The organism is Yersinia sp. 2540 StPb PI, from assembly GCF_052217165.1.
Lineage (GTDB): Bacteria > Pseudomonadota > Gammaproteobacteria > Enterobacterales > Enterobacteriaceae > Yersinia > Yersinia enterocolitica_E.
The window spans coordinates 346030-403420 of sequence record NZ_JAZGQC010000001.1; the positions used below are offsets into that span (position 1 = coordinate 346030).

Sequence of the window (57391 nt, forward strand, 5' to 3'; positions counted from 1 at the left end):
CAATTGACCCCTTTACTGCCGGTCAATTTGCCAAGCTGGCGTTAGATATTAATGGTGAGCGAGTGCAACGGGCTTATTCGTATGTCAATGCACCGAGCGACGAAAATCTGGAGTTTTATCTGGTCACAGTACCGGAAGGCAAACTCAGCCCACGGCTGGACCAGTTGCCCGTAGGCGGTGAAGTGATGGTCACCAAGCAAGCGGCGGGCTTCTTTGTGCTAGAAGAGATCCCCGATTGCGATACCTTGTGGATGCTAGCCACCGGCACCGCGATTGGCCCCTATCTGTCAATTTTACAGGAAGGGCGTGATTTAGAACGCTTCCAAAATCTGGTGTTGGTCCATGCGGCACGTTTTGCCCGTGACCTCAGCTACCTGCCACTGATGCAACAACTTGAACAGCGCTACAACGGCAAGTTACGTATCCAAACAGTGGTGAGCCGTGAGGAGTCCCACGGTTCATTGACAGGCAGAGTTCCGGCATTGATTGAGAATGGCTCACTGGAAGCGGCTGTCGGCCTGAAAATTGACGCGCATGACAGCCATGTAATGCTATGCGGTAACCCGCAGATGGTGCGAGATACTCAGCAGTTGCTGAAAGAGCAGCGCGAGATGCGAAAACATTTGCGCCGTAAACCGGGGCATATGACCAGCGAGCAATATTGGTAATAAAAAGTGAACCAAGGGTTGGCATGTTGCCCTTGGTTCAGTTTAGATAGCAAGGTGCAGGTGTTATTGCGCCTTCTCCGCCAAATATTTCACGGGCACCGCTTCGGGGCCAAAACGGTTATTCCCCTCGGTACCGACAAAAGCACCACAATCAATAAACATCATGACGATAATAAGCGTAGGGATGAAACGCCCTACCCCCCACTGCCAGATAGGTGCCAACATCTGCCAATTACCGGCCATCAGCATCCAGGCCAGTACCACCAAAAATGCCCACCAACCGGCTTTATTACGGTCATGAAGCCGTTTAACCACCACTGCCGCCGTTGGCCACAGCAAAAAAACAATCGCAAAAGCCGCAGTCTGAATAGGTAACCAATCCTTACCTGCCAGCGTAAAAACAACCAGCATTGCCAACAGCCACAAACCAATCCAGATCCAAAAGTCCCGCCGCCCGATACGGCCTTTAAACGAGAAACACCACTGCTGTATTGTCATCAATGAACCGATCCATTTACCTGATATAATTTACAGTTGATATATACTCAATAGAGTACCCCAATGCCGCAACTAACCTATAATCTTTGCAGTGAATTTTGACAATCACCCTCAATTACCGCTTTAATCCCCTACACACACTTCTAACGACGGCATAAGTCATGAGAAAAGAGAGAGTCGCGATACTGGCAATACTGCTGCTAATAGCAACAGTTAGCCGCGCTCATGCCGACCCCGCAGACGACAGCGGTCAGCCAACGGAAGAGGCTCAGCCGACCGCGCCTTATCTACTTTCTGGCGCGCCGACTTTTGATTTAACACTGGTCAAATTCCGTGAAAGCTATAACCGCACGAACCCAACACTGCCTCTCAGTGAGTTTCATGCGATTACAGTAAAAGATGATCTGCCCCCACTGACTCGGGCTGCCAGTAAGATTAATGAGAATCTCTATGCTTCGACCGCACTGGAGAAAGGTACCGGTAAGATTAAGACCTTACAAATTACCTATTTGCCGATAAAAGGGAGTGAAGAGAAAGCGGCCCGACTAGTGGCTGTCAATTATATGGCAGCCCTGATGCGCCAGTTTGAGCCCACACTCACGCTCCAGCAAAGTCTCGATAATGTGCAGCAACTGCTGACACAAGGTAAAGGTTCGCCTTTCTATGCCCATCCCGTTGGCGCAATTCGCTATGTGGTAGCGGATAACGGCGAAAAAGGGCTAACTTTCGCTGTTGAACCGATTAAGCTGTCACTATCTGAAGCATAGTCTTGCCGCAATTAATGACGAAAAGCAAAGCCATTGCCACTAATCATCTCTATACTGTTGGACAGGTAAACTGCCTGTCGGGCAGTCATTATTATTGACCCTCGCGTCCCCTTGTTGGAGGAAGAAACATGCGTCATCCATTAGTTATGGGTAACTGGAAGCTGAACGGTAGCACTAACATGGTCAAAGAGCTTATCGCTGGCCTACGTACAGAACTAAGCACCGTTGACGGTTGTGGTGTTGCTATTGCCCCACCGACTATCTATCTGAATCAAGCTAAGCACGAGTTGGCAGGTAGCCGCATCGCTCTGGGTGCACAGAATGTTGATGTGAACCTGTCTGGCGCATTTACCGGTGAAACCTCTGCTGACATGCTGAAAGATATCGGTGCACAGTACATCATCATCGGTCACTCTGAGCGCCGTACTTATCACAAAGAAAGTGATGAATTCATCGCCAAGAAATTTGGCGTTCTGAAAGAAGCCGGTCTGATCCCTGTTTTGTGTATCGGTGAATCCGAAGCAGAAAACGAAGCGGGCCAAACTGAAGCAGTCTGCGCCAAACAACTGGATGCGGTGCTGACTACTTTGGGCGTAAAAGCGTTCGAAGGCGCAGTCATTGCTTATGAACCAATTTGGGCAATCGGTACTGGCAAATCAGCCACTCCGGCACAGGCTCAGGCAGTTCATAAATTCATCCGTGACCATATCGCGAAACAAGATGCCGCGGTTGCAGCACAAGTTATCATTCAGTACGGCGGTTCTGTTAACGACAAAAACGCAGCAGAGCTGTTCACCCAGCCTGATATCGATGGCGCACTGGTTGGCGGCGCATCACTGAAAGCAGATGCTTTTGCGGTTATCGTGAAAGCAGCAGCGAAAGCTAAAAAAGCCTGATTTAGGTTTTAAGCTACTGATTAAGCTGGGGCAGATAATGTTCCGGCTTTTTTATTGATATCTTCGTGAAATGCTGTTTTATACAGTTCAATTCCACCATCACCTATCGAGCCGAGAAATTTGCTTATCTCCGCGCATTTTCCTGCAATATTATCAAGATCACATTCAACATAAGTCTTTTTCTGCGTATCAAAAAAATGAATCAGTTTACTGTCTTTAAATTTAATCACATTACAGACATGGCCTTGTGTCGCCCCTGGTAAGAAGCGCCATAAGGCTGGTCGATAGATAACAAGGATGACGTTTAATGCATCATCAGGCTGAGATTTTCGTAACTCAGAAATCAGTTCAGTAACAGAACAGCAACTTTCAGTTGGTAGCCCCATTTTTCCCTTTACATCCGCTCCTCTCAATTCTGGCATTGCAAGATATACATTATTCTTCTCGAATGTCTCAGCAACGGCTGTTGCACAAGAGGCACAATTAGTTTGACCAAAACCATGGATACCCAATAACGCAAGCAAAGCCGCCAAAGGCCGTAACAATAGTGGTGGTTTACCGTCGCAATTGACTTTGTTTAATAAATAGTTTTCTAAGTACTCTTTTATGGTGCCAAAGCGGGAAAAGTTCTCAGGCTTTATCCCTTCGGGATCTTTCCTGTTTTCTATTACTTTGGGGGATATACAGGTATAGTTATTGTCTTGTATGACTGGTTGTTGTTGTATAACTTCGAATGAATCATCAGCTGACTCATTGTCCACTCGTAATGATAAAGCGCCACTCCCTCTTGTTAAGCTTGGTTCTGAGCTTGAAGCCGAATATTGAGTATTTTGTGAACCCACAGTAGAAATCGTATTAGTAATCATATATGCCCCTATAAATTACCCAGCCTTATTAGCTTATCTGACTAAATAACGCATTCAGTACCAGTTGGCGAATCGGAGCGTTTTTATCTGTAAAAAAGGAAACATTTATGAAAACAAATACGGAATTAATACAGCCAATATAACAAAACGCCCGCAAAACTAACTTACGGACGTCCGGTTAGATAAAACGGTTATCGCTTACTTATTTCGTCAAATATGCCACCAGTGGCGAAATGTGTCTGCTGTGCTTTCGTCCAGCCACCGAACACTTCATCGATAGTAAACAACTTCAATTTCGGGAACTCGTTGGCGAATTTAGCCGCCACTGCCGGATCCCGTGGCCGATAGTAATTCTTGGCAGCAATAGTCTGGCCTTCTGGCGAATAGAGGTATGTTAAGTAAGCATCCGCCACTTCCCGGGTACCACGCTTATCAACCACTTTATCCACTACAGATACCGTCGGTTCAGCCAAAATAGAGACACTTGGCGTGATGATATCAAACTTGTCTTTACCTACTTCATTCACCGCCAGCAGAGCTTCGTTCTCCCAGGCAATCAGCACATCGCCAATACCGCGCTCAACAAAGGTATTCGTGGCACCACGCGCGCCTGAGTCCAACACTTCCACATTCTTATACAGCGTTTTAACGAATTCCTGCGCTTTAGCCTGATCATTATTGTTGTGTTCTAACGCATAACCCCATGCCGCCAGATAGTTCCAACGCGCACCACCCGAGGTTTTCGGATTAGGTGTAATGACCGAAACTCCTGGTTTCACTAAATCTGACCAGTCATGAATCTGTTTCGGGTTCCCTTTACGCACCAGGAACACGATAGTTGAGGTATACGGCGCAGAGTTATCAGGCAGGCGCTTAATCCAGTTTTTATCAATACGACCACGCTCAGCAATAGCATCGACATCATATGCCAGTGCTAATGTCACCACATCAGCTTCAATACCATTAATAACCGAGGTCGCCTGCTTACCGGAACCGCCATGTGATTGACGCACCGTCACCTTATCACCGGTTTGCTGTTGCCAATGCTTACTGAATGCCTGGTTATATTCCTGATAGAATTCACGTGTCGGATCATATGACACATTCAGTAGTTGGATATCTTTTGCCATGGCACCTGATGCCAGCAGCAGTAATGACAGACCTACACCCCATTTACGCATTGACCCGCTCCCATAAATATTGTTATTAATTAAATAGTTATTAACCTATACCCTAAATAATTCAAGTTGCAGGAAGGCGGCAAGGGAGATAATCCCGATGAGCTTACATAAGTAAGTGATTAGGGTTATTGAGTGTAGCCAACACACACGCAGCTTGAAGTATGACGGGTATAAATTGTAATCAACTAAATTGGTTGACCTGATACTGAGCGTGCCAGAAACTTCCCGCGCAATTAAAGAATAAAAAAGTTTTGATTATATCAATACGAAATATACAGGCAGCACGACCAATAAATATCAAGTAATCGACACACCGGTGGTCTGAGAAATAGCAGGCATAAATGCAAAAAGCCCCCAGCATGCGGAGGCTTTTATATTGGATAATAGACTGTTTTAGAACAGTTTTTTAGCTGTGTCGTACCAATCTTCTTTAAATTTACTTTTCTTGTTCTCTGGCGCGATACAAACAGAGATAAGTTCATGCACCATTTTCTCGTTTTGTACACCAACGCAGAAACCACCTTGCGTATAGTCGTGCTCTTCCAACAACAAGTCGACGGCATAAGCACCCATACGGGAAGCCAGAATGCGGTCATAGGCTACTGGTGCACCACCGCGCTGAATGTGGCCTAATACGGTGCCACGGGTTTCACGGCCGGTTTCTTTCTCGATATATTTAGCCAGTTCGTCGATATCATCCAGTTTTTCAGTAATAGCAACGATAGCGTGCTTTTTACCTTTCGCGATGCCAGCTTTGATTTCATCAACCAAATCATCACGTTTAAATTCAACTTCAGGAATAGCAATAAACTCACAACCACCGGCAATGGCAGCCGCCAAAGTCAGGTCACCACAATAACGACCCATCACTTCAACGATAGAGATACGTTGGTGTGAAGAGGAGGTATCACGCAGACGGTCAATCGCTTCAACCACGGTCCCCAGTGCGGTGAAGAAACCGATGGTATAGTCAGTACCGGCCACATCGTTATCGATGGTGCCCGGTAAACCTACACAGTGGATACCACCCTCTTTGGTCAGCAAGTCTGCACCGGCATAAGAACCGTCACCACCGATAACCACCAGGCCATCGATACCACGGTCTTGCATGTTCTTCAGGGCCACTTTACGTTTTTCTGGCTGGCGGAACTCAGGAAAACGCGCAGAACCCAGGAAGGTACCACCACGGTTAATCATATCGGACACACTATAGCGGTCCAGTTTTCTCATGCGATTTTCATACAAGCCCAGGTAGCCATCTTCAATACCGTAAACTTCTAATCCTGCTGACAAAGCGGCACGAACCACCCCACGAATGGCCGCGTTCATACCTGGCGCGTCACCGCCGCTTGTTAGTACACCGATTTTTTTGACCATGACTACCTCTAAACTTGTAGATGCGATTTTTAAAATTCTTTATTTGCTAATTTTGTCTTGCACAAGAGACCCGTACAGAAAACCAGCTTTATGAGATTAATATCGGATATTATAGCAAAAACACCAAGCTGAATTGATTCAAGTCATGCCATCTGGCGGTATTTTCTTCAACACTGAACCATAATGTAACCACAGTTTACCTGTCGTTAATGAAGAAATTATAACTCCCAATGCGCATGGCGCTCTTTCGGCACCACAGAGCAGGGATCTTGATGGATAAGTACATCGGCACCGGGGAATCGGTGCAACAGTGCGCGTTCAACTTCCTCAGCTAAGATATGTGCTTCCATCAATGGCATCATATCTTCCATTTCAAGATGAAGTTGAATAAAGCGTGTTGGCCCCGATTGGCGGGTACGCAGGTCATGAGCACCAATCACGCCCGGCCATGACATCACAATATCAATAATCTGCTGGCGCTCGTCATCAGGCAATGCCCTGTCCAGCAAGGCTTGAACCGCTTCATATCCCATACGTAACGCACTATAGAGAATATAAACACCAATACCCAATGCAAACAACGCATCAGCCCAGTGAAAACCATACCAACTTAATACCAATGCAATAAGAATAGCACCATTCATCATGACGTCAGATTGATAGTGCAACATGTCGGCGCGAATGGCCTGGCTGTGAGTTTTTCGTATCACCCAACGCTGAAAAGTGACTAATATCAATGTACTGAATAATGCAATTAAGGTGACCCAGATACCTATACCTGGATCTTGCACTGGTTGCGGTGACGCCAAATGCTGAAAACCCGTCAGGAACAGGAATAACGCCGAGCCGGAAATAAACATGCTTTGTGCCAGTGCGGCCAGTGACTCAGCCTTGCCATGACCAAAAGTGTGCTCTTCATCGGCGGGTTGCAGAGAGTAACGCACCACAAAAAGGTTTGTCAGAGAAGCGGCCAGATCCACCAGAGAGTCAACCAACGCCGCCAACAAACTTACCGAACCGGTATGCCACCAGGCAAAAATTTTAATAATCAGTAAGGTTGATGCTAGCCCTGTCGCACTGAGCGCGGCAGCTTTAACCAAACGCGCATATTGCGGATCCATAACTTATCCTAAATGATATTTTAGAATTATGAGTATACGGAAATGGCATAAAAAAAGCCCTCCATCATGGAGGGCGAAAGACAGGGATGGTGTCTATGGCAAGGAAAACAGGGTATTACAGGGTACTACTTACTTCTGGGCAGAAGAGGGTTGTGCTGCTGGCGCCTGCTGCATTTTCTCAATGCGCTGCTGGTGCTTTTGGTTCAAGACAGCTTTTTGCTCTGGAGTGAGCAAGTTAAACATTTGGTTACGAACTTTGGCCATTTCGACCTGACGTTCAATCTGGTCCTTGGACATTTTCTCAGCCTGCGCTCTTACCGCAGCTTCATCGAATTTATCGGCGGTAACCAGCTGGTGCATTGCGTCTCTGTCCGCCATATCAAGGCGTGGCTGGCCTTGGCGAGACTGGCGCATCAGGTCACGCATTTGCTGACGCTGTTGTTCTGTCAGATTGACGCCGTCAAACATGTTATGGTGACCGCGACCATCTTTCTTGTTCATCATCGCACTATCACCGTGGCACCAGCTATCAGTGGCCCCGGCCTTATCGGCGGCGAAGGCGGCTTGAGAGCCTAGAACTAACATTGACGCCATGATTAACGTTGTTACTTTAGTTACTTTGCGCATTATTAACTCCTGGGTTCTGTCTGCTAAGCGATTTGCTGCTATGCGATTCAATGTGAAGCAGTCTATCGCTCCTGCTGCAAACAAGCGTCAGCGCATGTAAAACTGGGGTCAGTGCATGTAAAGCTAAGTAAAGTCATGGAATACCGGCAATTGTTAACGTATTTTGCGTCAAGAGGAGAAATAACCATGCATAAAATCCTATTAGTTGATGATGATCGTGAATTGACGTCGCTGTTGAAAGAATTACTGGAAATGGAAGGCTTTAATGTTGTTGTTGCCTATGATGGCGAACAGGCGTTAAACCTGCTGGATAACTCTATCGACTTGTTATTGCTAGATATTATGATGCCGCGTAAAAACGGTATCGAAACTTTGAAAGAATTACGTCAACATCACCAGACCCCTGTCATTATGCTGACTGCTCGTGGCAGTGAATTGGATCGAGTGCTTGGCCTTGAGCTGGGCGCTGATGATTATCTGGCAAAACCGTTTAATGATCGTGAGCTTGTAGCGCGTATCCGTGCCATTTTGCGCCGCTCGAACTGGAGCGAACAACAGCAAAATGTCGATCAAGGTGCGCCAACACTGGACGTTGATTGCCTGCAATTGAACCCAGGCCGTCAAGAGGCTACCTTTGAAGGCCAATCGCTGGAATTGACCGGGACTGAATTTACCTTGCTCTACCTGCTGGCTCAGCATCTCGGTCAGGTAGTCTCGCGGGAGCATCTCAGCCAGGAAGTGCTGGGGAAACGGTTAACACCTTTTGACCGTGCTATTGATATGCATATTTCAAACCTACGCCGTAAGTTGCCGGATCGTAAAGACGGGCTACCTTGGTTTAAAACCCTGCGCGGGCGCGGGTATCTGATGGTCTCTGAAACATGATTAACAGTTTAACGGCGCGAATTTTTGCGATTTTCTGGTTCACCTTAGCACTGGTATTAATGCTGGTATTGATGGTGCCAAAGCTCGACTCGCGTCAACTGACTGCCTTGCTCGACAGTGAACAGCGCCAGGGAACAATGCTCGAGCAACATATCGAAGCTGAACTGGCCAGTGACCCCGCCAATGACCTGATGTGGTGGCGCAGGCTTTATCGCGCCATCGAAAAATGGGCACCACCGGGCCAACATCTCGTGTTAGTCACCACTGAGGGCCGTGTCATTGGCGCTCAACGTCACGAAATGCAAATTGTCCGTAATTTTATCGGCCAGTCGGATAACTCAGATCAGCCGAAAAAGAAGAAATATGGCCGTGTCGAGATGGTCGGCCCCTTCTCTATCCGTGATGGTGAAGATAACTATCAGCTCTATCTGCTGCGCCCGGCCAGTAGCCCGCAATCTGATTTTATCAATTTGATGTTTGACCGCCCGCTGCTGCTATTGATTGTCACCATGCTTATCAGTGCGCCACTGCTGCTATGGTTGGCTTGGAGTCTGGCAAAACCGGCTCGTAAGTTGAAGAATGCCGCCGATGATGTGGCGCGGGGTAATCTGAAACAGCACCCTGAGCTGGAGTCCGGCCCACAAGAGTTTTTGGCCACCGGTGCCAGTTTTAATCAGATGATCAGTGCGCTCGATAGAATGGTTGTGGCCCAACAACGGCTGATTTCTGATATCTCCCATGAGTTGCGCACACCACTTACCCGCCTGCAACTGGCGACCGCGTTGATGCGACGCCGCCATGGTGAGGGGAAAGAGCTGGAACGTATCGAAATGGAAGCACAGCGACTGGATAGCATGATCAATGACTTACTGGTGTTATCTCGTAGCCAACATAAAAACGAGCTACATCGCGAACCCATTAAAGCGAATGATTTATGGTCTGACGTGCTGGAAAATGCCCAGTTTGAAGCGGACCAAATGGGCAAAACGCTGGAAGTCACCGCACCTCCCGGGCCATGGACTCTATTTGGCAATCCCGCAGCACTTGATAGCGCGCTGGAGAATATCGTGCGTAACGCACTGCGTTACTCTCATCATCACATTGCGGTGGCATTCAGCTCTGATAATCAGGGTATTACTATCACTGTCGATGATGATGGCCCCGGCGTTAGCCCGGAAGACCGTGAACAAATATTCCGGCCGTTCTACCGCACTGATGAAGCGCGGGATCGCGAATCGGGTGGCACGGGTTTGGGATTGGCGATTGTCGAAACAGCCGTCAATCAGCATCGCGGATGGGTACGGGCTGAAGATAGCCCATTAGGAGGCTTGCGCTTGATACTGTGGTTGCCGCTGCATCCACTTAAGTCTTAATCTATCGTACCTCTGCCCGATCATCTGGGATCGGGCAGAATTCTGCTATCACGGTTTGCTGACCTCTTCTCCCTGCCCCTCTTTTTCCAGCAACTGCTTTTTGCGCTCAATACCCCAACGATAGCCTGACAACGTACCATCCTGGCGAATAACCCGGTGACAAGGAATAGCAATCGCCAGCATATTGGCAGCACAGGCACCGGCTACCGCACGCACCGCTTTGGGCGAACCTATTCTGGCGGCGATATCAGCATAACTGGCGGTCTCACCTACCGGTATTTCCCGCAGTGCCTGCCACACCCGCTGCTGAAAAGCGGTGCCCTGAATATCCAGTGGCAAATCTAGTCCGTGCTGAGGAGCCTCAACCAACCCCACCACCTGCGCGAACCATTGCTCAAACTCAGCATCGCCGCCAATTAACTCTGCTTGTGGAAACTTATCCTGTAGCTGCTGCACCAACAGCGCTGGGGAGTCGCCCAGCAAGATGGCGCAAATACCCAGCTCACTTTTTGCCATCAGAATCGCACCGAGAGAACTTTCTCCGACGGCAAAATGCAACCTGACATCACGCCCACCACTGCGGTAGCGAGTCGGTGTCATCCCCAACAACTGATTCGATTGCTCATAAAATCGGCCATTAGAGTTATAACCGGCTTCAAAGATAGCGTCAGTTACCGAGCCTTGCCCCGCTAATTGTGCACGAATACGCGCACTGCGCGTTGCACTGGCATATGCCTTCGGGGTCAACCCGGTAATGGCTTTAAATAAACGATGGAAATGAAAAGCACTGAGATTCACCTGCGCCGCTAGCTCATCAAGCTTAAGTGGCGTCTCGGCCTGCTCAATTAAGCGGCATGCCCGACTGATTTTGTCTGCATGCTGCTGTGACAGTGGTAATTCAGTGGGCTGACATCGTTTACAGGGCCGATAACCAGCCTGTTCAGCAGCATGATTATCGGCAAAGAATTCAACATTCTCTGCTTTAGCCTGACGGGACGGGCAAGAGGGGCGACAATAAACACCGGTCGTTTTCACTGCATAAACGAACTGGCCATCGGCTGTTTTATCCCGATTAACGATCGCATCCCAGAATGAATCTTTCGTCCGGATCATGGTAAATACCCCGTTGGTAGTGACTGTGGTAATCAGCATATAAAACCGCCACAGCTTACACTCTCCGCTGCTTGCTTTTAAATTATTGTGCGTGCTACTGACATTAGCAACCGCTGCACAGAGGGGAGGTTTCTGATATCCTGCGCCCCTCATTATTGGGGGACATATGCTTAATATCGTTTTATTTGAACCTGAAATTCCGCCCAATACCGGTAATATCATCCGGTTATGTGCGAATACCGGCTGCCAGCTCCATCTGATTAAACCTTTAGGTTTCACCTGGGATGACAAACGCTTACGCCGTGCAGGTCTTGATTATCATGAGTTTGCCAGTATTAAGCATCACCATGATTATCAGGCCTTTTTAGATTGTGAAAATCTCGACAGTGCGCAGCCTGCCCGATTATTTGCACTAACCACCAAAGGGACACCAGCCCACAGTGCGGTGAATTATCAGGTGAATGATTATCTGCTGTTTGGCCCTGAAACCCGTGGTTTACCTGCCAGTGTTTTGGATGCGTTACCTGCTCAACAGAAAATCAGGATTCCGATGCAAGCTGATAGCCGCAGCATGAACCTGTCAAATGCCGTATCTGTTGTGGTGTACGAAGCCTGGCGGCAATTAGGTTATCCGGGTGCGTTACTGAAAGAGTAGTTTTTTTGACCAAAAAATGTCGGTGGTCGGCTGGCAACTCAATAAAAAGGTGTCTATCCAAAGGCATTGGAGTTGCAGGTAGGCGACAAGTGAATGAGTCCCGATGAGCTTATTTATCTAAGGTCAACGACAAGTAAGTGATTCGGGTGAGCGAACGTAGCCAACACCCCTGCGGCTTCAAGGACGAAGGGGATCAGATGCCGTCGCCGTACTCAAACCCATGGGTAATCCCATTGAAATGCTGGTCCATATCCAATGACGGCTTGTCACTTTCGGGTTTACCAACGATGCGGGCAGGTACCCCTGCTGCGGTGGTATGAGCGGGAACCGCCTGCAATACAACGGACCCGGCACCAATTTTCGCCCCGCGTCCGACCTCGATATTCCCCAAAATTTTTGCCCCAGCCCCAATCATCACACCTTCACGGATCTTCGGATGACGATCGCCGCTGGTTTTACCAGTCCCCCCTAAAGTAACCGATTGCAGGATCGATACATCATTCTCAACTACTGCCGTTTCGCCAATAACAATACCGGTCGCGTGGTCCAACATGATGCCGCAGCCAATGGTAGCCGCAGGGTGGATATCGACCCCAAAAGCAACAGAGACTTGATTTTGAAGGTAAATAGCTAACGCTTTACGATCCTGCGCCCACAACCAATGACCGATACGATAAGCCTGTAAAGCGTGGAAACCTTTGAGATACAACAGTGGTGTAGAGTATTTATCAACGGCCGGGTCACGCAGCCGCACCGCCAGAATATCCCGCGCGGCCGAAACTATCATCTGAGCATCTGCACGATAAGCATCCTCAACCACCTCACGGATGGCAATAGCAGGCATGATCGGATTAGCCAGTTTATTCGCGAGAATATAACTCAGGGCACTGCCTAAATTCTCATGCTTCAATAATGTCGCGTGAAAAAAGCTCGCCAGCATGGGTTCACACTCAGCCAGTGCTCTTGCTTCTGATTTAATGCTACTCCAGACCAGTTCTAACTCTTCTGACGACATTACCTACTCCTGCCCATAAAAAATTGCCCAAGGGAACGACCAAGGCAACTATACCCATATTCGTTGAAGTCACCGCAGTGTTAGCGGCAACACCAATGACTTTAGGTATGTAGTTATTATTTTATTCCGCCAAACCCGCGTAACCGATCAAATGCCGCTTTTCTCATCTTTTTTGGTCCGCCCCAATAAGGTCAATGCCGCTTCACGGGCATTTTTGTGACAATAGAGCACTTGATAGATCTGTTCAGTTATCGGCATTTCAACACCATGGCGCTGGGCTAATGCCAGAACTTCTTTGGTATTGCGGTAACCTTCAACCACCTGACCAATCTTGTCCTGCGCTTCTTGTACGCCTAACCCTTGGCCCAGCATAATACCAAACCGGCGGTTACGAGATTGGTTATCTGTGCAGGTTAGCACCAAATCACCCAAGCCTGCCATGCCCATAAAGGTGGAAGGGTCGGCACCCAATGCAGAACCCAGCCGCGTCATTTCGGCCAAACCTCGGGTTATCAGTGCAGTACGGGCATTCGCGCCAAAACCAATGCCATCGGACATCCCGGCACCAATCGCAATCACGTTTTTCACCGCACCGCCAAGCTGCACCCCGATAAAATCAGCATTACTGTAAACCCGGAAGCTTTTGCCACAGTGCAATAACTGTTGCAGGTCTTCGCTAAATTGCGCATCGGTTGATGCCAGCGCAATTGCCGTCGGTAACCCTGCTGCCAACTCTTTAGCAAAGGTTGGGCCAGACACCACCGCCAGCGGGATAGTTTCACCCAACACTTCGCGCGCCACATCCGCCAGCAAGCGGCCAGTTTCGGCCTCAAGCCCTTTGGTCGCCCAGACGATACGTGCATCTTTGCGTAAATGTGGTTTCAACTGATGCAATACCGCACCGAAGACATGGCTAGGTACCACGACTAACACATCACGGCTGGCTGCCAGCGCACATGCCAGATCGGTTTCCAGTAATAAGGTATCTGGGAAAGGAACATCGGGTAGGAAAGCTTGGTTACAACGATCACGTTGCAAAACCTGAATATGCTTAGGGTCATGACCCCATAACACGACTTGATGGCCATTACGCGCCAGCGTAATGGCTAATGCGGTGCCGTAAGATCCGGCACCGATTACAGTCATTGAAGCATTGATGGTGTTCATCAGGCATCCTGACGTTGTTCAGCACCTTCGCCGTCAGCCTGCTGTTGCAGATAGTTCATGAACAGGGCATCAAAGTTAACCGGTGCCAAATTAAGCTGTGGGAAAGTACCACGAGAAACCAGGCTGGTGATGCATTCGCGAGCATACGGGAACAAAATGTTCGGGCAGTATGCACCTAAGCAATGCGCCAACTGGGTACCATCGATACCCGCGATGGAGAAGATACCACCCTGCTGAACTTCACACAGGAATGCAGTTTCTTCACCCAAAGAGGCGGTTACCGTCACTCGCAGTACCACTTCATACACATCTTCAGCCAGTTGACTAGAAGCAGTATCAAGATCAAGTTTAACTTCTGGTTGCCAATCCTGCTGGAAAACCTGCGGAGCATTTGGTGCTTCGAAAGAGATATCTTTGGTGTAGATACGCTGGATCTGGAAAGCCATCTCTGTGTTGTTTTGTTCGGACATGTGTATAAATACCCTAAGTTAGACGTCTGTATTAAATAGCACTGCCGCCGTGGGCTCTGTCCATCAAATTAATGGGACCCACTGACGAGTTAAAGCAGCGGATCAAGCCCACCGCGCGCATCCAGGGCGTGTAAATCATCACAGCCACCGATATGCTGCCCATCAATAAATACCTGAGGCACAGTCGTCCGCCCACTCCGAGCAATCATCTCTTCGCGTTTGGCCGGATCACTATCAATTGCGATTTCATGGAAAGCAGCACCTTTGTGGTTCAGCAGTGCTTTGGCACGATGGCAGAACGGGCAGGTTGCTTTGGTATAAATCTCAATCTTCGCCATGGATACACCTCAGTTAACATTATAATTTATTGATATAGCGAATTTTTATAACAAATACGGGTACAGCTCAATACTCATATCACTAAAACGCAGGCAATATGATTACTTGCCGCGCGCCAGTGGTAGATTCTCGCCACTCCAACCGGAGATACCTTCTTTCAAGGTAAATACGCGTTCAAAGCCTGCTTTGTTCAGCAGTTCAGCCGAAGCACGAGAGGTTGTCCCAGTAGCACAAACCACAATGATAGGCTGTGCTTTGTGTTTTTCCAATTCAGCCAAATTACCGTTTTTAATGTCGCTTGGCAGCAAATTAATAGAACTGGCGATATGGCCTTTGCGATAATCATCACGTGTGCGGATATCAACCACAACCGCATCTTCTTTGTTAATCAGACGCGTCGCTTCACCACGGGTAATCTCTTTCACTTTAGAGAGAGAGGTTTTAAAGCTGGTGAAAATTACGGCGACGAACAACGCCACCCAGGCCAGACTCAAAACCGGATGCTGGCTAATGAATTGCATAATTTCTTGCAACATGGGGGTAAAAACTCCCGTTAGTTAGGGGATAATATTCAAGGTCACAGAGTATACCTGCGCGTTGCGGCAAATACAGCCAATATGCAAGTGCTATTGCAGAAACTGCGAGCCATTTCGGAAACTTTTGTCGTCTAAATGATGACAATTACGCAAAACCCCACGCCAATGTTGATCTCTTTGGGCTATTTTTAACCGGTTTTGTAGTAAATTACCGCCTTCGTTCTGGCGGTGTAAATACGTTAACGTAAATAGCCGAGTGTACATAGCCGCGCATATCGTTGGATGTTCGCTGCTATTTGACACTTGGACTTATAAGAAAGAGGTTATGCAATGTCGAGCACTAAAAAACCACTGGTACTGACTATTCTTGATGGCTACGGTCACCGCGAAGAACAGCAGGATAATGCCATTCTGAATGCTGAAACGCCGGTGATGGACCGTTTATGGCAGCAACAGCCTCATACTTTAATTGCCGCGTCCGGTCTGGATGTTGGCCTGCCAGATGGGCAAATGGGTAACTCTGAAGTGGGCCACGTCAACCTGGGAGCTGGTCGCATTGTTTATCAGGACTTGACCCGTCTCGACAAAGAGATCAAAGACGGCGACTTTTTCACTAACTCAACCTTAACAGCAGCGATTGATAAAGCGGTTAAAGCAGGCAAAGCGGTCCACATTATGGGTCTGTTATCTGCCGGTGGTGTACACAGCCACGAAGACCACATTCTGGCGATGGTTGAACTGGCCGCCAAACGCGGTGCGACGGCTATTTATCTGCACGCATTCCTCGATGGACGTGACACTCCGCCGCGCAGTGCTGAGTCTTCACTGAAACGATTCACTGAGAAATTTGCCGCACTGGGTAAAGGCCGCATCGCTTCTATTATTGGTCGTTACTATGCGATGGACCGTGATAACCGCTGGGATCGCGTACAACTGGCTTACGATTTGCTGACTCAGGCAAAAGGTGAATTCACCGTCGATAACGCCGTCGCAGGTCTGCAAGCAGCCTATGCCCGTGATGAAAACGATGAATTTGTCCGACCAACTGTCATTCAGGCGGCTGGCGAAGCCGATGCGGCGATGAACGATGGCGACGCGCTGATCTTCATGAACTTCCGCGCTGACCGCGCCCGTCAAATCACCCGCAGCTTTGTTAATGCCGATTTTGACGGTTTCAAACGCGATAAAGTAGTTAATTTCGGCGATTTCGTTATGCTGACCGAATATGCAGCGGATATTAAAGTGGCCTGCGCTTACCCACCAGCATCACTACAGAACACCTTCGGTGAGTGGCTGATGAAGCATGACAAAACCCAGTTACGTATTTCCGAAACTGAAAAGTATGCTCACGTCACTTTCTTCTATAACGGCGGCGTTGAAGAACCATTTAAAGGCGAAGACCGTATCCTGATCAACTCACCGAAAGTGGCCACTTATGACCTGCAACCGGAAATGAGTTCAGCAGAACTGACGGAGAAACTGGTCGGCGCTATCGGCAGTGGCAAATATGATGTGATAATTTGTAACTATCCGAACGGCGATATGGTTGGTCATACCGGTGATTACGATGCTGCGGTGAAAGCAGTAGAAACACTGGATAATTGTATTGAACAAGTGGTTGCTGCCGTAAAAGCTGTCGATGGCCAATTGCTTATCACCGCCGACCACGGCAACGCTGAGCAGATGCGCGACCCGGCAACCGGTCAGGCCCATACCGCCCATACCAGCCTGCCTGTGCCACTGATTTATGTCGGCAATAAAGGGGTTAAAGCGGTGGAAGGTGGCAAACTTTCAGATATCGCACCAACCATGCTGTCACTGATGGAAATGGAAATCCCGCAAGAGATGACTGGTAAGCCGCTGTTCATCGTGGAATAATCCTTCGTTATGAAGGAAAAGGCGTCATTTGCAAAATTAATGGTTACGGAAGATGCCATTACCACCAGCCGAGATACAGTTTCTCGGCTGTCCGGTCAGTTGGTGCGTCGCCCGTGGTCAGCACTGTACGCCAGCGTTTTTTGCGCTGGCGTATTGCTATTGCCATTATCCAGCACGGCAGCAGATGCCCCCGCTACAGCAAAAACCGCACAGAGCAAAGACCAGTTGAAGACCATTCAGCAGGATATTGCCGAAAAAGAAAAAAGTGTTCAGCAACAAAAACAGCAACGCAGTTCATTGCTGGATCAGTTGAAACAACAGGAAAATACCATTGCTCAGGCCAGCCGTAGCCTGCGTGACACCCAAGGTACCCTGACTGAGTTGGACCAAGAAATCTCCCGTCTCACCTCCTCGATTGAGAAACTCGAGAGTAAACAATCCCAGCAACAAAATATTCTGTCTAAACAACTTGATGCTGCCTTTAAACAGGGCCAACACAGTGGTTTACAGCTTATTTTAAGTGGCGAAGAGAGCCAGCGTAGTGAGCGTATTCTGGCTTATTTCAGTTACCTCAATGAAGCCCGACAGCAATCCATTGAAGAGCTGAAACAGACTCGTACCCATCTCTCTGCCGAGAAAAAAACGCTGGAGCAAAAGCAAAATCAGCAAAAAACCGTGTTGAATGAGCAGAAAACTCAGCAGCAAAAACTGGAACAAGCACGTACCGCACGCAAGAAAACCCTGACCTCGCTGGAAGCTTCACTGGAAAAAGATCAGCAAGGCCTGGCTGAGTTAAAACTAAACGAAACCCGCTTGCGTGATCAAATAGCCAAAGCAGAACGAGAAGCAAAAGCTCGCGCCGAACGAGAGGCCAAAGAAGCCGCTCGGGTACGCGAACAGATAAAAGTTAAAGAACAACAAGCCAAGAAAACCGGTTCTAGCTACAAACCAAGTGAAAGTGAGCGCTCATTAATGGCACGCACTGGCGGCCTTGGTCGCCCGGATGGGCAAGCTGTCTGGCCGGTCCGTGGTAATGTAACTCATCGTTTCGGTGAAGCCTTACAAGGTGAACTACGCTGGAAAGGCATGGTTATCTCCGCACCAGAAGGCAGTGAAGTAAAAGCGATCGCCGATGGCCGCGTCTTATTGGCTGACTGGCTGCAAGGCTATGGTTTGGTTGTGGTTATCGAACATGGTAGAGGGGATATGAGTTTGTATGGCTACAATCAGAGTGCACTAGTCAATGTGGGTGCTCAGGTGAAAGCTGGCCAACCGATCGCCCTTGTTGGTACCAGTGGCGGCCAGGGTGAGCCATCACTCTATTTCGAAATCCGCCGTCAGGGACAAGCTGTTAACCCACAACCTTGGTTAGGACGATAGCGAACAACCTTAGGGAACTTGTATTGCACTATTTCAACACACGTCGATTTATCATCGTAAGCACCCTACTCATCGCTAACGCCGCACAGGCGGGCAAACTTTCTATTGTGATTGATGACTTTGGTTATCGCCCCCAGAACGAAAACAAGATTTTACAGATGCCACTGCCTATTTCGGTGGCTATCCTGCCGAATGCACCTTATGCCAGAGAGATGGCCGTCAAAGCCCATAATCAAGGGCGCGAAATACTGATTCATTTGCCGATGGCTCCCCTAAGTAAACAACCGCTGGAGCGCGATACATTACAGCCATCAATGAGCAGCGAAGAAATTCAGCGCATCATGCGCCAAGCGGTGAATAATGTCCCCTATGCCAAGGGCATGAATAACCATATGGGCAGCGCGATGACTTCCAGTTTCTCCGGCATGCAGAAAGTGATGCAGGAGCTGGACCACTATCAGCTCTATTTCCTCGATAGCGTGACCATCGGTAATAGCCAGGCGAGCCGTGCCGCAGAGGGGACTCAGGTTAAGGTCATTAAGCGCAAAGTCTTTTTGGATGACTCACAAAATGAAGCGACGATCCGCCAACAGTTTAACCGTGCGGTAGAACTGGCTCGTCGTAATGGTTCGGCTATTGCTATCGGGCACCCCCATCCGGCCACCATTAAAGTGCTGCAACAAATGTTGCCTCAGTTACCTGCTGATATCGTATTAGTCCGGCCAAGTGCACTTCTTAATGAGCCGGTACAAAACAATACGCAAAATAACAGTGGCGGCATGTTGTCGGGTAAAACCAAACTACCTGGCTCAACCCAAGGCGAGCGCCTGAAAGCTATCAAGCAATGCAAAGTGAAAGAGGGCTATGTAGCGGAGAAAATCTACGCAGACAGGATGTTTAGCATCATCGGTGAGAGCTTGATGCAAAGCCCTGCAATGATATTTGTCCAAAAGCATTGGCAGCAATATTTCCCACCAGCAGCGCCAGTTATTCCGGTTGATAAACCAAAAGCAAATAAGCCTTAATAAAACGGGGCAATCATCACCTGACTGCCCCGCTCTCAATCCTGCAACTTCATGGCCGAAGGGCGTTCCCAAAGTCATTGAAGGTGCAGGTAGGCGGCCAGCAAACTCATCCCGATGAGCTTATTCATGTAAGGTCAACTACAAGTAAGTGATTCGGGTAACAAATCTGTCGGGAGCAGATTTGAACGCTGCTTGCAGCGGCCTCGCAGAGGCGAGGCCCATGGATGGGCCGAGTAACGTGCGCAGCCAACACCCCTGCAACTTCAAGGCCGAAGGGAATATTTTAGTCCCAGCTTAAAATCACTTTACCCGACTTACCCGAACGCATCGCATCAAACCCTTGCTGGAACTCATCGATAGAGAAACGATGAGTGATAATCGGGGTTAAATCCAAGCCAGATTGAATTAGTGCTGCCATTTTGTACCAGGTTTCAAACATTTCACGGCCATATATCCCTTTGATAAACAGCCCTTTGAAGATCACCTGATTCCAGTCGATAGACATATCAGAGGGAGGTATCCCCAGCATTGCGATACGCCCACCATGATTCATTGAGTTAAGTAATGAACGGAACGCCGGTGGCGCACCTGACATTTCCAGACCGACATCAAACCCTTCAGTCATACCCAGTTCAGCCATCACATCCGTCAGATTCTCTTTACTAACGTTAACGGCACGGGTTACACCCATTTTACGCGCCAGATCCAGGCGATATTCATTCACATCAGTGATTACGACATGGCGAGCGCCAACATGCTTACACACGGCAGCAGCCATGATACCAATCGGGCCAGCACCGGAAACCAGTACATCTTCACCCACTAAATCAAAGGATAACGCGGTATGCACCGCATTGCCGAAGGGGTCAAAAATAGCGGCTAGCTCATCAGAAATATTGTCTGGAATTTTGAACGCATTGAAGGCAGGAATGACCAGATACTCAGCAAAAGAACCCGGCCGGTTAACCCCAACCCCCACGGTATTACGGCACAAATGAGTACGACCGCCACGGCAATTACGGCAATGACCGCAGGTAATATGACCCTCGCCAGACACCCGATCACCAATATTAAAGCCTTTCACTTCCTGACCAATGGCGACAACTTCACCAACATATTCGTGGCCAACCACCATTGGGACGGGGATCGTTTTTTGCGACCATTCATCCCAATTATAAATATGCACATCGGTACCACAGATAGCGGTTTTGCGAATTTTGATCATGATATCGTTGTGCCCCAGCTCTGGTGGCGGCACATCGGTCATCCAGATACCTTCTTCGGCCTTCAGTTTAGATAATGCTTTCATGAACATTCCTTACGCAATAACGTTAAGTTGTTTGCCAATACGCACAAAGGCTTCAATAGCCCGCTCGACTTGCTCTGTCGTATGATCAGCCGACATTTGGGTACGAATACGAGCCTGACCTTTTGGCACCACCGGATAGAAGAAGCCGGTGACGTAAATACCTTCTTTCAGCAAGGCATTGGCAAATTTTTGCGCAAGTGCCGCATCACCGAGCATGACAGGAATGATGGCATGATCAGCGCCAGCCAATGTGAATCCAGCGGCACTCATTTTCTCGCGGAATAAACGCGCATTCGACCATAAGCGATCACGCAGTTCAGCGCCGTCTTCCAATAGCGATAACACTTCAATAGAAGCCGCTACTATTGCTGGAGCTAATGAGTTTGAGAACAAGTAAGGCCGTGAACGCTGACGCAACCACTCAACCACTTCTTTGCGGCCAGCGGTATAACCGCCTGACGCCCCACCCAGTGCTTTACCCAAAGTACCGGTGATAATATCAACGCGATCCATTACTTCGCAGTATTCATGAGTACCACGACCATTAGCCCCCACAAAGCCCACAGCATGGGAGTCATCGACCATCACTAATGCCTGATACTCATCCGCCAAATCACAAACACCTTTCAGGTTGGCAATGACACCATCCATGGAGAACACACCGTCAGTGGCAATCATAATATGACGCGCACCATCTGCTTTGGCTTGTTTGAGTTGGACTTCCAGTTCGCTCATATCGTTATTGGCATAACGGTAGCGCTTGGCTTTACATAACCGTACACCATCAATGATTGAAGCATGATTCAGCGCATCAGAAATAATGGCATCTTCTGGCCCCAGCAGGGTTTCAAACAAACCGCCGTTAGCATCAAAACAAGAAGAGTAAAGAATGGCATCTTCCATACCGAGGAAACTGGCCAGCTTCTGCTCTAGCTCTTTATGTGTGTCTTGCGTACCACAAATAAAACGAACCGACGCCATACCAAAACCATGAGTATCCATGCCTTGCTTAGCGGCTGCGATAAGCCTTGGGTGGTTGGCCAGGCCCAAATAATTATTGGCACAGAAATTAATAACACGGCTTCCATCAGCTACAGCAATGTCTGCTTGCTGGGCGGTGGTGATAATTCGCTCGTTTTTATACAACCCTTCAGCACGGGTAGTTATGAGTTGTTGTTCTAATTGCTGATAAAAAGGGTGTCGATTAAATGGCTGGGACATTCAGTTATCTCCAAGATGGGCAATTTCACAGTACATTTTACTGATTAGTGAGTGAACTGACGAGGAACCTTGTCTTATATTATAAAAAATGCAGTACATATCACGGTGAACAATCCTAAAGCACATAGAAACCGTGAGATTAAGCCCCTTGCGGCTGTGCGCTATCCTATGAAATGTTATGATAACGCCAACTAGAGTGTGGGGCATTGTGCCCGACCAAGAAGATTAGCAAGGGTGAACCTGATGATTATCGTCACTGGCGGCGCCGGTTTCATTGGCAGCAATATCGTTAAGGCACTGAATAATATCGGTTATAAAGATATTCTGGTTGTTGATAACCTGAAAGACGGCACTAAATTCGTCAATTTGGTTGATCTGGATATCGCTGATTACATGGATAAAGAAGATTTTGTCGCCAGTATCGTTGCCGGTGATGACATGGGTGATATTGATGCTATTTTCCATGAGGGTGCCTGTTCTTCCACCACCGAGTGGGATGGCAAGTACATGATGGATAACAACTATCAATACTCTAAAGATATCCTGCACTTCTGTCTGGATCGCGGCATTCCGTTCTTATATGCCTCTTCTGCTGCCACTTACGGTGGGCGTACCGATAATTTCATCGAAGATCGTCAGTACGAACAACCACTTAACGTTTATGGTTATTCCAAATTCTTGTTTGATCAGTATGTGCGCGAGATTCTGCCGCAAGCTGATTCGCAAATTTGTGGTTTCCGTTATTTCAACGTTTATGGCCCACGCGAAGGGCACAAAGGCAGCATGGCAAGCGTTGCCTTCCACCTGAATAACCAGATCAATGCGGGTGAGAATCCTAAACTCTTCTCCGGCAGTGAAAACTTCAAACGCGATTTCATCTATGTGGGTGATGTGGCTGACGTTAACCTGTGGTTCTGGCAAAACAATGTCTCCGGCATTTTCAACTGTGGTACCGGTCGCGCAGAATCTTTCCAGGCGGTTGCCGATGCGGTAGTAGACTTCCACCACAGTGGACCTGTGGAATACATTGAATTCCCTGAAAAACTGAAAGGTCGTTATCAGGCATACACCCAAGCTGACCTCACCAAGTTGCGTGCTGCGGGTTACGACAAACCGTTCAAAACCGTCGCTGAAGGCGTCAACGAATACCTGGCCTGGCTCAATCGCTCAGTCTAAATTACTTGCTGCAAGGAATTGATAAACGGTATGAAAATACTGGTCATCGGCCCTTCTTGGGTTGGCGATATGATGATGTCGCAAAGTCTTTACCGTACCCTGAAGGCCGAATATCCGGCAGCAGATATTGATGTGATGGCACCTGCGTGGTGCCGTCCGCTTTTGGCCAGAATGCCAGAAGTGCGTCATGCAATCCCCATGCCCTTAGGCCATGGGGCTTTTGCTTTTGATGAACGTCGTCGCTTGGGTTTAGCCTTACGTGAAACCGGCTATGACCGTGCCTATGTGCTGCCAAACTCATTTAAATCCGCCCTAATACCTTATTTTTCAGGGATTAAGCAACGCATTGGCTGGCGTGGCGAAATGCGCTACTTCTTGCTCAATGATATGCGTATCTTGGATAAACAAGCCTTCCCTATGATGGTTCAGCGCTATGTCGCACTGGCCTATGATAAAGAAAAAATCCATTCAGCCGACGATTTACCGCAACCTTTGCTATGGCCGCAATTGCAGGTTCGGGATGAAGAAATTGCCGAGATTACTGCGTCATTCAATTTGACAGATAACCGGCCAATCGTGGGTTTCTGCCCAGGCGCTGAGTTTGGCCCGGCAAAACGCTGGCCACATTATCACTATGCCACTCTGGCCCAGAAACTGATTGATACTGGCTATCAAGTCGTCCTATTAGGCTCAGCTAAAGATAATGAAGCCGGTGAAGAGATCCGCCAGACTTTGGGCGAAAATTCCCGCGAATTCTGCCTCAATCTGGCAGGGCAAACCTCGCTGGAGCAAGCGGTGGTATTGATTGCAGCCTGTAGTGCGGTAGTCAGTAATGACTCCGGTTTAATGCATGTTGCTGCTGCATTAAATAAGCCATTAGTGGCCTTATATGGCCCAAGCAGCCCGGACTTCACCCCACCACTGTCTGATAAAGCCACGGTCATTCGCCTCATTACCGGCTATCACAAAGTGCGCAAAGGCGATAGCGCGCAGGGCTATCATCAGAGTTTGATTGATATCCAGCCAGAACAAGTGATGGCGGCCCTTGAGAAACAATTATCGGCTCGACAAAGCACTGTCAGTGAGGCCGATTAATGCATGTCTTGATCGTTAAAACCTCTTCAATGGGCGACGTTTTACACACGTTGCCCGCACTGACCGATGCAATGAATGCTATGCCAGATATTCGCTTTGATTGGGTGGTAGAGGAAGGGTTCAGCCAAATACCCAGTTGGCACCCGGCGGTGGATCGAGTGATTCCGGTTGCTATCCGCCGTTGGCGTAAGAATTGGTTTGGTAGTGATACCCGGCAGGAACGCTGTGATTTTAAACGTGTTGTGCAGCAGCGCCGTTATGATGTGGTGATTGATGCTCAGGGGCTAATTAAAAGTGCCGCACTGATTACTCGTATCGCCAAAGGGGTTAGACATGGCCCAGATTGCAAAAGTGCCCGCGAACCCTTTGCCAGTTGGTTTTATAACTGCCGTCATGAGATTGATACTAAACAACATGCTGTTGAGCGCATACGCCAACTGTTTGCCAAAAGCCTTGGTTATGACAAACCTGACAGCTATGGCGATTATGCTATCGCGCAGCGCTTTTTAAGCCAATTACCCAGCGATGCTGGTCAGTATTTGGTTTTTCTGCACGCAACAACCAGAGACAGCAAGCACTGGCCTGAAAGCCATTGGCTGCAATTGATCGAGCTGGTTGCACCCACCGGTTTAAAAATCAAGTTACCATGGGGGGCGGAACATGAGTATCAACGCGCGTTACGATTAGCGGAGCATTTTCCGCATGTTGAGGTCTTGCCTAAACTCAGCCTCCAGCAGGTGGCAGAGGTTCTGGCGGGTGCAAAAGCCGTCGTTTCCGTTGATACCGGCCTCAGCCACCTAACCGCAGCGTTGGATCGCCCCAATATTACCCTGTTCGGCCCAACTGACCCTGGGTTAATTGGTGGCTACGGGAAAAACCAGATTGCGGTGATTTCCGAACAAAAAAGCATGGATACTATTACGGCTGAAACTATTATGGCGCGATTGGAAGCACTGATTTCATAATCGACTATTGTTTGTTTTCCGTGATTTATTCACGCCAGGAATTCTATCTGCCAGTATTTATCATGTAATAACAAGCGACTCTGGTAATTATCAGACTCGCTTGTTATGGGTTGTCTGATTATCTTTCTAACCTATTATCCAACAAGAGATGGCGGCTAATACATAGCTTCAATTAACATCAACGTCTGACTGTTAAGAATCTCTAATTAATTATTTAAATAAGTAATAGCGCGACTCGCTGATATCCTCCGAATAACGGCTCACCAATTTATCGGTTACACCATTAATTACTAAATACCATTCCATCAAAGTATCGGCTTCAATAAATAGCGATATACCGCCAAAAACAGGCATATTTCCAGATAAAAATATCACCAAATAATAACTTACTGGTATCTATGGCTATACACTTAAGCGCGACAAGAAATAATGATAATCACTCTCATCTTTAAGCAAGCAAAATCAATTTTATCGCTGCCCAATTACTGAAATTTGTTAAAAATTATATTCTTTTTTATGAATAGTCTGGCCCTACTCCGGCTATCAGGCTGGCCCAGTTGAAAAGAGCCTTTCTTGCTCAAATATGGTATTATTCTTAATAATCCATATTAATGAAATTGATAGAATGTTGCTGCGTTTATATCAGGTACTGCTCTACCTTATTCAACCTTTGATTTGGCTGCGGTTGCTGTTACGTAGCCGTAAAGCCCCCGCTTATCGCAAGCGTTGGGGGGAACGCTATGGTTTTTGCGCCGGTAAAGTTGTCGCTGGCGGTATCATGCTGCATTCAGTTTCAGTCGGTGAAACACTGGCCGCGATCCCTTTAGTCAGGGCATTACGTCACCGCTACCCATCACTGCCCATTACCGTGACCACCATGACACCTACCGGTTCTGAGCGTGTCCAATCTGCGTTTGGTAAAGATGTTCACCACGTTTATCTGCCTTACGACCTCCCCGGCTCGGTGAACCGTTTTCTTGATCAGGTCAATCCTAAGCTGGTCATTATCATGGAAACAGAACTGTGGCCGAATCTTATCAATGCGCTGCATCGTCGCAAGATCCCACTGGTGATTGCCAATGCACGTCTTTCTGCCCGTTCTGCCGCTGGCTATAAGAAGATCGGTAGTTTTATCCGTAATATGCTGCAACGCATCACACTGATTGCTGCACAAAATCAAGAAGATGGCGACCGTTTCATCGAACTGGGCCTAAGACGTTCTCAGTTAACGGTAACGGGCAGCCTGAAATTTGATATTTCCGTCACCCCTGAATTAGCAGCCAGAGCCGTAACATTACGCCGCCAATGGGCACCGCATCGCCCGGTGTGGATTGCAACCAGTACTCATGACGGCGAAGAAGCCATTTTGCTGGAGGCTCACAGCCAACTGCTGCAACACTTCCCGACATTATTGTTGATTTTGGTACCTCGTCATCCCGAACGTTTCCCGAAAGCGGTTGAACTGACACAGAAAGCAGGGCTGAGTTATACCTTACGTAGCAAAGGTGAAATCCCTTCTGGCAGTACACAGGTTGTGATTGGCGATACCATGGGTGAACTGATGCTGCTATATGGCATTGCCGATCTGGCCTTTGTCGGTGGAAGCCTGGTTGAACGTGGTGGTCATAATCCATTGGAAGCCGCGGCCCATGCCATTCCGGTGTTGATGGGGCCACATACATTTAACTTTAAAGACATCTGTGCCAAGCTGGAACAGGCTGAAGGGTTGATAACCGTGACAGATACCCTATCGCTGGTAAAAGAAATCACCGTGCTGCTAACAGATGAAGATTGCCGCCTCTATTATGGTCGCCATGCAGTTGATGTGTTGCATGAAAACCAAGGTGCACTACAGCGGCTATTACACTTGCTGGAGCCTTATCTGCCGCAACGGAGCCACTAAATGAGTGCAAGAAAACGCCTGTCAGTGGTGATGATTGCCAAGAATGAAGCCTCATTGCTGGCGGATTGTCTGGCATCAGTGAGCTGGGCTGATGAAATAGTGGTATTGGATTCAGGCAGTGAAGATGAAACCATCGCGCTGGCTCAGCAATATGGCGCTAAAGTCTACTGTAATGAGCAATGGCCGGGTTATGGTAAACAGCGGCAATTAGCCCAACAATATGCCAGTGGTGATTATATTCTGATGCTGGATGCCGATGAACGAGTAACCCCTGAGCTTAAAGCTGCTATTGAAGCGGTACTTATCGCACCAGAGGAAGGCGCGGTTTATAGCTGTGCACGGCGGAACCTGTTTTTAGGCCGTTTTATGCGCCACAGTGGCTGGTATCCAGATCGAGTAACCCGGTTATATCCGCATCATCAGTTCCAATATAACGATAATTTGGTGCATGAATCGCTCAATAGCGGCTCAGCAAAAGTTATCCCGTTGAGCGGTGATTTATTGCATCTAACTTGCCGTGATTTCTTTGCTTTTCAACGTAAACAACTGAGTTATGCAAAGGCGTGGGCCACTCAGCGCCATCAGCAAGGTAAGAGTTGCAGCTACTTCTCTATTCTCAGCCATACTCTTGGGGCTTTCTGTAAAACATGGTTATTACGTGCAGGTTTCCTCGATGGTAAACAAGGGCTATTGCTGGCAGTCGTAAACGCGCAATATACCTTTAATAAATATGCGGCTCTGTGGGCATTGAGCCACCAATATCAGAAAAGCGAGAACTCATGACCACCAAAGCCATCTATCCGGGGACATTTGACCCCATAACTAATGGGCATTTGGACTTAGTGACACGTGCCGCTGCCATGTTCAGCCATGTCATCCTGGCTATTGCCGACAGTTCCAGCAAAAAACCGATGTTTACACTGGCAGAACGCGTGGCATTGGCCAAAGAAGTGACCGCACCTTTGAAGAATGTAGAGGTTTTAGGATTCAGTGAACTGATGGCTGAGTTCGCCAGAAAACACGATGCTAATATTTTGGTACGAGGCTTACGCTCAGTATCAGACTTTGAGTATGAATGGCAACTGGCCAATATGAACCGTCACCTGATGCCAAAACTGGAAAGTGTGTTCCTGATGCCATCAGAAAAATGGTCGTTTATCTCTTCCTCATTGGTGAAGGAAGTGGCGCGCCATGGTGGAGATATCACGCCGTTCCTTCCGGTACCGGTCACCAAAGCGCTAATGAGTAAACTGGCCTGACTCTTTATTTACGCGATACCCTATATAGCCAGAGTTAATTGGCGTTACCGGTAGGTGGTAAGCGAACATAGCTCACAACCCAGCGGCTTCAAATACGAAGGGTAAACGATTAATGCTGGCAGTGGCGGCAAAAAAACGTACTGCGCTGCCCATGTTTCGCAATTTCAATCAGATGCCCACAACGGCGACATGGCTCGCCTGCCCGCCCGTACACCTGCAACTCCTGCGCAAAGTAACCAGGCTTACCGTCTGACTGTAGAAAGTCGCGCAATGTAGTGCCCCCCTGCTCAATGGAATGCAGCAACACGGCTTTTATTGTGGCCACTAGCAGTACAATTTCAGCGTTGGTTAATGAACCGGCAGCACGGTCAGGCAAAAGACCCGCGGCAAACAAGGATTCACTGGCGTAAATATTGCCAACCCCAACTACCACTTTATTATCCATCAGCCACTGTTTAATCACGGTGCGCTTATTACGTGATTTATCAAACAGATATTGGGCAGAAAATTCGTCGCTCAGTGGTTCTGGCCCTAAATGTGCTAATACATTGCTGGTTTCAAGGTCTTTTGCCCACAACCAGGCACCAAAGCGCCGTGGGTCGGTATAACGCAATATTTTGCCATTACTGATCACCAAATCGACATGGTCGTGTTTTTCAGCTTCAGTTTCTTCAGATAATATCCGTAAGCTACCTGACATTCCCAGATGGACGATAATCCAGCCAGTTGGCAGTTCTATTAGTAAATACTTGGCCCGACGCTGAACACTGAGCACCGGCTGATCGCTCAAAGCCAGAATTTCATCGGATACCGGCCAACGCAAACGGGCATTTCTAACCACCGCGTAAAGAATGGTTTGGCCGACAAGATAAGGTTCGATCCCGCGTCGGCTGGTCTCAACTTCTGGTAATTCAGGCATGTAACCTCCCTAAACGTATCTCACTGAACTTTATATAATAAAAAACCCGGCCGAAGCCGGGTTTTTATAATCCACCAAAATTAAAATTATTTAATTTTAGCTTCTTTATAGATCACGTGTTGACGGACAACTGGATCGAATTTCTTCAATTCCAATTTTTCCGGCTTAGTACGCTTGTTCTTCGTAGTGGTATAGAAGTGACCAGTACCAGCAGAAGAAACCAGCTTGATCTTCTCGCGAACACCTTTAGCCATGATTCAGTTCCTTAATACTTCTCACCGCGGGCACGAATTTCGGCCAAGACCGTTTCGATACCCTTCTTATCAATAACACGCATACCTTTAGCAGATACACGCAGAGTTACAAAGCGCTTCTCGCCCTCAACCCAAAAACGGTGAGAGTGAAGGTTCGGCAGAAAACGGCGTTTGGTCGCGTTCATTGCGTGGGAACGGTTGTTACCGCTCACCGGGCGCTTGCCAGTAACTTGGCAGACTCGGGACATGTCTATTCTCCAAAAATCAAATCAGCTCGAGCTTCGTATAGGATTTGGCCGCCTCGTCAGGCTTTAGAGCCCATCTCAGCAAATTCACTGAGAAGACTCACTGTCATCAGGTCAGAAACCCCTGCCACCAGGCTATAAACCTGCTGAGATAGGCTCTTCACGCCAAACCCAAGATTCTCAAAGGTGGCGTAGTATACGCTCTGAAGCGTAAGTGCTCAAGTCCCGAACAGCTAAAGATCCTGAAAGGATCAATTATTATTGCTCTAAAGCCATCCCCGTTCAGCAAATGAGACACATTCACCCCGGCCAACCACTAAATGATCGAGCACACGAATATCTAATAATGAGCAGGCTTTTATCACCTGCGTAGTAATCAAACGGTCGGCTTGGCTCGGTTCAGCCTTACCCGAGGGGTGATTATGCGCCAGAATCAGCGCGGCGGCATTAACCTTCAGCGCTTCACGCACAATTTCTCTCGGATGGACCTCAACACTGCTAATGGTACCAGTAAACATCTCCTCATGGCGAATAACACGATGCTGGTTATCCAAAAACATGACTAAAAAAATCTCTCGTTCGCGGTGGGAAAGAATATTTTGTAGAAACTTTTGGGTAATTTCGGGATTTTGCAGAACACTTTCCCGCATCAGGTGGGATGAAAAGCAACGGCAGGCTAGTTCTGCAATAGCTTGAATTTGGCTGTATTTAGATGCACCAATCCCTTTTTGAGCACATAACGTCTGATAATCCGCCGACATCAGCCCATGAAGTGAGCCAAACTCTTCAATCAGATATTCAGCCATCTGCATTACGTGTACTCCCGGAATACCGGTACGCAGAAAAATAGCGAGTAACTCGGCATCGGTCAGCATGGCTGCACCGTATTTCAGTAATTTCTCCCTTGGGGCTATCTGCCCATACCATTCATCCATCCTTTGGCTCCTGTGATCCCAGAACAGCACGTGCAGCATGACAGAAGGCTTTCTGCCTGGCGAACTCATGATTAAGTGCATGCGAAACGCTTCGCAAATTTGATGATTGATGACATCAAGCGACAGCCCGATAGCTAATCTACTCAGCGGTTATGCTAAAATATTGCCTCTTACAGCTTTCATTCGGACAATCATGATGACGGGACTTTCCGGCAAACATATTGTGCTCGGGATTAGCGGAGGTATTGCCGCGTATAAATCTCCTGAGCTGGTACGCCGCTTGCGCGACAGGGGCGCAGAAGTGCGTGTGGTGATGACGACCGCCGCCAAAGCGTTCATTACGCCGCTCACGTTGCAGGCAGTCTCGGGCTATCCCGTCTCAGATGATTTACTCGATCCGGCGGCAGAAGCCGCCATGGGCCATATTGAGTTAGGTAAATGGGCTGATCTGGTCATCATGGCTCCGGCTACGGCTGATTTGCTGGCCCGGGTTGCTGCGGGGATGGCAAATGACCTACTGACCACGGTTTGCCTGGCCACGGCAGCCCCTATTGCGGCTGTTCCGGCCATGAATCAACAGATGTACCGTGCTACGGCCACCCAAGCGAACTTGCAGACTCTCGCTAATCGCGGAATGTTGCTGTGGGGGCCGGACAGCGGCAGCCAGGCTTGTGGTGATGTGGGGCCGGGAAGAATGCTGGACCCGCTGGAAATCGTCGCACTGGCAGACAGTCATTTTTCTGCAAAACAAGACCTGCAACATTTGAGTGTCATGATTACCGCAGGGCCAACGCGTGAAGCACTTGATCCGGTGCGCTTTATCAGTAATCAAAGTTCGGGCAAGATGGGCTTCGCAATTGCTCAGGCCGCCGCCGCGAGAGGCGCTAAAGTCACGCTGATTGCAGGCCCGGTGAATCTCTCCACGCCGACGGGTGTTAATCGCATTGATGTTGTCAGTGCTCTTGAGATGCAGCAGGTCGTGCAGAACACCGTAGCCCAGCAGAATATTTTTATTTCTTGTGCTGCGGTAGCGGATTACCGTGCAGAGCAAGTTTCTGATGAGAAAATAAAAAAACAGGGTGATGAGATCACCCTTAAGTTGGTGAAAAACGCGGATATTGTTGCCGGCGTGGCTTCGATGGCTAAAAATCGACCATTTGTGGTTGGATTTGCTGCCGAAACCCAGAATGTGGAAGAATACGCGCGACAAAAACTAGTGCGAAAGAAGCTGGATCTGATTTGCGCTAATGATGTATCGCTCGCAGAGCATGGTTTTAATAGTGATACCAATGCCTTGCACCTTTTTTGGCTGGCTGGAGAGAAACGTTTACCGCTCAGCGATAAACACCTCCTCAGTCAGCGTTTAATAGACGAGATTGTCAGCCGTTATGATGAAAAAAATCGACATTAAAATTCTGGACCCACGTGTTGGCAATGAATTTCCTTTACCAACCTATGCTACAGAAGGTTCTGCCGGGCTGGATTTACGTGCCTGTCTGGACGAGGCAGTTGATTTACTGCCGGGGCAAACCACATTGTTACCTACCGGCTTAGCCATACACATCGGTGATAGTGCTTTAGCCGCCGTCATTCTGCCGCGCTCCGGTTTGGGGCATAAGCATGGCGTGGTATTAGGTAATCTGGTGGGGCTGATTGATTCCGATTATCAAGGGCAATTGATGGTGTCAGTCTGGAACCGTGGTCAACAGGCTTTTACCATCGAACCCGGCGAACGCATCGCTCAGATGGTGTTTGTTCCCGTAGTACAAGCAGAATTCAATTTGGTTGAGGATTTTGACCAAAGTGAACGTGGTACCGGTGGTTTTGGTCATTCTGGGCGCCAATAACCTACCCTAGACCTCAATATCGTAAAAAAGCTATCACATAAGCCGCCGGGGCTTGGTACCCAGTGCGGCCGATATTTGGGTTTTTGTTATTAAGTCATTTTTAGCAAGGGTCTACTCGGACATGGCAGAAAAACAGAATACGAAAAGGAACAGGCGCGAGGAGATTTTGCAGGCTTTAGCGCAGATGCTGGAATCCAGTGATGGCAGCCAACGCATTACTACCGCTAAACTTGCCGCCAATGTGGGGGTTTCTGAAGCAGCGCTTTATCGACATTTCCCCAGTAAAACGCGGATGTTCGATAGCCTGATCGAGTTTATTGAAGATAGTCTGATGTCCCGCATTAATTTGATTCTGCAAGATGAAAAAGAGACGTTTAATCGCCTCCGGCTAATCCTGCTACTGGTATTAGGGTTTGCAGAACGCAACCCCGGCCTGACCCGAATCATGACCGGGCATGCACTGATGTTTGAGCAAGATCGTCTGCAAGGGCGGATTAATCAACTGTTTGAACGTATTGAAGTGCAATTGCGTCAAGTTTTGCGCGAGAAAAAACTGCGTGATGGGCAAGGTTTTATACATGATGAAGCGCTATTGGCGACTCAACTACTGGCATTTTGTGAAGGGATGCTTTCGCGCTTTGTCCGTTCAGAATTCCGCTACCGGCCAACACAAGAGTTTGACGCCCGCTGGCCACTGATTGTGGCGCAGTTGCAATAAGCTCAGTCGCGGCAGTCAAAAAACCTATAAAAAAAGGGCCTGATGGCCCTTTTTGCTGGCTTAGCAATACCGTGGCTAGATACCGTATTCTTTGCGATATTCACGCACTGCTGCCAGATGATCAGCCATTTCTGGTTTTTCTTCCAGATAACTTATCACATCACTCAACGTCACAATCGCAATCACTTTGCAGTGATAATCACGTTCAACTTCCTGAATCGCTGAAATCTCACCACGGCCACGTTCCTGACGGTCCAATGAAATCATTACGCCAGCCAGGGTCGCGCCCTGTGCATTGATAATCTCCATTGATTCACGAATAGCAGTACCAGCGGTTATTACATCATCCACCAGCATGACTCGGCCTTGTAACGGGCTACCTACCAGACTGCCGCCTTCCCCGTGATTTTTCGCTTCTTTACGGTTAAAACAGTAAGGCACATCGCGCTCATGATGCTCTGCCAATGCAACAGCCGTCGTCGTCGCAATTGGGATACCTTTGTATGCTGGCCCGAACAACAGATCGAACTCCACACCACAATCTACTAAGGCAGCGGCATAAAAACGCCCGAGTTTTGCCAGATCCAGCCCGGTATTAAACAATCCGGCATTAAAGAAATAGGGGCTAATCCGCCCAGACTTCAGGGTAAATTCGCCAAACTTCAACACCTGCTTGTTAAGCGCAAACTCGATAAAATCGCGCTGATAGGCTTTCATGGGTACTTCTCCTCTCCAGATTGTGACTGTTCTTGTTAACTGCTTTATTAACTGACTCGATACCTAAATTGCAGGCAAAAAAAAGGCGACTAGCAAGTCGCCTTAATCAATTATTGTGCTAACACTGCTTTCTGTGCCTGGAAAATAGTCTCTATTCCCCCACGGGCCAGAGCCAGCAACGACAAGAGTTCTTCGTGACTGAATGGTTCGCCTTCTGCGGTGCCCTGCACCTCAATCATCCGGCCATCTTCCATCATCACCACATTCATATCCGTTTCTGCGGCAGAATCTTCTACATATTCCAGATCGCAAAGGGCCTCGCCTTTAACGATACCGACAGAAACCGCAGCAACCAGACCTTTCATCGGGTTCGCTTTCAATTTACCCGCCGCGACCAGTTTATTCAGTGCATCGGCCAGAGCCACACAAGCACCACTGATTGAAGCAGTACGGGTACCACCATCAGCCTGCAACACATCGCAGTCTAAGGTGATAGTGAACTCACCTAATTTCTTCAAATCAACCGCAGCACGTAAAGAACGGGCAATCAGGCGCTGAATCTCTAAAGTACGGCCACCTTGTTTACCTTTCGCGGCTTCACGGGCATTACGGCTATGAGTAGCACGCGGCAACATGCCATATTCAGCAGTTATCCAGCCCTGCCCTTGGCCTTTGAGAAAGCGCGGAACACCCTCTTCGACCGTGGCGGTACACAATACTTTGGTATCGCCAAACTCAACCAATACTGAACCTTCAGCGTGTTTCGTGTAATTACGGGTCAGGGTGAGTGGGCGGACTTGTTGTGCTGCTCGGTCTGCTGGACGCATGGGCTTTCTCCGGCTTTAAATCGATATTGGTCGCGCATTATACGGCCTTAGTGATGTAATGCCTATCCTGCCTGCGCCTCGGAGGCTATAATCGCTGCATCTTTTCTTTAAAACGGGTACGCAACAATGATCCGCAGCATGACCGCTTACGCTCGGCGTGACATTAAGGGTGAATGGGGTAGCGCAGCCTGGGAGCTGCGTTCCGTTAACCAACGCTATTTAGAAACCTATATTCGCTTACCTGAACAATTTCGCAGTCTGGAACCAGTTATCCGCGAACGCATCCGTGGCCGCTTAACGCGCGGCAAAATCGAGTGCAACCTGCGTTTTGAACTGGATGCCAACGCACAAAGCTCTCTGATCCTTAACGAAAAACTGGCAAAGCAGTTAGTTGAGGCCGGTAACTGGGTCAAAATGCAAAGTGATGAAGGCGAGATAAATCCGGTGGATATTCTGCGCTGGCCGGGTGTCATGGCCGCTGAAGAGCAGGATCTGGACGCAATCAGTACCGAGCTAATGCAAGCATTGGATATCGTGCTGGATGACTTCATCGTTTCCCGCGAAACAGAAGGTGCGGCACTGAAAACCCTTATCGAACAGCGCCTTGATGGTGTTAGTGCGGAAGTGATTAAAGTCCGTGCGCATATGCCAAATATCTTGCAGTGGCAACGTGAACGCTTGCTCAATAAGCTGGAAGAAGCGCAAGTCCAACTGGAAAATACCCGTCTGGAGCAGGAATTGGTGCTGATGGCGCAACGTGTCGATGTTGCCGAAGAGCTAGATCGCCTGGAAGCGCACGTTAAAGAAACGCACAATATTCTGAAGAAGAAAGAAGCGGTAGGCCGTCGCCTTGATTTTATGATGCAAGAATTTAACCGCGAGTCGAATACGCTGGCATCAAAGTCTATCAATGCCGACGTGACCAACTCCGCTATCGAACTGAAAGTGCTTATCGAGCAAATGCGCGAGCAGATCCAGAATATCGAGTAAGTTTTAATACATCACAAAAAATGTCTTTAAAGCCCGTGAGATCTCACGGGCTATTTTCTATTTAATCTGCTGCCATTTCTATAATTACGTTATTCGTAGTATCTAAGGTGATTCATACCTACGACTATCGTAGCGATGAACTCTCCTCGACAACAACGTGATATTTTCAGCCAACGTCTTAAGGATGCCCGTATACTTCGAGGGTTGTCCCAGAAAGGGCTGGGTATTGCTTAGCTTGTTTTTCCCGGATTCTGGCTTTACGGTCAATTAAGTCACCATTTCCATCATAATAGCGTCTCGGCCAGATCTCAGCCGGATGAATATTCAATGCTTTCGCAATCAACCACTCACCTTTCGGCCAAGGGCGGATCAGCGCATTTGCTAATGTCGATGAAGCTAACCCCGCAACGCGTGAAAGTTTAGCCAATGAAGTATTCTACTTATGTAAAGCGGCAATAATATCCGCATGATGCCAGTCTTTTCTCATGTATCCACCTAACTCTTGGTCGTAAAAGGAGCAGATATACTCGTGAATTTATTTTGAGTTCGATACTACGGATAACGTAGCTTTTATTTTTGTCTGCTGGAGACCATGAATTTGTAGCAAGTACACGTATAAATCGTTACGAGAAAGGTGTACATGAAGCCAGCATGGAGGTAGCCCAACAACTCGCAGATGTGTTGCAAATACCGCTAGCGTACTTCTATACCGCCGACGATGTATTAGCAGACATGATGTTAGCGTTTATGGCATTATCACCAGAAGAAAAAACCATGGTATTGGCATTGGCGAAACTGTCGATTGCTGCGGCCATAAAGTTGAAGATTTTGTTACCGATGATAGTGCAATGGTTTATACCAGCCCTGAAGGTATCGTAATAATCACGGGCTGCTCTCACTCTGGCATCTGCAATATTATCGATTATGCTATTAAAGTTACCAGCGATAAACGTGTGCGTGCAGTTATTGGCGGTTTTCATTTATTAAATGCCAGTAGTGATACTCTATCCAGAACATCTGACTATTTTAAACAACTCAATGCTAAAGCAGTTTATCCCTGCCACTGTACTGATCTTAAAGCCAAAATAGCCCTAGCTAATGCAGTTAATATTGAAGAGGTCGGCGTTGGCATGATACTGAACTTTTAGTAATTAAAGTGCCCAATTTGAGCAGTAATAACGAGAATCATCTGATTATTATAATTCCATAATATTTGTAAGTGTTTGTGTATGGCAAGAGGTTTAAAGCTAATGCATAATCCCTGCTGGAATTTTAACGCTCAAATAAGAAGGATTTCGTAATGCTTAAGAATGTACTTTTTTTCGATGCTTTGCTAACACCAAAAATTCTTACTGGTTTATATTGGCTTTTACTGGTGCTCATCATTATTTCCGGCGTATTTGTAATGATAAATACCAGCGTCATCGGCGGCTTTTTTAGCATCCTTGCTGGTGGCCTTACTTCTCGAATCTGTTTTGAAATGATCATGATCGCATTCAAAAACAATGAATATCTGAAAAAAATCGCAGAAAAACCATAATTAGGATTTGGGTATTCTTACTTCATTTGAAATGGAATACCCTAATTGCTCACCATTTTGCTGTTGTAGTGATGTTAACCCGCCCAAAGTCACACTTCTCTCTCTCGAACAAGCGGCTCTTCTTCATTATTTTATCAATTAAAATCTTTTGTATAAATCAATGTAACAATATAAAAAATATGATGTTTTTTTATTTTTTCCATGCTTACCTTTCTTCTTATGCCACAATTTGAGAGCAGAAAGGGCATTTAATATGTTTATGACTACTATCTAATATCAGGTATGAAGAAATTACACATATACTTTATTGGTTGGTCGGTCTAGACAGGGTCGTTTTATAAGGGCCAGAATTACCACCATCACAGGGTAAGCCAGAAATAGCGTTGCTTAAATTTTCTGGCTTAGGTAAGTAAAAGACACATATACACTTTTAGGGGATCGCGTATGTTCGAAGACCAAAACACATCGATCCTTGATACCTATTTTGGTACCCATAGCCCTTTTTGGCGACTGGCTTTTGATAGTCAAGCTTTAGAGTTGTCAGCGATTAAAGGGACTACAAATATTGCTATTCCCCTTAATTCAGTTCAAACAATGAAAATTCGGGGCTTAACCGGCATTACTGCCAGTTTAGATATTGAAATCGAGATTTATGGTAACCCACTTCATTTACATCTGGTGGGCCGTAAAGTTAATGACAAAGAATGGGGCGGAACTGCTTCTGCGTACGCGGATACTGAATCAGTAGCGCGCGATTTAGTAATGGGGCTTTCCTTTGCAGAACAAGTGGTTTCTGAAGCTAACTCAGTCATTGTGATTCTCGATAAAGATGGTTATGTACAGCGTTTCAATCACCTTAGCGAAGAATATACTGGTAAAAAAGAACAAGATGTCATTGGTAAAAATGTTTACGACTTGTTTATGACAGCCAAAGAGGGAGCCTCATCACGTAAAAATATTGAGGGCTTCTTCCAGCGCGGTGCATCTTACGAAGTTGAGCGTTGGGTTAATACCGTAAAAGGAAAACGTCTCTTTTTATTCCGCAATAAGTTTGTTCACAGTGGCAGTGGCAAAAACGAGCGTTACCTTATCTGTTCTGGTACCGATATTACTAAAGAAAGGCGTGCTCAAGAGCGTTTGCGGATTTTGGCTAATACCGACATGATTACTGGCCTGCCTAATCGCCACGCTATTCATGAACGCATTAATAGCGCGATCCTAACTCGTGGTGATTCTTCGGTGGGGATTATTTACCTCGATCTCGATAATTTTAAAAAAGTGAACGACCATTACGGTCATATGTTTGGTGATCGCTTACTGAAAGATGTCTCACTCGCCATTTTAAGTTGTTTGGGTGAAAGTGAAATGCTTGCCCGGTTAGGCGGTGATGAGTTTATTGTTCTGGTCGAGAATGCCTCGATGAGCTTACTGGAGGCAACTACACAGCGTATTCTCAACCGCATGAAATTGCCCTTCCGGGTAGGATTGATTGAAGTATATACCGGGTGCTCTATCGGGATAGCACTGTGCCCTGAACATGGCGATACACTAGAGAATATTATCCGTAGCGCAGATACTGCCATGTACACCGCAAAAGAACATGGAAAACAGACCTATTCGATTTTTTCACAAGAGATGAATAAGAAAGTATCTGAATACGTCTGGCTAGATACCAATTTACGTAAGGGTTTAGAACAACATCAATTACAAGTTTTTTACCAACCCAAGATATCTGCCAAAACGGGTAAAGTTCATAGTGTCGAAGCATTAGTCCGATGGTTATCACCTGAGCGTGGTTTAATCGCCCCACTTGAATTTATCTCCTATGCCGAAGAATCCGGGTTGATCGGACCATTGGGAAAATGGGTACTGCAAACCTCAATGCAACAAGCGGTAGATTGGAAAAAACGTGGAATTAACTTGCGGGTGGCGGTCAATGTGTCCGCCAGGCAATTAATTGATGAAGCTATCGTAACCAGTTTTATTGAGTCCCTTGAATCCAGCGAATTAGAATCAAGTTTGGTTGATGTTGAATTAACCGAAAGTTGCTTAATTGATGATGAAGATGCAGCCATCAATATCATGAAACAACTACGTCACTTGGGTGCTCAGGTTCATTTGGATGACTTCGGCACTGGCTATTCTTCACTTTCTCAATTGGCCCGTATCCCTATTGATGCCATTAAATTGGATCAAAGTTTTGTTCGTGATATTGATAATAATCCTATTTCACAATCTCTGGTTAAAGCCATTATCGTTGTCGCTGAGGCACTTAAAATGCGGGTGATTGCCGAAGGTGTGGAAACTAAAGGGGAAGAAGAATTCCTGGATTCTATTGGCATTGATGAAAAGCAGGGATTTCTTTACGCCAAACCAATGCCCGCAGATGAACTGGAGCATTGGCTGGTAACACAACACCCTCACCTTTCATTGGATTAGGTGCATAACGTTATATTGCTTTTGGCATTGCCGAAGTATGCCGGTCTTGTAACGTAACCAACCGTTCGATATAGGCAATATCTTTCGGCTCAATAGAAAATGCAGAATCAACCCAATCCTCAGTGATATCCATCAGTTCTGAACGCGTTAATTGTAAAACACGTTGCCGGACCCTAATCATCGCTCTCATACCATTTAACTTCGGCCTGATCGTATCTATAAAGGTGCGAGTAGCAAGATAAGCATCTCCCGGCTGAAATAACTTATCAACTAAGCCACGACTCTCATACCATTCCGCTGCATGAGACTCACCCGTCCAAATCAATTGTTCGGCTACCCTCATTCCTGCTTTTCTGGCAACAAGCGAATACCCCCCCATGCCAGGAAATAGATTAAATGCAATTTCTGGGAATCCCATTCTGGCTGTAGTTTGTGCCAGAACAAAATGATGGGCTAATGCTGCCTCAAAGCCGCCACCTAACGCGCTGCCCTCAATCATCGCAATAGAGATAGCACCAGTATCAAAGCCACGGGAAGCCGCATGAACACAATCTACGCATGCACGCGCATATGCCATTAACGCTTCTCGTTTGCGGTTTTTGATCATATGCGCGAAAAAGTTTAAGTCCCCCCCTACATTAAACATATTGGGCACCACCGAACCCGTCACCCAAAAATCAAAAGGTAACTTTGATTCTTTAGCGGCTTGCGCGAGTGTCATAATATTTTCAATTAATTCCAGATTAAAACAAGGGCGCGGATGAGCGCGCAACAACATCCACATGGTATTACGCTCTTCTTCGTAATAGGCCGATATTTGAGATAAGTGGCCAGCCTCAGTAAAAGGGCGGCAGCTAGGAAGATTAATCATATTCATATTCCATCCAATGAGTTAGTTAAACACAAATAGTGCTATTTCTGCCGGATCCTCCTTGAGGAAGCGCTAAACTTGCCGGAGTGATGGCAACTTAAGCTGGCAGATAAATAGTGAGTCACCCAATGGATAAATGATGAGAAAAGCAGTAAAAATTTTAACAATACGCATGTTTAGAGCTGTGTTAAGGCGCTAAATAGAATATATATTGCCAAGGCGATAGAATTTCAGATGAAAAAAGCCTGCCGTTATGGATAAAATACTGGCTGAACTTTATCCCTGACGGATTTTTTATGCTGCAAATTCTGCACTTTCTTTTAGCATTGATGACTATTGCAATACTGGCGTTGTTAGCCAGTCGTGACCGAAAAAATATTAGACTGCGCTATATTTTTCAGTTATTGGTTTTAGAAATTGCACTGGCTTATTTCTTTTTACACTCAGAAAATGGCCTGGGTGCGATAAAGTATTTTGCTGGATTATTCGAAACACTGATGAAATTTGCCTCAGTCGGTACTAGTTTTGTTTTTGGCGGAATGAACGAACAAGGCTTAGCATTTATATTCATGAACGTTCTTTGCCCGATCATTTTCGTTTCTGCACTGATTGGGATTTTACAGCACTTTCGCATATTGCCACTCATCATACGGGTGGTGGGCACGTTGTTATCCAAAGTAAATGGCATGGGGAAACTGGAGTCTTTCAATGCCGTAAGTACATTGATTTTGGGACAATCAGAGAATTTTATTGCTTACAAAGGGATTATTGCTGATATATCACCACGTAGAATGTACACCATGGCAGCAACGGCGATGTCAACAGTGTCCATGTCGATTGTAAGCGCTTATATGACCATGCTTGAGCCAAAATTTGTAGTAACTGCATTAATATTGAATATGTTTAGTACTTTTATTGTTCTTTCTATTATTAATCCTTACCCTGTTACTGAAGAACCCGAATTAAAGCTAAACAAACTTCATGAAGACCAAAGTTTTTTTGAGATGTTGGGGGAATATATTCTGGCTGGTTTTAAAATCGCTATGATTATAGCCGCGATGTTAATTGGGTTTATTGCCATAATTTCTGCTATTAATGCTTTATTTAGTAGCTTATTCAACATCAGTTTCCAGGAAGTGCTGGGATATCTATTTTATCCACTTGCTCTGCTGATTGGCATTCCTACTCAGGATGCGTTACAGGCGGGGAGTATTATGGCTACCAAACTGGTGGCAAATGAGTTCGTTGCCATGATTGAATTAAAGAAAGTAGCAGCCGAAATGTCTCCACGTGGCTTAGGCATTCTTTCTGTCTTTTTAGTATCTTTTGCTAACTTTGCCTCAATTGGTATTGTTGCTGGTGCCATCAAAGGGCTGAATGAGCAACAAGGGAATATCGTTTCACGATTCGGATTAAAATTAGTCTATGGTTCAACCTTGGTCAGTTTACTTTCTGCCGCCGTTGCAGGACTTATTTTGTAATAAGGTAAGCTTTCATTCTAAGCCAAAAATAGGACTATCAGCCTTTTATCTCTCGTAAATTGGAGATAAAAGGCTTGAAATGAATGTTAGAAATCTACGCACACAGTAGTATCAACTCGCATGACAGATTCTTGTGAAAACTGCTGTTTATAGCGGGAGCGCAGAGCTTCAATGGCGTCTTCTTTGCCATCTTTATGAATAAGGACTAATGCCTTACTGCTTTCTTTGGCAACTTTCCCATTATTTCCTAACCATTGCCCCTTGGCATCGATTACGGTCAAGCCTTCATTGAAGCGGCTAGTCACATCATTATCGACAAAAGACTGCCATTCAGTGATAGAAATAGCGGGGCCATGAGGCCGATTCAAACCGAAGTAGAGTGTGGTTTGTGTCATTGACTCACCTTTAATACAGGCCGGAGGTACAACTTTCACCGCTACTGTGTTTGCATGACCAGCGCTATCAACACAACCGCTCAGTAATACCCCGATAGCAACCATACCGGCAAACAATGCCCCACGATAACGCAACGGATTAACACGATTGTCCATGAACAAATCTCACTGAAATAAAAGATAAAAACTACCATCCCCTGAATGACTCTGCAATCACGCAAGAGGATCATACAAGCGTACTGATGTACTCTCTCAGAGTTTTAACCTGCCATTTTTACCCTACAATTATTCATGCTTAATTATTAACAAATTCTTTTTTTATCTATATTTATTAGATATATAATTAATAAATTGATTAGTTAAAGTAATCTTAAATATATGACTTAGAAAATCTCAGTCGCGACAACCAGCCTTAGTCACTACTCTGCGGCCTTTACTGCCCTTAAGAAATTTGATTCATTATGCTACTCAGTATTCTTTATATTATTGGTATTACAGCTGAAGCCATGACCGGGGCACTGGCTGCAGGCCGCCGTCAAATGGATATGTTTGGTGTCATTATTATTGCATCTGCAACGGCAATTGGTGGTGGTTCAGTCCGAGATATGCTGCTGGGCCATTATCCGCTGGGTTGGGTTAAACACCCGGAATACATTGTTATTGTCGCCGTTGCTGCAATCGTCACAACTTGGATGGCGCCACTAATGAAGCATTTACGCCATTTGTTTTTGGTGCTTGATGCAATTGGGCTGATCGTTTTCTCTATTATTGGGGCACAAATCGCTCTTGATATGGGCCACAGTACGATAATTGCCGCCATTGCGGCCGTCATTACCGGCGTTTTTGGCGGCGTCCTGCGCGATATGTTCTGTAACAGTATCCCCTTGGTATTCCAGAAAGAAATCTATGCTGGTATCTCATTCGCTGCCGCCTGGATCTACATTGCTCTGCAATACACACAACTGTCACATAATTGGGTTGTTATCATTACACTCGTCACCGGGCTAAGTGCACGACTGTTAGCATTACGATTCCGGCTGGGCCTGCCAATCTTCAAATATGAGCATTCAGAGCATTAAGTCAGGTACGTGAAGGTTTACTCCTCAAGTTGGAACCCGCTAATGTTCTGTTGCGATAAAAAGTCAGCCATAGCTTGCACCTCTGGGTGGTGTAAGAAATGAGTAATCTGTTTTGCTCGAATCGGCCCAATACCCGGTATTAAACTCCACTCGGCGATACTGCGTTGTTGTAGTGACCGCCATTGAGAATTGACAAGTGTACCCCCCGCAAAACCCAATGCCAGTAGCCATTGGGAAAAGGGTTTTTCCCTTGTGCTTTGAAATTGCTGATAAATATTTTCAGCACGGGCTATCCCTATACCAGGAACACCCGCTATTTGGGCTTTAGTGAGGGATAGCCACCCCACCAAATCATTGATCAGCCCATGATGGATCAGCTCTCGCCAATATCCACTACTAACACTTTGTATATCTAGTCCTTTTGGGCCACTAAGCCATGTCAAACGAGAGAGAAGTTGCGGCTCACATTCAGGAGGGATAAGGCGAAAACAGCTCAATTGATGAAATTGATCCTCTGCTGGAGGAGTGAACGTCTGCCGTTGGCTTACCCGCCAAACAACACTATCCAACCGTGGAATACCATGCCCGGCCAGTGCAATAACGATTTGATCGCCAGATGTAATATCCCACTGCCGCCAACGCGCGACCGAGCCAACATTCACTCGCCTAATCCATTTGTCATCAATTTTTACCGGTGAAACCTGTAAAACGACTGTCACTCTACCAGTGCGGCCTATCGTGAAATGTATATCTTTAATTTCAGCAACTTGCTGTTGTGGTGGGTATTTCCACGCCACAACCCAGTGCCCCGGAACGGCCTGCCAGTAGCGTCCGGCTGGCTCCTGTTCCTGTCGGATAACAACGCCATCAGTTACAAAAGGCAGCGGTGTTTGCAACCAGTGTTTGCGAAAGTGTGCAACATCGCGACTTGATACTATTGGTTTGCTGTATTTAGCGGTCAAGGGGAAGCCCATCGCTTGCAATAGTGTCCCTTTCTCCACCATGCTGCTTGGTCCATCAGGCCATGCCCATATAAAAATGCCCAATTGGGGTAGTAATGCCGCTGGAGACTTACGCATAAGTGCACCAGCAACTGTCGCCCTGGCATTGACACCACCAGACGATGCTTGTTGATGGTCGTCCATTTGTAGGAATAGCTCCCCTTGCAGCGTTAACCAGGGAGGCGCGGTAGCAATATATTGAGGAATAGCAGTAATAAATGGTGCTTTGTCAGTCCAGTTCTGGCCTTTCAAACCATTTCCTCGACTGAGAAGTTGCATCAGTTTTCCATCCTGATACACCAGTGTTACTGCAACACCATCTATTTTGGGCTGCACCCAGAGATTTTTCCGCCCCACCATCCAATCAGCCAGTGCAGCTTCATTTTTAAGTTTTTTTAGTCCGGTATGCGCAACCGGATGAAGAAACTTCCCATTACCAGGAGTAAGTCGGTTTTCCTGTTTGTCCGGCAATAAATGGCATGACTGCCATAACTGTAATTTTTCCTGCAATTGATCGTAAACATCATCGGCAAGCACGCTAATACCTTGCTGATGGTAAGCCACATTCCACTTATCCAGTTGTTTCTTGAGTGAGTTAATTTCAACCGACATTCTTTCTGGCGGCCATTCAGGGCAGATAGCTTCCGCTCTGGAAGACCAATGTATAAAACTGACTATCAACAGAACAAATATTTTTAAATTCAGCATGCTCATCAGTCCCTTTCCTTGGTGACCGGAAGTAAAACCTGAAATGTCTTATCCGTCGAAGACCAAAAAAATTAAATGCGGGCGCTACCGAAAAATAGTTTTCTGCTTACAGCTACAAATGAAAATTACGCAATCTTCGCCGCAAAATCAGAAAATCGAGCTGTTTACAGACGAAACATTCAGGTGAAATGTGTTGTAACGCTGCATGACGCGTAGCAGCCGTGTATACTGTGCGGAGATTCACACTTCTGCTTTCTATATACACCCAAAGTAATTGGTGTTGCGGATAGGTAGCAAGCGAGCAAATCCTGATGTGCTGACTAAAGTCAGTGATTTTGGATAGAGGGCTGCTAGCGCCGTTGCAACGTCAAGTAAGAAGGGTATATCAACCTAATCAACTGAAACGTCATCATGGTCCAAGGCACGCTATACATCGTTTCCGCGCCCAGTGGGGCAGGGAAATCAAGCCTGATTCAGGCTTTGTTAAAAACACAACCGCTGTACGACACGCAGGTTTCTATTTCCCATACCACGCGTGCAATACGTCCGGGTGAGAATCACGGTGAACATTACTTCTTCATTTCTAAAGAAGAGTTTTGCCAGATGATTGATGACGATGCTTTCCTTGAGCATGCCAAAGTATTTGAAAATTACTATGGCACCTCACGTTTGGCGATTGAGCAGGTTCTTGCAACCGGTGTCGATGTATTTTTAGATATCGACTGGCAAGGTGCGCAGCAAATTCGTGCAAAAATGCCCACTGCACGCAGTATTTTTATTTTGCCGCCTTCCAAGGAAGAATTGGATCGCCGCTTGCGAGGCCGTGGGCAAGATAGCGAAGAGGTTATCGCTAAGCGAATGGCGCAAGCTGTCGCCGAGATGACCCATTACGCTGAATATGATTATTTAATCGTAAATGATGATTTCAATCTGGCTTTATCTGATCTGAAAACCATTATTCGCGCAGAACGACTGCGTTTAGGCCGCCAGAAACAGCGGCATGACGCTTTAATCACCAAATTATTGGCAGACTGAACCGAGTTTCAGTATCATGCCCCGTCATTTCGTCACCTGTGGAGTAGCAGAATTATGGCACGCGTAACTGTTCAAGACGCTGTAGAGAAAATTGGTAACCGTTTTGACCTGGTGTTGGTCGCTGCTCGTCGGGCACGTCAAATCCAGTCCGGCGGTAAAGACGCACTGGTTCCAGAAGAAAACGATAAAGTTACTGTGATTGCGCTACGCGAGATTGAAGAAGGCCTGATTACTAATCAGATTCTCGATGTTCGTGAACGCCAAGAACAGCAAGAGCAGGAAGCCGCAGAGATCCAAGCGGTAACCGCGATTGCTGAAGGTCGTCGTTAATTAGACAGCGAGTCTGCCTTGTACCTGTTTGAAAGCCTGAATCTGCTGATTCAACGTTACCTGCCAGAGGAGCAGATTAAGCGCCTCAAACAGGCATATCTTGTTGCACGTGATGCTCACGAGGGTCAGACACGCTCCAGTGGTGAGCCTTATATCACTCATCCTGTTGCTGTGGCCTGTATTCTCGCGGAGATGCGGCTCGATTACGAAACCTTAATGGCGGCGTTATTACATGACGTCATTGAAGATACTCCTGCTACATATCAAGATATGGAGCAGTTGTTTGGGAAAAGCGTAGCCGAGCTGGTCGAGGGTGTTTCTAAACTCGATAAACTGAATTTTCGTGACAAGAAAGAAGCTCAGGCGGAAAACTTCCGCAAAATGATCATGGCGATGGTGCAAGATATCCGCGTTATTTTGATCAAACTGGCTGACCGCACACATAACATGCGAACGCTGGGTTCCTTACGCCCAGATAAACGTCGCCGCATTGCACGTGAAACCCTTGAAATATATAGCCCACTGGCCCATCGGCTGGGTATCCATCATTTAAAAACCGAGTTGGAAGAGCTGGGTTTTGAAGCGCTCTACCCCAATCGCTATCGCGTAATTAAAGAAGTGGTGAAAGCCGCACGTGGTAACCGCAAAGAGATGATTCAGAAAATCTTGGCGGAGATTGAAGGGCGTCTGACTGAGGCCGGTATTCCTTGCCGAGTCAGTGGTCGTGAAAAGCATCTCTATTCCATTTATTGCAAAATGAACCTGAAAGAGCAGCGCTTTCACTCCATCATGGATATCTATGCTTTTCGGGTTATCGTCAAAGAAGTCGATACTTGCTACCGCGTGTTGGGTCAGGCTCACAGCCTGTATAAGCCACGCCCCGGTAGAGTGAAAGACTATATTGCCATCCCTAAGGCTAACGGCTATCAATCGTTACATACCTCATTAATCGGCCCTCATGGGGTTCCGGTCGAGGTACAGATTCGTACTGAAGATATGGATCAGATGGCCGAAATGGGGGTTGCTGCACACTGGGCTTATAAAGAGCAGGGTGAGTCTGGCACCACCGCACAAATTCGCGCTCAGCGCTGGATGCAAAGCTTGCTGGAGTTACAGCAAAGTGCAGGCAGCTCATTTGAATTTATTGAAAGCGTAAAATCTGATTTATTCCCTGATGAGATTTACGTTTTCACCCCAGAAGGGCGCATAGTTGAATTACCTGCCGGTGCGACACCTGTCGACTTTGCCTATGCTGTGCATACCGATATTGGCCATGCCTGTGTAGGTGCGCGTGTTGACCGTCAGCCCTACCCGCTTTCTCAGTCACTGAACAGTGGCCAGACCGTTGAGATTATTACCGCTCCGGGTGCTCGGCCAAATGCGGCCTGGCTGAACTTTGTTGTCAGCTCGAAAGCGCGAGCCAAAATTCGCCAGTTGCTGAAAAACCTGAAACGTGATGAATCGGTGAGCCTTGGCCGCCGGTTACTGAATCATGCGTTAGGAAATGGTCGAAAACTGTCTGATATTTCTGAAGATAATATCAAGCATGAACTGGACCGTATGAAACTGGCGACGCTAGATGATTTGCTAGCAGAAATTGGCTTGGGTAATGCGATGAGTGTGGTAGTGGCCAAAAACCTGTTGGGTGACCTATCAACGCTGGCGACCTCTGGCACCCGTAATCTGGCAATCAAGGGTGCCGATGGCGTCCTAATTACCTTTGCCAAGTGCTGCCGTCCTATCCCCGGTGACCCGATTATTGCTCATATCAGCCCAGGCAAAGGTTTGGTTATCCATCATGAGTCTTGCCGTAATATCCGTGGCTACCAGAAAGAGCCTGAGAAATTTATGGCGGTTGAGTGGGATCAAGAGACTGAACAAGAGTTCATTGCTGAAATTAAAGTCGATATGTTCAATCAGCAAGGTGCTTTGGCAAATCTGACTGCGGCAATCAATGCAGCCGAATCTAATATTCAGAGCCTGAATACTGAAGAGAAAGATGGCCGGGTATACAGTGCCTTTATTCGCCTGACTACCCGTGACAGGGTCCATCTGGCTAACATAATGCGTAAGATTCGTATCATGCCAGATGTGGTTAAAGTCAGCCGTAATCGTAACTAACGCCTATGAATCCTCAACGCTATGCGCGGATTTGTGAAATGCTGGCTACCAGGCAGCCGGACCTAACGGTTTGCCTGGAGCAAGTACATAAACCTCATAATGTATCCGCTATCATTCGTACAGCTGATGCTGTCGGTATCCATCAAGTACATGCAATTTGGCCAACGACTCAGATGTATACACGACTCTCTTCCGCGGCCGGCAGCAACAGTTGGGTACAAGTCAAAACACACACCCATATTAGCGATGCCATTGCTCATCTGAAATCACAGAACATGCAAGTTCTGGCAACGCATCTGTCTGATAATGCTGTCGATTTTCGTGAAATAGACTATACCCGCCCAACCTGTATTTTGATGGGACAGGAGAAGACCGGTATATCTGAGGAAGCGTTAGCACTCGCGGACCAAGACATCATTATTCCGATGATCGGCATGGTGCAATCACTCAATGTTTCTGTCGCGTCTGCGTTGATTTTATATGAAGCCCAACGGCAGCGGCAAAATGCAGGTATGTATCAGCGAGCAAAAAGTGTCTTGCCCGAAGATGAGCAGCAACGGTTACTGTTTGAGGGGGGCTATCCGGTATTGGCACAAGTCGCCAAACGGAAAGGGCTACCTCAACCGCATATTGATGAGCAGGGTCAGGTTATTGCCGATGCACAATGGTGGTCTGCCATGCAAGCCACGGAGTCTTAAATGAAAGGCCGCCTGCTGGATGCAGTACCCCTCAGTACACTTTCCGGTGTTGGTGCAAGTCAGGCTGGGAAACTGGCTAAAATGGGGTTGGAAACCATCCAAGACCTACTGCTTCATCTCCCACTGCGTTATGAAGATCGTACTCGCCTGTATCGTATTGGCGATTTAATGCCTGGCCTCTCGGTTAATGTTGAGGGCGAGGTTCTACGTTCTGATATCACCTTTGGCCGCCGCCGCATGATGACCTGCCAAATCAGCGACGGTAGTGGTGTTCTCACTCTGCGTTTCTTTAACTTCAACGCTGCGATGAAAAACAGTTTGTCTCCGGGCAAGCATGTTATCGCCTACGGCGAAGTCAAACGGGGCAATACCGGGGCGGAAATCATTCACCCTGAATATCGGGTGCATGGCGAGAACATTGGCGTTGAATTACAAGAGTCCCTGACACCCGTTTATCCCACCACCGAAGGGATTCGTCAGGCGACCTTGCGCAAACTTATCGATCAAGCGCTGGCGATGCTGGATACTTGTGTTATTGCCGAATTATTGCCGATTGAGTTAAGCCGCTCACTCATTAGCTTGCCAGAAGCTATTCATACCCTGCATCGCCCACCAGCAAATATTCAGTTGGCTGATTTAGATCAAGGCAAGCATCCTGCACAGCAGCGGCTGATCATGGAAGAGCTAGTCGCTCATAACCTCAGTATGTTGGCTGTCCGGGCCGGCGCGCAAAGCTATCGGGCATTACCGCTATTGGCAGAGCAACAACTCAAACAACGTTTTCTGGCCGCGCTACCTTTCACCCCCACGCATGCCCAGCAACGAGTAGTGGCGGAGATTGAGCAGGATATGACCCATAACTTCCCGATGATGCGATTGATTCAAGGGGACGTTGGCTCAGGAAAAACATTGGTTGCAGCCCTGGCCGCGCTACGGGCAATTGCTCACGGCAAGCAGGTTGCTTTGATGGCACCCACCGAATTACTGGCAGAACAACATGCCTCCACTTTCCGCCAATGGCTAGAACCGTTGGGACTGCAAGTGGGCTGGTTGGCTGGCAAGCAAAAAGGTAAAGCCCGTATAGCGCAGCAAGAAGCGGTCGCCAGCGGTCAGGTTGCAATGGTTGTTGGCACCCATGCGATGTTTCAAGAACAGGTGCAGTTCTCTGGACTGGCGCTGGTTATTATTGATGAACAACATCGTTTTGGTGTTCATCAACGGCTCGCTTTATGGGAAAAGGGTGAGGAGCAAGGTTTCCATCCACATCAACTTATTATGACCGCGACCCCAATTCCAAGAACGCTGGCCATGACTGCCTATGCAGATCTTGATACCTCAGTGATTGATGAGCTTCCCCCAGGTAGAACACCGGTGACTACAGTGGCAATCCCTGATACCCGCCGCAGTGATGTTATCCAGCGAGTTAAAAATGCCTGTCTGGAAGAGGGTCGGCAAGCTTATTGGGTCTGCACACTGATTGAGGAATCTGAAGTCCTGGAAGCGCAGGCCGCCGAAGTAACTTGTGAAGAACTGAAAATTGCTTTGCCGGAAATTAAAGTCGGTTTAGTTCATGGGCGCATGAAAGGACCAGAAAAACAGGCAGTTATGCAGGCATTTAAACAGGGTGAGTTGCAGCTATTGGTGGCAACCACAGTGATCGAGGTAGGGGTCGATGTGCCTAACGCCAGCCTGATGATAATCGATAACCCGGAACGCTTGGGGTTAGCGCAATTACATCAGTTACGAGGCCGTGTCGGCCGTGGTGCTGTCGCCTCTCATTGTGTATTACTCTATAAAACGCCGTTGAGTAAAACCGCCCAAATGCGTTTACAAGTGTTGCGTGATAGTAATGATGGCTTTGTCATTGCCCAGCGGGATTTAGAAATCCGTGGACCGGGCGAATTGTTGGGGACACGGCAAACTGGAAGCGCGGAGTTCAAAGTGGCTGATTTACTGCGCGATCAGGCGATGATTCCCGAAGTCCAACGGGTAGCTCGCCATCTGCACCAGCAATATCCTGAACATGCACGCGCATTGATTGAGCGCTGGCTACCAGAGCGAGCGCGTTACACTAACGCTTAATGAATAAGGGGCAAGTAAACTCGCCCCAGAGTACAGCTACCCTACCACCGCCGGGAATATTGGCAGTAAAAGATAAAGCTTAATCACGATCGCATTAGCGATATCAATAAAGAATGCACCTACCATTGGCACCACTAAGAACGCCAGATGAGATGGGCCAAAACGGTCAGTAATCGCTTGCATATTGGCGATTGCAGTCGGTGTTGCACCCAGACCAAAACCACAGTGCCCCGCCGCCAGTACCGCTGCATCATAGTTTTTTCCCATGATGCGATAAGTGACAAAGATAGCGTACAACGCCATCGCCAGTGCCTGAACTGACAAAATTACCAGCATCGGTAATGCCAGTGAAGCCAGCTCCCAGAGCTTCAAACTCATCAGTGCCATTGCCAAAAACAGTGACAGACTGACATTGCCCAGCACTGATACCGCACGATCAAAGACTTTATAGAAGCCGATTGCCGACAACGTGTTACTGAGGATAACCCCGACAAACAGCACACAAACAAAGATTGGCAGTTCAAACATCGTGCCCTGCAACCAACCCGCAATCACATTGCCTGCCATCAGGCAGATAGCTATCATGGCGATGGTTTCAACTAACACCAACGAGGTGATCATGCGCCCGGCCGAAGGCTTTTCAAATGCGGAAGGGACTTCGCTGTCCTCCGGCGTACCATCGGGTGTGGAAGATCGCTTCACCAGGTAGCGGGCTACCGGGCCACCAATCAATCCCCCCAGCACCAAACCAAATGTTGCACAAGCCATAGCAACTTCTGTTGCATTTTCAAAGCCATAGCGTTCAGAAAAGAGTTTACTCCACGCAGCACCAGTACCGTGCCCACCTGATAAGGTAATTGAGCCAGCGAGTAACCCCATCAGCGGGTCTAGCCCCATCAATTTAGCAAGCGCAATACCAATTGCGTTCTGCATGAGCAACAAACCAATGACCACAAACACAAATACGCTCAAGGCTTTGCCACCAGCACGTAAGCTAGCCAGATTGGCATTCAAACCAATAGTTGCAAAAAATGCCAGCATCAAGGGATCTTTGAGCGACATATCAAAACTGATTTCCCAGCCAAGAGTCTTTTGCATCAGCAACATCAAGAAGGCAACCAACAAACCGCCGGCTACCGGTTCAGGAATAGTGTATTTTTTCAGGAATGGGACAGTTTGTACGAGTTTTCGGCCTAATAATAAAACCAAGCAGGCCGCGACTAGCGTGCCATAGGTATCGAGATGAAACATCTTGGTACTCCATGCGATTAAAATATCGATTAAAAATATGACGTTAGACAGTTCCTTAAAAACGCCAAAACAGTTAAGGAAGGGATTAGAAGAAAAAACGCCGCCCATTACAAGTTTAGTAATAGAAAAATGCAGGTGAGCACCGAATAGAATTATTTTTAAAAACGCAGCGCAACCGATTGCTTTTGTGAGCCGGATCATTAAAATGCCCTCTTTGCCGATCCGGGAATGCCACTCCATGTCTACGCAATCCGCCGAGCTTGATACACCACAGCAAGCAGCCACTCGCCCCAGCGAATTGATTTACCGTTTAGAAGACCGCCCCCCACTCGCCCAAACATTGTTCGCTGCTTGCCAGCATTTATTGGCGATGTTTGTCGCAGTGATAACCCCTGGCTTATTGATTTGTCAGGCGCTGGGACTACCAGCGGAAGATACCCAACGCATTATTAGCATGTCGCTGTTTGCCTCCGGCTTGGCATCGTTACTGCAAATTAAAACCTGGGGGCCAGTTGGCTCTGGCCTATTATCGATTCAGGGCACCAGTTTTAACTTTGTTTCGCCATTGATTATGGGTGGCCTGGCGCTAAAAAACGGCGGCGCAGATATCCCAACCATGATGGCGGCACTGTTTGGTACGCTAATGGTGGCGTCCTGCACCGAAATTATACTTTCCCGCTTCCTGCATCTGGCGCGCCGCATTATCACCCCACTGGTATCTGGTATCGTGGTGATGATCATCGGTTTGTCATTGATTCAGGTTGGGCTGACATCAATTGGCGGCGGTTATGGTGCAATGAGTGACCATACCTTTGGCGCACCGAAAAACCTGCTATTAGCGGGTGCCGTATTAGTGGTGATTATTCTACTGAACCGCCAGCGCAACCCGTATTTGCGTGTGGCCTCTTTAGTCATTGCGATGGCCGTGGGTTACTTGCTGGCCTGGTCGTTGGGTATGTTGCCAGAGAGCCGCCCAGTGGTAGATACCGCGCTGATCACTATCCCAACACCACTCTATTATGGCCTCTCCTTTGATTGGAATCTGCTGGTACCACTGATGTTAATCTTCATGGTGACCTCACTGGAGACCATTGGTGATATCACCGCGACCTCGGATGTCTCTGAGCAACCGGTTCATGGCCCGTTGTATATGAAACGCCTGAAAGGTGGTGTGCTGGCGAATGGTTTGAACTCCATGCTGTCGGCGGTGTTCAACACCTTCCCTAACTCCTGCTTCGGCCAGAACAATGGCGTGATCCAGTTGACCGGTGTCGCCAGTCGTTATGTCGGTTTCGTTGTCGCACTGATGCTGATTGTACTGGGCTTGTTCCCGGCGGTTGCAGGTTTCGTGCAACATATTCCTGAACCCGTGCTGGGGGGCGCCACACTGGTGATGTTCGGTACCATTGCCGCTTCCGGCGTGCGTATTGTCTCTCGTGAAACACTCAATCGCCGCGCTATTATGATTATGGCTCTGTCATTGGCAGTTGGTATGGGTGTGGCACAACAGCCATTGATTCTACAATTCGCGCCAGATTGGGTAAAAACACTGCTTTCTTCCGGGATTGCTGCCGGTGGTATTACTGCCATTGTGCTTAACTTACTCTTCCCACAAGAAAAATAATCTTTACATCAACACGTCAATGAAATGGCCGGTCGTAAACGATCCCGGCCATTTTTTTATCGCCGGATAACTGATTGTCTATTGAGCTCATGGACAAATTACGGCATAAACAGGGTTCCGTATCACCGACAGGCGTGGAAAGACCGGATGAAATTTCTCGGGAAAGTGCTGCTAACGTTATTACTACTACTGGTGCTGTCCGTAGTGCTGTGTTACGTATTGCTCCAAACCAGTTGGGCTGCCGGTTGGCTGAGCCGTTGGGTTAGTGATAATAGTGAATATCGCCTCTCTCTGGGTAAAATAGACCACTCATGGTCCCAACCGGGACAAATCAGTTTCAGTGATATCACTCTGGGCCGGGCCAATCAGCCTCCGTTTCTTGTTGCCCAACAAGCGCTGTTTGGCCTGAGTTGGCGGCAACTGACCGAGCCTCGACACCTTCTCAGTCTCAATCTGCAAAATGGTCGTTTAATCCTCAGTAACAGCCCATCACCGCTGCCATTACAGGCTGATACCTTGCAGTTGACTAATATGGCCCTCGATACCACTCTTGAGGCGAAAAACTCAGCTGCTCAGTGGAAGATTGCGGGTCAACAAGTGACTGGCGGTTTGGTGCCTTGGCAGCCACAACCGGGTAATAGCCTTGGCGAAAATGCTCAATTTCAGTTTAGTGCCGGTTCTTTAACTATTAACGGTATTACCGCGCAACAACTTTATCTGCAAGGCTCGATACAGAAAAATGCCCTGACCCTAACCAATTTCGGCGCAGATATCGCGCAGGGTGAATTGACAGGTAACGCCAGCCAAGCGGCTGATGGCAGTTGGCTGGTCGATCGCCTGCGGCTCAGCAATATCCGCCTGCAAACACCAGCATCGATAGATGATGTTTGGAATACATTCTTACAACTCCCGCCGATTACGCTAAAACGCTTTGATTTAATTGATGCGCGAGTAGAAGGGAAAAGCTGGGCATTTAATGACCTGGATTTGACGCTAAAAAATATCACGTTTAAACAAGGTGATTGGCAAACTGAGGATGGCGAACTGTCCTTCAATGCCGGTGATATTATCAAGGGTAATATTCATCTGATTGACCCAATAGCAACATTTGCTTTATCTCCGGCTGGCGTCGCAATTAATCAGTTCTCAACCCGCTGGCAGGATGGTCTATTAAGAACTCAGGGGAATTGGGCGCGCGATACTCATCGCCTGCAATTGGATGAACTGACACTGGTCGCGCTGGTTTACACTCTGCCTGCCGATTGGAAGCAACAATGGCAACAAACATTGCCAAGCTGGCTATCCGAGGTGTACGTCGGCAAGCTTAGTGCTAATCGTAACTTGTTGATTGATATCAGCCCTGACTTCCCCTTCCAGATTACATCGCTGGACGCCGCAGGCACTAACTTACTGTTGGCAAAAAACCATCAGTGGGGTGTATGGTCTGGCTCATTAATGTTGAATGCAGGTAATGCGACGTTTAATAAAAATGATATTCGCCGTCCGTCACTGGCCCTTAATGCCAATGAACAACAGATTACATTTAGTGAGTTAAGCGCATTCACCAAAGAGGGCTTACTGGAGTCCACCGCCAGTATTGACCAAACGCCTGCCCGTGCCTTATCACTGGCGCTGACCGGCCGTTCTGTCAATCTGGATATCTTACAAAACTGGGGCTGGCCAGCATTACCGTTACAAGGCCTGGGCAACCTAAAATTACAGATAAAAGGAAGTCTGGCTGCCGATACACCATTGAAACCTACTGTTAGCGGCTCTCTACAAGCTACTGACAGCAATGGGCAACAAGTCAATCAAACTATGCAGCATGGTGAAGTGCATAGCGTAGCGGGGCAATAAGGGCGTTTTACACTGCCCTACCAGATTGCTGCTGGGCGACAACGCCGATTACATGATATTTTTCATGTAATCGGCACAGAAATTTGTCCTACATAAGAGGGAACGAACCCGAGTATTCAAAGAAACTCTGCGGCACATAATTATTAATCTTATTTTCATAACAATATTCTATAACTTGCCGTTTACTGGTTACACCGACTTTTCTATAGATGCTTTGGATTATATTGCACACTGACCGGGTTGATAAATGTATTTTTTTAGCAATCTCTTTACTTGAGAAAGCATGTAAAATATAAAACAATACCTCCCATTCTCTTTTAGTAAAAAGATCTGATGGCGGGGTGAATACAAGTGAGGTGGGGACTTTTATTTTATTTAGGCGAGTTAACATTATATCAGTTACAGGCCTGGCATGTAAGATAACCCCCCGTGACACTCCAACTTCATCTATTAATGGAAATTTATCAAAGAAATAAGGTGTAAAATAAGAAAGCCCATCAAGCAAATGTATTTCAACCGATGTTGCACGATCTTGCAATAATTCAACCCTACGATCTTGCCTCTGAAAATCATCCTGAAACTCTGCTGTTGGCGAAGGAATCTCACCATCTAGCCGCCCCTCCATACTATATTTATTAGGTAAGGCTAATAATTTATGATAT

At 47.4% G+C, this 57391-nt stretch carries 57 protein-coding genes and 1 pseudogene (2 of these 58 running past the window's edge); 32 read left to right on the forward strand and 26 right to left on the reverse strand.

The window, feature by feature from the left end:
• Positions 1–668: the 3' portion of a ferredoxin--NADP(+) reductase gene (gene fpr, locus V1956_RS01555; RefSeq protein WP_372560123.1), read on the forward strand. 79 nt of this gene lie to the left of the window's left edge; 668 of the gene's 747 nt are visible here — the last part of the coding sequence; its start codon lies off the left edge, out of view; it ends in the stop codon at positions 666–668.
• Positions 669–731: 63 nt separating this feature from the next.
• Here the strand turns inward: fpr and V1956_RS01560 are convergent, their stop codons facing one another.
• Positions 732–1166 (reverse strand): DUF805 domain-containing protein, encoded by a 435-nt coding sequence (locus V1956_RS01560; RefSeq protein WP_372560124.1) that lies wholly within the window; start codon positions 1164–1166, stop codon positions 732–734.
• Positions 1167–1327: 161 nt separating this feature from the next.
• Between V1956_RS01560 and V1956_RS01565 the strand changes: the two genes are divergently transcribed.
• Both V1956_RS01565 and tpiA read left to right on the forward strand, forming a co-directional pair.
• The gene (locus tag V1956_RS01565; protein ID WP_102970506.1) at positions 1328–1933 is read left to right on the forward strand and encodes a DUF1454 family protein; all 606 of its coding nucleotides are present in this window, start codon (positions 1328–1330) and stop codon (positions 1931–1933) included.
• A gap of 128 nt (positions 1934–2061) precedes the next feature.
• Positions 2062–2829, forward strand: coding sequence for a triose-phosphate isomerase (gene tpiA / locus V1956_RS01570; protein ID WP_372560125.1), 768 nt, complete (start codon positions 2062–2064; stop codon positions 2827–2829).
• Between the two features lie 20 nt (positions 2830–2849).
• Here tpiA and V1956_RS01575 read toward each other — a convergent pair whose 3' ends face one another.
• The 5 genes from V1956_RS01575 to cpxP all read right to left on the reverse strand — a co-directional run bounded on the left by V1956_RS01575 (position 2850) and on the right by cpxP (position 8001).
• On the reverse strand, positions 2850–3695 hold the full coding sequence (locus V1956_RS01575; protein WP_442824744.1) for a hypothetical protein: 846 nt from the start codon (positions 3693–3695) through the stop codon (positions 2850–2852).
• Between the two features lie 191 nt (positions 3696–3886).
• Positions 3887–4876, reverse strand: a complete 990-nt coding sequence (locus tag V1956_RS01580; RefSeq protein WP_372560127.1) for a sulfate ABC transporter substrate-binding protein — start codon at positions 4874–4876, stop codon at positions 3887–3889.
• A 393-nt stretch (positions 4877–5269) separates the two neighbouring features.
• The gene (gene pfkA / locus V1956_RS01585) at positions 5270–6253 is read right to left on the reverse strand and encodes a 6-phosphofructokinase (RefSeq protein ID WP_372560128.1); all 984 of its coding nucleotides are present in this window, start codon (positions 6251–6253) and stop codon (positions 5270–5272) included.
• A 218-nt stretch (positions 6254–6471) separates the two neighbouring features.
• Positions 6472–7374 carry a CDF family cation-efflux transporter FieF gene (gene fieF / locus V1956_RS01590; protein WP_372560129.1) on the reverse strand — a complete coding sequence of 301 codons (903 nt, stop codon included), beginning with the start codon at positions 7372–7374 and terminating at the stop codon, positions 6472–6474.
• Positions 7375–7503: 129 nt separating this feature from the next.
• Complete coding sequence (gene cpxP, locus V1956_RS01595) at positions 7504–8001, reverse strand: cell-envelope stress modulator CpxP (protein ID WP_372560130.1); 498 nt, start codon at positions 7999–8001, stop codon at positions 7504–7506.
• 186 nt (positions 8002–8187) lie between these two features.
• Here cpxP and cpxR point away from each other — a divergent pair, with 186 nt between their 5' ends.
• Both cpxR and cpxA read left to right on the forward strand, forming a co-directional pair.
• Positions 8188–8886 (forward strand): envelope stress response regulator transcription factor CpxR, encoded by a 699-nt coding sequence (gene cpxR, locus V1956_RS01600; protein WP_005190576.1) that lies wholly within the window; start codon positions 8188–8190, stop codon positions 8884–8886.
• Positions 8883–10259, forward strand: coding sequence for an envelope stress sensor histidine kinase CpxA (cpxA, locus tag V1956_RS01605; RefSeq protein ID WP_420071559.1), 1377 nt, complete (start codon positions 8883–8885; stop codon positions 10257–10259). Before cpxR ends, cpxA begins: the two co-directional genes overlap by 4 nt.
• 48 nt (positions 10260–10307) lie before the next feature.
• On the opposite strand, the gene ada is transcribed toward cpxA, so the two are convergent.
• Complete coding sequence (ada, locus tag V1956_RS01610; protein ID WP_442824745.1) at positions 10308–11411, reverse strand: bifunctional DNA-binding transcriptional regulator/O6-methylguanine-DNA methyltransferase Ada; 1104 nt, start codon at positions 11409–11411, stop codon at positions 10308–10310.
• Positions 11412–11538: 127 nt separating this feature from the next.
• Between ada and trmL the strand changes: the two genes are divergently transcribed.
• Positions 11539–12027, forward strand: coding sequence for a tRNA (uridine(34)/cytosine(34)/5-carboxymethylaminomethyluridine(34)-2'-O)-methyltransferase TrmL (gene trmL, locus V1956_RS01615; protein ID WP_420074731.1), 489 nt, complete (start codon positions 11539–11541; stop codon positions 12025–12027).
• A gap of 193 nt (positions 12028–12220) precedes the next feature.
• Here trmL and cysE read toward each other — a convergent pair whose 3' ends face one another.
• The 5 genes from cysE to V1956_RS01640 all read right to left on the reverse strand — a co-directional run bounded on the left by cysE (position 12221) and on the right by V1956_RS01640 (position 15554).
• Complete coding sequence (cysE, locus tag V1956_RS01620; protein ID WP_005190588.1) at positions 12221–13042, reverse strand: serine O-acetyltransferase; 822 nt, start codon at positions 13040–13042, stop codon at positions 12221–12223.
• A gap of 147 nt (positions 13043–13189) precedes the next feature.
• Entirely contained in the window at positions 13190–14209 is a 1020-nt protein-coding gene (gene gpsA / locus V1956_RS01625) for an NAD(P)H-dependent glycerol-3-phosphate dehydrogenase (protein ID WP_420074732.1), read from the reverse strand.
• Positions 14209–14679, reverse strand: a complete 471-nt coding sequence (gene secB / locus V1956_RS01630) for a protein-export chaperone SecB (protein WP_032907531.1) — start codon at positions 14677–14679, stop codon at positions 14209–14211. The genes gpsA and secB overlap by 1 nt, the downstream gene beginning before the upstream one ends.
• Positions 14680–14768: 89 nt before the next feature.
• On the reverse strand, positions 14769–15017 hold the full coding sequence (gene grxC / locus V1956_RS01635) for a glutaredoxin 3 (RefSeq protein ID WP_083161740.1): 249 nt from the start codon (positions 15015–15017) through the stop codon (positions 14769–14771).
• Between the two features lie 102 nt (positions 15018–15119).
• A complete protein-coding gene (locus tag V1956_RS01640; RefSeq protein WP_005190598.1) occupies positions 15120–15554 on the reverse strand; it encodes a rhodanese-like domain-containing protein in 435 nt (144 codons plus the stop codon).
• Positions 15555–15884: 330 nt separating this feature from the next.
• On the opposite strand from V1956_RS01640, the gene gpmM reads away from it, so the two are divergent.
• From gpmM to V1956_RS01655, 3 genes are read left to right on the forward strand one after another with little or no spacing between them, the layout of a single operon-like run.
• Positions 15885–17432, forward strand: a complete 1548-nt coding sequence (gene gpmM, locus V1956_RS01645; protein WP_442824746.1) for a 2,3-bisphosphoglycerate-independent phosphoglycerate mutase — start codon at positions 15885–15887, stop codon at positions 17430–17432.
• A gap of 9 nt (positions 17433–17441) precedes the next feature.
• The gene (gene envC / locus V1956_RS01650) at positions 17442–18812 is read left to right on the forward strand and encodes a murein hydrolase activator EnvC (protein WP_420071555.1); all 1371 of its coding nucleotides are present in this window, start codon (positions 17442–17444) and stop codon (positions 18810–18812) included.
• A gap of 23 nt (positions 18813–18835) precedes the next feature.
• Complete coding sequence (locus tag V1956_RS01655; protein WP_442824747.1) at positions 18836–19837, forward strand: divergent polysaccharide deacetylase family protein; 1002 nt, start codon at positions 18836–18838, stop codon at positions 19835–19837.
• A 283-nt stretch (positions 19838–20120) separates the two neighbouring features.
• Here V1956_RS01655 and tdh read toward each other — a convergent pair whose 3' ends face one another.
• Positions 20121–21146 carry an L-threonine 3-dehydrogenase gene (gene tdh / locus V1956_RS01660; RefSeq protein ID WP_420071554.1) on the reverse strand — a complete coding sequence of 342 codons (1026 nt, stop codon included), beginning with the start codon at positions 21144–21146 and terminating at the stop codon, positions 20121–20123.
• 9 nt (positions 21147–21155) lie between these two features.
• Positions 21156–22367, reverse strand: a complete 1212-nt coding sequence (kbl, locus tag V1956_RS01665; RefSeq protein WP_083161726.1) for a glycine C-acetyltransferase — start codon at positions 22365–22367, stop codon at positions 21156–21158.
• A 243-nt stretch (positions 22368–22610) separates the two neighbouring features.
• Here kbl and rfaD point away from each other — a divergent pair, with 243 nt between their 5' ends.
• The 6 genes from rfaD (at position 22611) to coaD (ending at position 28765) form a co-directional block, all read left to right on the forward strand.
• Positions 22611–23543: an ADP-glyceromanno-heptose 6-epimerase gene (rfaD, locus tag V1956_RS01670; protein ID WP_083161724.1), complete on the forward strand. Its 933-nt coding sequence runs from the start codon at positions 22611–22613 to the stop codon at positions 23541–23543.
• A 30-nt stretch (positions 23544–23573) separates the two neighbouring features.
• Positions 23574–24638 (forward strand): ADP-heptose--LPS heptosyltransferase RfaF, encoded by a 1065-nt coding sequence (rfaF, locus tag V1956_RS01675; protein ID WP_083161722.1) that lies wholly within the window; start codon positions 23574–23576, stop codon positions 24636–24638.
• The gene (gene rfaC / locus V1956_RS01680; RefSeq protein ID WP_442824748.1) at positions 24638–25603 is read left to right on the forward strand and encodes a lipopolysaccharide heptosyltransferase RfaC; all 966 of its coding nucleotides are present in this window, start codon (positions 24638–24640) and stop codon (positions 25601–25603) included. The genes rfaF and rfaC overlap by 1 nt, the downstream gene beginning before the upstream one ends.
• A 625-nt stretch (positions 25604–26228) precedes the next feature.
• A complete protein-coding gene (gene waaA, locus V1956_RS01685) occupies positions 26229–27506 on the forward strand; it encodes a lipid IV(A) 3-deoxy-D-manno-octulosonic acid transferase (RefSeq protein ID WP_442821389.1) in 1278 nt (425 codons plus the stop codon).
• On the forward strand, positions 27507–28289 hold the full coding sequence (locus tag V1956_RS01690) for a glycosyltransferase family 2 protein (protein WP_372560142.1): 783 nt from the start codon (positions 27507–27509) through the stop codon (positions 28287–28289).
• Complete coding sequence (gene coaD, locus V1956_RS01695) at positions 28286–28765, forward strand: pantetheine-phosphate adenylyltransferase (RefSeq protein WP_083161716.1); 480 nt, start codon at positions 28286–28288, stop codon at positions 28763–28765. Before V1956_RS01690 ends, coaD begins: the two co-directional genes overlap by 4 nt.
• 109 nt (positions 28766–28874) lie before the next feature.
• Here the strand turns inward: coaD and mutM are convergent, their stop codons facing one another.
• From mutM to radC, 4 genes are all read right to left on the reverse strand, one after another.
• Positions 28875–29684, reverse strand: a complete 810-nt coding sequence (mutM, locus tag V1956_RS01700; RefSeq protein WP_372560143.1) for a bifunctional DNA-formamidopyrimidine glycosylase/DNA-(apurinic or apyrimidinic site) lyase — start codon at positions 29682–29684, stop codon at positions 28875–28877.
• An 86-nt stretch (positions 29685–29770) separates the two neighbouring features.
• A complete protein-coding gene (rpmG, locus tag V1956_RS01705; RefSeq protein WP_004392084.1) occupies positions 29771–29938 on the reverse strand; it encodes a 50S ribosomal protein L33 in 168 nt (55 codons plus the stop codon).
• 11 nt (positions 29939–29949) lie between these two features.
• Positions 29950–30186, reverse strand: a complete 237-nt coding sequence (rpmB, locus tag V1956_RS01710; RefSeq protein ID WP_005164747.1) for a 50S ribosomal protein L28 — start codon at positions 30184–30186, stop codon at positions 29950–29952.
• Positions 30187–30449: 263 nt separating this feature from the next.
• On the reverse strand, positions 30450–31118 hold the full coding sequence (gene radC / locus V1956_RS01715) for a RadC family protein (protein WP_083161712.1): 669 nt from the start codon (positions 31116–31118) through the stop codon (positions 30450–30452).
• A gap of 193 nt (positions 31119–31311) precedes the next feature.
• Here radC and coaBC point away from each other — a divergent pair, with 193 nt between their 5' ends.
• The 3 genes from coaBC to slmA all read left to right on the forward strand — a co-directional run bounded on the left by coaBC (position 31312) and on the right by slmA (position 33683).
• Positions 31312–32529, forward strand: a complete 1218-nt coding sequence (gene coaBC / locus V1956_RS01720) for a bifunctional phosphopantothenoylcysteine decarboxylase/phosphopantothenate--cysteine ligase CoaBC (protein ID WP_442824749.1) — start codon at positions 31312–31314, stop codon at positions 32527–32529.
• Positions 32507–32965, forward strand: a complete 459-nt coding sequence (dut, locus tag V1956_RS01725; RefSeq protein ID WP_042568893.1) for a dUTP diphosphatase — start codon at positions 32507–32509, stop codon at positions 32963–32965. Before coaBC ends, dut begins: the two co-directional genes overlap by 23 nt.
• Before the next feature lie 121 nt (positions 32966–33086).
• Positions 33087–33683: a nucleoid occlusion factor SlmA gene (gene slmA, locus V1956_RS01730; protein WP_005191076.1), complete on the forward strand. Its 597-nt coding sequence runs from the start codon at positions 33087–33089 to the stop codon at positions 33681–33683.
• A 75-nt stretch (positions 33684–33758) separates the two neighbouring features.
• Here the strand turns inward: slmA and pyrE are convergent, their stop codons facing one another.
• Together pyrE and rph are read right to left on the reverse strand one after the other, a co-directional pair.
• Positions 33759–34400, reverse strand: a complete 642-nt coding sequence (gene pyrE / locus V1956_RS01735; protein ID WP_083161707.1) for an orotate phosphoribosyltransferase — start codon at positions 34398–34400, stop codon at positions 33759–33761.
• A gap of 110 nt (positions 34401–34510) precedes the next feature.
• Positions 34511–35227 carry a ribonuclease PH gene (gene rph, locus V1956_RS01740; RefSeq protein WP_083161705.1) on the reverse strand — a complete coding sequence of 239 codons (717 nt, stop codon included), beginning with the start codon at positions 35225–35227 and terminating at the stop codon, positions 34511–34513.
• A 126-nt stretch (positions 35228–35353) separates the two neighbouring features.
• On the opposite strand from rph, the gene V1956_RS01745 reads away from it, so the two are divergent.
• Positions 35354–36217 (forward strand): YicC/YloC family endoribonuclease, encoded by an 864-nt coding sequence (locus V1956_RS01745; protein WP_005191086.1) that lies wholly within the window; start codon positions 35354–35356, stop codon positions 36215–36217.
• A 178-nt stretch (positions 36218–36395) separates the two neighbouring features.
• Here V1956_RS01745 and V1956_RS01750 read toward each other — a convergent pair whose 3' ends face one another.
• Positions 36396–36644 carry a helix-turn-helix domain-containing protein gene (locus V1956_RS01750; protein ID WP_442824750.1) on the reverse strand — a complete coding sequence of 83 codons (249 nt, stop codon included), beginning with the start codon at positions 36642–36644 and terminating at the stop codon, positions 36396–36398.
• A 149-nt stretch (positions 36645–36793) separates the two neighbouring features.
• Here V1956_RS01750 and V1956_RS01755 point away from each other — a divergent pair.
• The 4 genes and pseudogenes from V1956_RS01755 to pdeR all read left to right on the forward strand — a co-directional run.
• Positions 36794–37012: pseudogene (locus tag V1956_RS01755) on the forward strand (helix-turn-helix domain-containing protein); the annotation flags it as partial.
• A gap of 53 nt (positions 37013–37065) precedes the next feature.
• The gene (locus V1956_RS01760; protein ID WP_442824751.1) at positions 37066–37365 is read left to right on the forward strand and encodes an MBL fold metallo-hydrolase; all 300 of its coding nucleotides are present in this window, start codon (positions 37066–37068) and stop codon (positions 37363–37365) included.
• 152 nt (positions 37366–37517) lie between these two features.
• Entirely contained in the window at positions 37518–37757 is a 240-nt protein-coding gene (locus V1956_RS01765) for a DUF4282 domain-containing protein (protein WP_442824752.1), read from the forward strand.
• Between the two features lie 444 nt (positions 37758–38201).
• Positions 38202–40196, forward strand: coding sequence for a cyclic di-GMP phosphodiesterase (gene pdeR, locus V1956_RS01770; RefSeq protein WP_372560148.1), 1995 nt, complete (start codon positions 38202–38204; stop codon positions 40194–40196).
• 10 nt (positions 40197–40206) lie between these two features.
• On the opposite strand, the gene V1956_RS01775 is transcribed toward pdeR, so the two are convergent.
• Positions 40207–41073, reverse strand: coding sequence for a crotonase/enoyl-CoA hydratase family protein (locus V1956_RS01775; protein ID WP_102970503.1), 867 nt, complete (start codon positions 41071–41073; stop codon positions 40207–40209).
• A gap of 290 nt (positions 41074–41363) precedes the next feature.
• Between V1956_RS01775 and V1956_RS01780 the strand changes: the two genes are divergently transcribed.
• Positions 41364–42548 carry a NupC/NupG family nucleoside CNT transporter gene (locus V1956_RS01780; protein WP_083161668.1) on the forward strand — a complete coding sequence of 395 codons (1185 nt, stop codon included), beginning with the start codon at positions 41364–41366 and terminating at the stop codon, positions 42546–42548.
• 86 nt (positions 42549–42634) lie between these two features.
• Here V1956_RS01780 and V1956_RS01785 read toward each other — a convergent pair whose 3' ends face one another.
• Entirely contained in the window at positions 42635–43099 is a 465-nt protein-coding gene (locus V1956_RS01785; RefSeq protein WP_372560149.1) for a DUF3574 domain-containing protein, read from the reverse strand.
• A gap of 305 nt (positions 43100–43404) precedes the next feature.
• Here V1956_RS01785 and V1956_RS01790 point away from each other — a divergent pair, with 305 nt between their 5' ends.
• On the forward strand, positions 43405–44022 hold the full coding sequence (locus V1956_RS01790; RefSeq protein ID WP_442824753.1) for a trimeric intracellular cation channel family protein: 618 nt from the start codon (positions 43405–43407) through the stop codon (positions 44020–44022).
• Between the two features lie 17 nt (positions 44023–44039).
• On the opposite strand, the gene ligB is transcribed toward V1956_RS01790, so the two are convergent.
• Complete coding sequence (gene ligB / locus V1956_RS01795; protein ID WP_442824754.1) at positions 44040–45737, reverse strand: NAD-dependent DNA ligase LigB; 1698 nt, start codon at positions 45735–45737, stop codon at positions 44040–44042.
• Positions 45738–46142: 405 nt separating this feature from the next.
• On the opposite strand from ligB, the gene gmk reads away from it, so the two are divergent.
• Genes gmk through recG form a run of 5 tightly spaced genes read left to right on the forward strand, consistent with a single transcriptional unit; the run spans position 46143 to position 51997 of the window.
• Positions 46143–46766, forward strand: a complete 624-nt coding sequence (gmk, locus tag V1956_RS01800) for a guanylate kinase (protein ID WP_005191120.1) — start codon at positions 46143–46145, stop codon at positions 46764–46766.
• A 54-nt stretch (positions 46767–46820) separates the two neighbouring features.
• Entirely contained in the window at positions 46821–47096 is a 276-nt protein-coding gene (gene rpoZ / locus V1956_RS01805) for a DNA-directed RNA polymerase subunit omega (protein WP_004392061.1), read from the forward strand.
• An 18-nt stretch (positions 47097–47114) separates the two neighbouring features.
• Entirely contained in the window at positions 47115–49217 is a 2103-nt protein-coding gene (gene spoT, locus V1956_RS01810; RefSeq protein WP_083161661.1) for a bifunctional GTP diphosphokinase/guanosine-3',5'-bis pyrophosphate 3'-pyrophosphohydrolase, read from the forward strand.
• A 5-nt stretch (positions 49218–49222) separates the two neighbouring features.
• Positions 49223–49915 carry a tRNA (guanosine(18)-2'-O)-methyltransferase TrmH gene (gene trmH, locus V1956_RS01815; protein WP_083161659.1) on the forward strand — a complete coding sequence of 231 codons (693 nt, stop codon included), beginning with the start codon at positions 49223–49225 and terminating at the stop codon, positions 49913–49915.
• Positions 49916–51997, forward strand: a complete 2082-nt coding sequence (recG, locus tag V1956_RS01820; protein WP_372560152.1) for an ATP-dependent DNA helicase RecG — start codon at positions 49916–49918, stop codon at positions 51995–51997. It begins immediately after the preceding gene.
• A 36-nt stretch (positions 51998–52033) separates the two neighbouring features.
• Here recG and gltS read toward each other — a convergent pair whose 3' ends face one another.
• Complete coding sequence (gene gltS, locus V1956_RS01825; RefSeq protein WP_083163981.1) at positions 52034–53248, reverse strand: sodium/glutamate symporter; 1215 nt, start codon at positions 53246–53248, stop codon at positions 52034–52036.
• 238 nt (positions 53249–53486) lie between these two features.
• Here gltS and V1956_RS01830 point away from each other — a divergent pair, with 238 nt between their 5' ends.
• Positions 53487–54872: a uracil-xanthine permease family protein gene (locus V1956_RS01830; RefSeq protein ID WP_083161655.1), complete on the forward strand. Its 1386-nt coding sequence runs from the start codon at positions 53487–53489 to the stop codon at positions 54870–54872.
• Positions 54873–55019: 147 nt separating this feature from the next.
• Entirely contained in the window at positions 55020–56729 is a 1710-nt protein-coding gene (locus tag V1956_RS01835) for an AsmA family protein (RefSeq protein WP_420071927.1), read from the forward strand.
• An 88-nt stretch (positions 56730–56817) separates the two neighbouring features.
• On the opposite strand, the gene V1956_RS01840 is transcribed toward V1956_RS01835, so the two are convergent.
• Positions 56818–57391, reverse strand: the 3' portion of a protein-coding gene (locus V1956_RS01840) for a helix-turn-helix transcriptional regulator (protein WP_442824755.1). 113 nt of this gene lie beyond the right edge of the window; the window shows 574 of its 687 coding nt (coding positions 114–687); its start codon lies beyond the right edge, outside the window; the stop codon is at positions 56818–56820.

What these genes read in the sequence shown, in the direction of transcription:
- trmH (WP_083161659.1), top strand. Translation starts at nt 49,223, where the DNA reads ATGAATCCTCAACGCTATGCGCGGATTTGTGAAATGCTGGCTACCAGG.
- V1956_RS01775 (WP_102970503.1), bottom strand. Translation starts at nt 41,073, where the DNA reads ATGAATATGATTAATCTTCCTAGCTGCCGCCCTTTTACTGAGGCTGGC.
- rph (WP_083161705.1), bottom strand. Translation starts at nt 35,227, where the DNA reads ATGCGTCCAGCAGACCGAGCAGCACAACAAGTCCGCCCACTCACCCTG.
- envC (WP_420071555.1), top strand. Translation starts at nt 17,442, where the DNA reads ATGAAGGAAAAGGCGTCATTTGCAAAATTAATGGTTACGGAAGATGCC.
- secB (WP_032907531.1), bottom strand. Translation starts at nt 14,679, where the DNA reads ATGTCCGAACAAAACAACACAGAGATGGCTTTCCAGATCCAGCGTATC.
- gltS (WP_083163981.1), bottom strand. Translation starts at nt 53,248, where the DNA reads ATGTTTCATCTCGATACCTATGGCACGCTAGTCGCGGCCTGCTTGGTT.
- ada (WP_442824745.1), bottom strand. Translation starts at nt 11,411, where the DNA reads ATGCTGATTACCACAGTCACTACCAACGGGGTATTTACCATGATCCGG.
- V1956_RS01790 (WP_442824753.1), top strand. Translation starts at nt 43,405, where the DNA reads ATGCTACTCAGTATTCTTTATATTATTGGTATTACAGCTGAAGCCATG.
- mutM (WP_372560143.1), bottom strand. Translation starts at nt 29,684, where the DNA reads ATGCCTGAATTACCAGAAGTTGAGACCAGCCGACGCGGGATCGAACCT.
- cpxR (WP_005190576.1), top strand. Translation starts at nt 8,188, where the DNA reads ATGCATAAAATCCTATTAGTTGATGATGATCGTGAATTGACGTCGCTG.
- waaA (WP_442821389.1), top strand. Translation starts at nt 26,229, where the DNA reads ATGTTGCTGCGTTTATATCAGGTACTGCTCTACCTTATTCAACCTTTG.
- V1956_RS01765 (WP_442824752.1), top strand. Translation starts at nt 37,518, where the DNA reads ATGCTTAAGAATGTACTTTTTTTCGATGCTTTGCTAACACCAAAAATT.
- pdeR (WP_372560148.1), top strand. Translation starts at nt 38,202, where the DNA reads ATGTTCGAAGACCAAAACACATCGATCCTTGATACCTATTTTGGTACC.
- V1956_RS01575 (WP_442824744.1), bottom strand. Translation starts at nt 3,695, where the DNA reads ATGATTACTAATACGATTTCTACTGTGGGTTCACAAAATACTCAATAT.
- coaBC (WP_442824749.1), top strand. Translation starts at nt 31,312, where the DNA reads ATGATGACGGGACTTTCCGGCAAACATATTGTGCTCGGGATTAGCGGA.
- kbl (WP_083161726.1), bottom strand. Translation starts at nt 22,367, where the DNA reads ATGTCCCAGCCATTTAATCGACACCCTTTTTATCAGCAATTAGAACAA.
- cysE (WP_005190588.1), bottom strand. Translation starts at nt 13,042, where the DNA reads ATGTCGTCAGAAGAGTTAGAACTGGTCTGGAGTAGCATTAAATCAGAA.
- gpsA (WP_420074732.1), bottom strand. Translation starts at nt 14,209, where the DNA reads ATGAACACCATCAATGCTTCAATGACTGTAATCGGTGCCGGATCTTAC.
- V1956_RS01580 (WP_372560127.1), bottom strand. Translation starts at nt 4,876, where the DNA reads ATGCGTAAATGGGGTGTAGGTCTGTCATTACTGCTGCTGGCATCAGGT.
- V1956_RS01760 (WP_442824751.1), top strand. Translation starts at nt 37,066, where the DNA reads ATGGTTTATACCAGCCCTGAAGGTATCGTAATAATCACGGGCTGCTCT.
- V1956_RS01830 (WP_083161655.1), top strand. Translation starts at nt 53,487, where the DNA reads ATGTCTACGCAATCCGCCGAGCTTGATACACCACAGCAAGCAGCCACT.
- rfaF (WP_083161722.1), top strand. Translation starts at nt 23,574, where the DNA reads ATGAAAATACTGGTCATCGGCCCTTCTTGGGTTGGCGATATGATGATG.
- cpxA (WP_420071559.1), top strand. Translation starts at nt 8,883, where the DNA reads ATGATTAACAGTTTAACGGCGCGAATTTTTGCGATTTTCTGGTTCACC.
- rfaD (WP_083161724.1), top strand. Translation starts at nt 22,611, where the DNA reads ATGATTATCGTCACTGGCGGCGCCGGTTTCATTGGCAGCAATATCGTT.
- pfkA (WP_372560128.1), bottom strand. Translation starts at nt 6,253, where the DNA reads ATGGTCAAAAAAATCGGTGTACTAACAAGCGGCGGTGACGCGCCAGGT.
- coaD (WP_083161716.1), top strand. Translation starts at nt 28,286, where the DNA reads ATGACCACCAAAGCCATCTATCCGGGGACATTTGACCCCATAACTAAT.
- rpmB (WP_005164747.1), bottom strand. Translation starts at nt 30,186, where the DNA reads ATGTCCCGAGTCTGCCAAGTTACTGGCAAGCGCCCGGTGAGCGGTAAC.
- recG (WP_372560152.1), top strand. Translation starts at nt 49,916, where the DNA reads ATGAAAGGCCGCCTGCTGGATGCAGTACCCCTCAGTACACTTTCCGGT.
- gpmM (WP_442824746.1), top strand. Translation starts at nt 15,885, where the DNA reads ATGTCGAGCACTAAAAAACCACTGGTACTGACTATTCTTGATGGCTAC.
- V1956_RS01690 (WP_372560142.1), top strand. Translation starts at nt 27,507, where the DNA reads ATGAGTGCAAGAAAACGCCTGTCAGTGGTGATGATTGCCAAGAATGAA.
- pyrE (WP_083161707.1), bottom strand. Translation starts at nt 34,400, where the DNA reads ATGAAAGCCTATCAGCGCGATTTTATCGAGTTTGCGCTTAACAAGCAG.
- V1956_RS01745 (WP_005191086.1), top strand. Translation starts at nt 35,354, where the DNA reads ATGATCCGCAGCATGACCGCTTACGCTCGGCGTGACATTAAGGGTGAA.
- ligB (WP_442824754.1), bottom strand. Translation starts at nt 45,737, where the DNA reads ATGAGCATGCTGAATTTAAAAATATTTGTTCTGTTGATAGTCAGTTTT.
- V1956_RS01560 (WP_372560124.1), bottom strand. Translation starts at nt 1,166, where the DNA reads ATGACAATACAGCAGTGGTGTTTCTCGTTTAAAGGCCGTATCGGGCGG.
- slmA (WP_005191076.1), top strand. Translation starts at nt 33,087, where the DNA reads ATGGCAGAAAAACAGAATACGAAAAGGAACAGGCGCGAGGAGATTTTG.
- tdh (WP_420071554.1), bottom strand. Translation starts at nt 21,146, where the DNA reads ATGAAAGCATTATCTAAACTGAAGGCCGAAGAAGGTATCTGGATGACC.
- grxC (WP_083161740.1), bottom strand. Translation starts at nt 15,017, where the DNA reads ATGGCGAAGATTGAGATTTATACCAAAGCAACCTGCCCGTTCTGCCAT.
- gmk (WP_005191120.1), top strand. Translation starts at nt 46,143, where the DNA reads ATGGTCCAAGGCACGCTATACATCGTTTCCGCGCCCAGTGGGGCAGGG.
- rpoZ (WP_004392061.1), top strand. Translation starts at nt 46,821, where the DNA reads ATGGCACGCGTAACTGTTCAAGACGCTGTAGAGAAAATTGGTAACCGT.
- dut (WP_042568893.1), top strand. Translation starts at nt 32,507, where the DNA reads ATGATGAAAAAAATCGACATTAAAATTCTGGACCCACGTGTTGGCAAT.
- tpiA (WP_372560125.1), top strand. Translation starts at nt 2,062, where the DNA reads ATGCGTCATCCATTAGTTATGGGTAACTGGAAGCTGAACGGTAGCACT.
- fieF (WP_372560129.1), bottom strand. Translation starts at nt 7,374, where the DNA reads ATGGATCCGCAATATGCGCGTTTGGTTAAAGCTGCCGCGCTCAGTGCG.
- V1956_RS01565 (WP_102970506.1), top strand. Translation starts at nt 1,328, where the DNA reads ATGAGAAAAGAGAGAGTCGCGATACTGGCAATACTGCTGCTAATAGCA.
- V1956_RS01640 (WP_005190598.1), bottom strand. Translation starts at nt 15,554, where the DNA reads ATGTTGCAAGAAATTATGCAATTCATTAGCCAGCATCCGGTTTTGAGT.
- V1956_RS01780 (WP_083161668.1), top strand. Translation starts at nt 41,364, where the DNA reads ATGCTGCAAATTCTGCACTTTCTTTTAGCATTGATGACTATTGCAATA.
- radC (WP_083161712.1), bottom strand. Translation starts at nt 31,118, where the DNA reads ATGGATGAATGGTATGGGCAGATAGCCCCAAGGGAGAAATTACTGAAA.
- rfaC (WP_442824748.1), top strand. Translation starts at nt 24,638, where the DNA reads ATGCATGTCTTGATCGTTAAAACCTCTTCAATGGGCGACGTTTTACAC.
- V1956_RS01835 (WP_420071927.1), top strand. Translation starts at nt 55,020, where the DNA reads ATGAAATTTCTCGGGAAAGTGCTGCTAACGTTATTACTACTACTGGTG.
- rpmG (WP_004392084.1), bottom strand. Translation starts at nt 29,938, where the DNA reads ATGGCTAAAGGTGTTCGCGAGAAGATCAAGCTGGTTTCTTCTGCTGGT.
- V1956_RS01785 (WP_372560149.1), bottom strand. Translation starts at nt 43,099, where the DNA reads ATGGACAATCGTGTTAATCCGTTGCGTTATCGTGGGGCATTGTTTGCC.
- cpxP (WP_372560130.1), bottom strand. Translation starts at nt 8,001, where the DNA reads ATGCGCAAAGTAACTAAAGTAACAACGTTAATCATGGCGTCAATGTTA.
- trmL (WP_420074731.1), top strand. Translation starts at nt 11,539, where the DNA reads ATGCTTAATATCGTTTTATTTGAACCTGAAATTCCGCCCAATACCGGT.